Origin of the sequence: Nocardia sp. CY15 (genome assembly GCF_009829295.1) — a bacterium.
Taxonomy (GTDB): Bacteria; Actinomycetota; Actinomycetes; order Mycobacteriales; family Mycobacteriaceae; genus Nocardia; species Nocardia sputi.
In genome coordinates this window covers 57672-113913 of the sequence record NZ_VUOT01000015.1, presented here as the reverse complement: position 1 = coordinate 113913, position 56242 = coordinate 57672, and the positions used below count along the sequence as shown (strand labels likewise).

Here is a 56242-nt window from a genome sequence, read left to right as displayed (position 1 = left end):
CGCACCCTCGACGTCGCCCGTATCCGGGCCGACTTCCCGATCCTGAACCGCACGGTCCGGGACGGGAAACCGTTGGTGTATCTGGACTCCGGCGCGACCGCGCAGCGGCCGATCACGGTGCTCGAGGCCGAACATGACTTCTTGATCACCAGCAACTCGGCGGTGCACCGCGGTGCGCACCAGCTGGCCGAGGAGGCGACCGACGCCTACGAGGGCGCGCGGGCCGACATCGCGCGGTTCGTCGGCGTCGACGCGGGCGAGATCGTGTTCACCAAGAACGCCACCGAGTCACTGAACCTGGTGACCTACGCGTTCGCCGACGACAGGTTCCCCTACCACGTGGGTCCGGGTGACGAGATCGTCATCACCGAGCTGGAACACCACGCCAACCTGGTGCCTTGGCAGGAACTGGCCCGCCGCACCGGCGCCGTCCTGAAGTGGTACGGCGTGACCGAGGACGGCCGGATCGACCTGGACTCGCTGGAACTGTCGCCCGCCACCAAGGTGGTCGCGTTCTCCCATCAGTCCAATGTCACCGGCGCCGTCGCCCCGGTCGCCGAATTGGTGCGCCGGGCGAAGGCGGTGGGCGCGCTGGTAGTGCTCGACGCCTGCCAGTCGGTACCGCACATGCCGGTGGACTTCCGTGACCTCGGCGTGGATTTCGCCGCGTTCTCCGGCCACAAGATGCTCGGTCCCTCCGGCGTCGGCGTGCTCTACGGCCGCCGAGCGCTGCTGGAGGAGATCCCGCCGTTCATCACGGGCGGGTCCATGATCGAGACGGTCTTCATGGACCACAGCACCTACGCGCCGCCGCCGCAGCGGTTCGAGGCCGGTGTGCCGATGACCTCGCAGGTGGTCGGATTGGGCGCGGCCGTGCGGTATCTCGAAGAAATCGGCATGGACGCGGTCGCGGCGCACGAGCACGCGCTGGTCGGCGCGACGCTGGAAGGGCTGGCCGGGATCGATGGCGTGCGCGTCATCGGCCCCATCGAGAACCTCGACCGCGGCGGCGCTGTGTCGTTCGTGGTCGACGGCATCCACGCCCACGACGTCGGTCAGATCCTGGACGACGAGGGCGTGGCCATCCGGGTGGGCCACCACTGCGCGTGGCCGCTGCACCGCCGTTTCGGCGTCGCCGCCACCGCTCGCGCCTCGTTCGCGGTCTACAACACCCTCGCCGAGGTCGACGCGCTGGTCGCCGCGGTGCGGAAGGCTCAAGCGTTCTTCGGTGTGAGCGCAGCGAACGCCGACGATTAGACACAGTGGGGTTGCACAAGACATGCGCATGGAGCAGATGTACCAGGAAGTGATCCTGGACCATTACAAGCACCCGCATCACCGCGGGCTGCGCGAGCCGTTCGGGGCCGAGGTGCACCACGTGAACCCGACCTGCGGCGACGAGGTGACCCTGCGCGTGCAGCTGGACGCGAACGGCGACATCGCCGACGTCTCCTACGACGGTCAGGGCTGCTCGATCAGCCAGGCCGCGACCTCGATCCTCACCGATCAGGTCATCGGGCTGCCGGTGCAGCAGGCGCTGAAGGTGGTCGACTCCTACAGTGAGATGATCTCCAGCCGGGGCACCATCGAGGGCGACGAGGACGTGATCGGCGACGGCATCGCCCTCGCGGGCGTGTCGAAGTACCCCGCGCGGGTGAAGTGCGCGCTGCTCGGGTGGATGGCGTTCAAGGACGCCGTCCTGCGAATCAGCCCTGATCAGCCCACCGGGGCCGCCGAAGGAACTGCACACTCCGAGGGAAACGGGAAAGCGTCATGAGTGACACACCGGCCGTCGACACGACCGAGCAGACGGAGCAGGCCGCGCCTGCCGCCGAGCTGTCGGAGGTGTCGCAGACGTCCGAGTCGGCTGAATCGTCCGAGTCGGCTGAGTTGGCTGGATTGTCTTCGGAGGACATCAAACTGCTCGAGGACATCGAAGAGGCGATGCGCGACGTCGTCGACCCGGAACTGGGCATCAACGTCGTCGACCTCGGCCTGGTCTACGGGCTGCGCGTCGAGGAGGACAACATCGCGATCCTCGACATGACCCTGACCTCCGCGGCCTGCCCGCTGACCGACGTCATCGAAGACCAGTCCCGCAACGCGCTGGTGCGCAGCGGCCTGGTGGAGGATCTGAAGATCAACTGGGTCTGGATGCCGCCGTGGGGTCCGGACAAGATCACCGAGGACGGCCGCGAGCAGCTGCGCGCCCTCGGGTTCACGGTGTAACCGGCTGGGGTACCGCCGCCGACCCGACTGACCGCCTGCATGGCGACCGCTCGTCCCCCGCACGACAACGCCGGGTGACCAGTGCAGTGCGGTGGGATCCCCGAGCTTCGTCCGGGGCCGGTGATACAGGCCGCGAGGTCGGCGTCTTGCGAAGTCACCGAAGTCACGGGTGAGGCCCGCGCTGGTGTCTGGTTTGGCGCTGCTCGCTTGCCTGCGGCCCGCAGGTCATCGCCGAGGAAACCACGGGTCCCCACCCCGGACCGGGAGTACTGGCGCGACCCGCCTACTCGCTGCCGCACCGGCTGGGAAGGCACTCGTTGGACAACACGGCTGCGCTGCACGATGATCCGAGTCCTGAACTCGTTCGCCAGACGTGGAGGATGACATGGCGGTGCCGCGCAAGGCTGTTCTCGGTCTGGCGGTGGTGTCCGCCGCCACCTGCGCCGTGGTCGGCAATTCCGCGAGTGAAGCGCGTGCGGCCGGGGTCTACTATGGCGCGCTTGCGCTTTCGTCCAGTACCGGCGCCGTCGCGTCGGCGGTCAATTTCGCAAGCGCCGCCGCAGCCGAGACCGCGGCCCGTGCCGAGTGCGGCGTCACCGACTGCCGGGCCGTCGTGCAGTTCTGGAACGCCTGCGGGTCGGTGGCCCGCGGCGCGGACGGCAAGCACGGATGGGCGTGGGCGCCCACGCGCGCCGAAGCCGAGCAGAAGGCCATCGGCACCCTCGGTCTCAGCGCTCCCGCCTTCCCGGATCTCGGCAGCGCCATACCGCGCGCCGCGACCATCCGCCTGACCGCCTGCACGGCGACCGCCTGATCGAGGCGCGGTCACAGCTGGCCGCCGACCGTGCCGCGCCGGACAGCGCGGCGCCGCAATGATTTCCGAGCCGCGCATCCTCGGCAAATAGACACTCGTAGAGTAGGCGCGGGAATTTCGCGCACCATGGTCGAAACCGTCGTCGCTGTCAGGGGCGATTCACCTCAATCGATGCTCGAGCCCTGACTCGGGATCGCCGCGGTTCATGCTGACTGGACCGCGATTCATGCCTGATCGATGAAAATATCGGTGCGGGTGGCTCGTGTCAGCAATCTTCGAGGAAACTTCTGTGGCAGGGTGTTCCGCTGTGCAGACAATCCTGATCACGGGGGCGACATCGGGTATCGGTCTCGAATCGGCCCAGCAGCTGGCAGCTGAGGGGAATCGGCTCGTCTTGGTCGGGCGGAATCCGCAGAAGCTTTCCGCCGCGGCGGAGCTGGTGCGGTCCGCGGGGGCGGCGGGCGTCGAGACGCTGGAGTGCGATTTCGCCTCCCAGTCATCTGTCCGGCAGCTGGCCAAGGAGGTTCTGGCCGCATACGACCACTTGGATGTGCTGGCCAACAACGCGGGCGCCTACCACAACACTCGGATCGAAACCGAGGACGGCGTCGAGGCCACGTTCGCGGTCAACTTCCTCGGTGGTTTCCTGCTCACCGAACTGCTCACCGAGCTGATGGTGAGCAGCGCCCCGTCACGCATCGTGTTCACCTCCTCGGTCATGCAGTTCGGCGCCACCATGGATTTCACGGATCTGGGCTTCCGGCACGGATACTCGGGGGAGAAGGCGTACAGCCGCTCCAAGCTGGCGAACGTCCTCTACACACGGGCACTGGCGCGGCGTCTCGAAGGGACCGGAGTGACGGTCAACGCCTTTCACCCCGGTGCGGTGGCGACCGGGATCTGGGATTCGATGCCGTGGTTCGGCCAACCGTTGGTCGCGCTCGCCAAGCGACTGTTCATGGTGTCCGCCGCGGAGGGCGGACGAGCCCTCACGTACCTGGCCACCGATCCCGAAGTCGCCGCGGTCAGCGGCTGCTACTTCCAGAAGAACCGCGTCAAGGCTCCGTCGCGTCTGGCCCAGGACGACGCGGTCGCTCAGCAGCTGTGCGATATCAGCGCGGCCTTGGTGGGACTGACCGAGTAGACGTGGCGGGACCAGCGACTCCCGACAACGTTGTCGCCAGAGCATCACCGGACCTTTGTCGCCGACTGAAGCAGAAAGCAGGGGTTATGCTTCGTACTCGTTTCGAGTCGATCGGCTCGTACACACCCACGACCGTCCGCTCTACCGAGGATCTGATCGCCGAGCTGGCTGTGCCGAGGTCGTTGGATCTGGAGCGCATCACCGGCATCAGGAATCGGCGTGTCTACAACTCCGATCCGGACGGGTACGAATCGTCCTTCGAGCTGGCGTTGCACGCGATCGAGGACTGTCTGCTGTACTCCGACTACCGGGCCGACGAGCTGGACGTCGTCATCTCGGCCTCCATCACTCGCACCCGTGGCGCGGGAATCTTCTGCTACGCACCGTCTTTCGCATCGATGCTGGGCCGGGCGATCGGCGCGGACGCGGCACGGCACTTCGACGTCTCCAACGCCTGCGCCGGAATGCTCACCGGAGTGATGGTGCTCGACCGCATGATCAAGGCCGGGGTGGTGCGCAATGGCCTGGTGGTCAGCGGGGAGCAGATCACCCCGATCGCCGAGACGGCGGTGCGCGAGATCAGCCAGCCCTACGACCCGCAATTCGCGGCGTTGACCGTCGGGGACGCGGCGGTCGCGGTCGTGCTCGACGGGCGCGGTGACGACAACGACGAAATCCACTACGTCGAACTCATGACCACAGCCGACGGCGCCGAGCACTGCCTCGGCATGCCCAGTGACCGCACCGGCGGGATCGCGATGTACACCGACAACCGCGCCATGCAGAACGAGGCCCGGTACCAGCAGGCGATCAACCGCATAGCCGACTTCTTCGCCGAAACCGGTCGCAGGTGGGAGAGCGAGAAGTACGACTACTGGATCCACCACCAGTTCAGCGCCCCTGCCATCGAATACATCTCGGACCTGACCGAACGGCATTTCGGCACGCCGATGCCGCAGGCTCTCAATGTGTTGCAGGATTACGGCAATACGGCCTCGACCTCGCATTTCCTGGTCTTGCACGAATATCTCGCGCAACGCAGGATCCCCAAAGGGTCGAAAATCCTCATGATCCCGGCGGCGTCGGGAATCGTCTCCGGGTATCTGGCCGCGACCATCTCGCGTCTGGAGGCATGAGCATGGCGACGACGATCGTCTCGGCCGCGACGAACCGCGACCTCGACACCGGCAGCTACTTCGAATTGGCCGCCCGCGCGGCACTCGCCTGCGTGGAGCGCTCGGATGTCGGCCTCGACGAGATCGGCATGCTGGTCAACGCGGGTGTCTTCCGGGACAGCAACATCTCCGAGCCCGCGGTGTCGGCGCTCATCCAGAAGCGGATCGGCCTGGGACTGGCCTACGAGACGGGGCGTGTCCCCGCTTTCTCCTTCGACCTCATGCATGGCGCTACCGGTCTGCTGCATGCCATCGTGACCGCCGAAGCGTTCCTCGCCACCGGGACCGTGAGGTATGCGTTGCTCGTCGCGGGCGATACCCACCCCTCGACCCGGCGTGAGGTCGCCGGTTTCCCCTACAGCGCTGGTGGCGCCGCGCTGCTGCTCGGGAGTTCGGATGCCGCGGGCGGATTCGGCCGGCTGCACACCTGCGAGACCACCGGTCCCGTCGACCCGATCGCCTGGGTGGCCTTGGGCGATGCCGGCGCCGACGGCCGTAGCGCCATATGTGTTCGTGCCGGTGCGGATGACCCGGTGGATCTGGCGACCGCGACCGCGCGCTCCTGCCTGGACGAGGAAGGACTCGACGGCGGCGACTTCGCCGAGGGGCAGGCGGTGCTGCTGGCTCCGATCCCGGATGCCCGCTTCCGGGCCGGCTTGGCGGACGCCCTGGCCATACCGCCGCAGTCGGTCGTCGGCTTCGACCCCTCGCTCGAAGCTCCCTACACCGCGGCCCCGGTGCACGCCTACCTGAACGCACTGGACACGGGCCTGCTCGACACCGCGCGCACCGTCATCTTCCTGGCAGCGGACGGAGCATCGGCCGCCTGTCTCGCCTACCGGCCCCGGCTGGCGTCGCCCGCGCGACAGAAAGCGCCCGCGTTCGGGTGAAGTATGTGATTCGTGCCCGGATTGAGATGGCCTGGCTCGGGTAGGCCGAATCGACGACGAAAGGGGCACGCGATGGCACGGGAGAACGACACCGACAAGCACGACACCGACGAGAACGACGCCGGCGAGCCGAAGGGTGGCAGGCCGGGACCGAAGGATCAGGGCCGCGAAGGCGGGATGGCGACCAGGGAGATCGCCCCGGAGCTGACCGATCCGGACGAGCCGCGCGAGGAGTGAACGCCTTCGTGCCGCAATCCCGAATCGGTCGCGCTTGCGCGAGAACCCGATTCGGTGTGGCGGCCCACCGCGGCAGCGCCATCGAGCCGAGGAGGCCGGGAGAGCGGTTTCGAATGCGCCAGGGCGGGAATGGCGTCGGAGAGCTGACGCCGAGGAGGTTTTCGTGCCGGATGGGGACACTACCGGCCCGCAGCGGGTCGTGATCGTCGGGAGCGGATTCGCCGGATTCACCTGCGCCCAGAAGCTTTGCCGGATCGTGGCCCGGGCGAACCGGGACGTCGAGGTCGTACTCGTCACGCCCAACGACTACATGCTCTATACCCCGCTGCTGCCCGATGTGGCGGGCGGACTGATCGACCCTCGGTTCGTCGCCATTTCGCTGGCCGATTCGCTGCCGCGAGTCCGGTTGGTGGTGGCCACCGCCGAGTCGGTCGATCTGCGGAACAAGACGATCACGGTGACCAGCGAGCATCACCCCCCACGGCAGTTGTCGTGGGATCGGCTGGTACTCACCCCCGGGTCGGTCACCCGCCTGTTCGACATACCGGGCTTGGCGCAGCACGCCCGCGGGCTCAAGACCGTCGCCGAGGCGCTGTACCTGCGCGAGCAACTGCTGCGCCAACTCGAACTGGCCGACCAGGAAGACGACGCCGAGGTACGGCGTGCTCGGCGCACCGTGGTCGTCGTGGGGGCCTCCTACGCTGGCACCGAACTCGTCGCGCAGTTGCGCGCACTCGCCGACGCCTACGCCGCGCGCCGCGGGTTCGACCCCTCCGAGGTGCGCTTCCTCCTGCTCGACACCGCTGCGAGGGTGATGCCCGAGGTCGGCGAGCGCCTCAGCGACAAGGTGCTGAAGGTGCTGCGGCAACGCGGCATCGAGATCCGGCTGGAGACCTCACTGAGCGAACTCGGCGCGGACTCGGTCGCGCTCACCGACGGCACGGTCGTCCCGGCCCACACGGTCGCCTGGGTGACGGGCGTGACCGGTGCGCCGATGCTGAGCACGCTCGGCCTGCCACTCGAGAAGGGGCGCCTGGTGGTCGACGCGACGCTGGGCGTCCCCGGCCATCCCGACGTCTTCGCGGGCGGCGACGCGGCAGCCGTGCCCGACCTCACCAAGCAGGGCCGGATCACCCCGCCCACCGCCCAGCACGCCACGCGGCAGGGCAAGACACTCGCCAGGAACATCGCCGCCAGCCTGGGCATAGGCACGGCCACTCGGTACAAGCACCGCGACCTGGGCCTGGTCGTGGACCTGGGGCCTGGATTCGCGGTCGCGAACCCGATGGGCGTCCACCTCTCCGGTCTCCCCGCCAAAGCGGTGACTCGCGCCTATCACACGTTCGCGGTGCCCAGAGCCATCAACCGTTGGGCGATAACGGTTTCCTACCTGACCATCGCGGTGACGCCCCGGCCGCTGGCCCTGCTCGGACTCGTCAGCCACGAGGAAGCGAGCTTCGGCGCCAGCGAGGGAATTCCCGCCGGGCCGGGGTGAGCAGATCACCCGGCCGCGACCGTGCGGCAGAGGGCTGACCGAGAACTGGCGGCCGCCGTAGGTCGCCCGCGCCGACGAGCGCTCAGGCTCCCTTGCGGGCCGGAGCCTTCTTGGCGGCTTTCTTGGCGGGCGCCTTCTTTGCCGCACTCTTGGCGGCGGTGCTCTTGGACGCCGTGCCCTTCGTCGCGGTGCTCTTGGATGCGGTGCTCTTCGACGCTGCGCTCTTGCCCGCGCCGCTCTTGGCCGTGGCCTTCTTCGCCGCCTTCTTCGGCTCCTCGCCGCCGTCACCGCCCGCCGTCCGGCGACCACTGGCTTCCAGACTGCGTTGCAGCGCGGCGACCAGGTCGACCACCTCGGCGTCCATCCCGCTCGGGACGAGCTCCGGTTGCTCGGGCACCTTGCCGGTCCCGCTGGCGATCGCCTCGTCGAGCAGGCGTTTGAGCTCGATCTGGTACTCGTCGGTGAACTGGTCCGGATCGAAGTCGTCGGACATCGCCTCGACCAGCGTCTCGGCCATCTTGATCTCCTGCGGCCGGGGCTCGGCGACACCGTCCAGGGACTCGAATTCGACGGAGCGGACCTCGTCCGGCCACAACAGTGTCTGCAGCACCAGGATGCCGTCGCGCACGCGCAGCGCGGCCAGCCTGGTCTTCTGGCGCAGTGTGAAATACACCAGGGCGGTGCGCTCGATCTCCTCCAGCGTCCGAGCGAGCAGGACGTATGCCTTCGGCGTGCTGGAATCCGGTTCCAGGTAGTAGCTCTTCTCGAACAGGACGGGGTCGATCTGCTCGGACGGCACGAACTGCAGAACCGGGATCTCGTGTTTCTCCGCGACGGGCAGTTTCGCGAAGTCCTCGTCGCTCAGGACGACCTTGTCCCCGTCCGGGGACTCGTAGGCCTTATCGATGTCGGTGTACTGGACGGATTGACCGCACACGGTGCAGACACGCTCGTATTTGATCCGGCCTCCATCCTTGGCGTGCACCTGATGGAACCGGATGTCGTGGTCCTCGGTGGCGGTGTACACCTTCACCGGGACGTTCACCAGCCCGAATGCGATCGAGCCCTTCCAGATCGATCTCATGCATCCATCATGGCCGAAGCCCATCGACCTCGCGACCCAACCGGCATCCCGAGTGTCGCGGCCGCGACACGCAGGCGCAGCGGCCCCGGCAGCGCCCGGAACAGGGAACTCATCGCCGCGACCGTGCCGCCGAGGTCGGTGCGGCCCGACAGATAGGCGCGCTGCGTGGCCGGGGGCAGCGTGAAGAACGTGTCGAAGAACAGCGGGATGTCACCGGGCGGTAAAGCCAGCAGTGCCCGCAGCCCGGCGGTGCGCAGCTGGTAGACGACGCGTGCGCCGGGCGGCCACACGTCCGCACCCGCCGCCACCGCATCCGCGCAGGCCAGCACGGCGCCGACGCTGTAGCCGGTGGCCGGATGCAGGAATCCGCCCGCCGCGCCGAACCTGTGCGGCCCCGGACGTCCTCCTTGCACGGGGAACCGGACGTGCTCCACGGGTTCGGCGCCGGTGAGCCGGATGCCCCTGGCACGGAGCCGGTGGTGCAGGCGGGTGCGCAGTTGGGCGCCGGTCAGGGCGGGGCGACCGGCCAGGCAGGTCTCCTCCAACAGCATCCGCTCGTCGTCCAGCGGGACCGCGTAGAGGAACGAGCGCGGTGCGTGGGCTGCGGCGCCGTTGTCGGGACGCCAATCCATGAACAACGGATCCAATCCTCCGCATCGTTGCGCGTCCACGATCACGCCGTAGGCGGTCTGCTCGGCCCGTGCGGGGGAACGGCTGAGCCCGCGTGCGTCGACGACCCGGCCTCCGGTGATCGTCGCGCCGGACGCCAAGGTCACACGCTCGGGAGCAATATCGACCGCACGATCCGAGACGACGTGCGCACCGGACAGGTCCAGCGCGGTCTGCAGCCGCCCGGTATCCAGCACGACGTAAGGGCGGTCCACTCGGTGGGCGCGCGTTCCCCAGGCCGTCGGGCGCGGTACCGTCGCCGCGACGGCCTCCGGCGTCAGCCAATCGGGCAGTTCGTCGGCCCACGCCGCGTAGGTGGCCGTCCACCTGCGCCCCGGTGCGGGATCCACCACGGTGACCGTGAGCCCGCGCGCCGCGCCGCGGTGGGCGAGGGCGCGACCGGCCGGGCCGAGGCCACAGACGACGAGGTCGGGCTTCACGCCGGGCCCGTGTGGATCCGCAGAAATCCGTATCGATGCATGAACCGAGCCTCTCATCCGCCGGCTCGACGAGAGGCCGGCCGGGTCGAACGCGTCCGGTGCGAGTGTCCGCACGCGGACCCGGGTCCCGCGGGTGAACTCTTCGCGAATCCTGTCGCGACGATCGTGGCCGCCTCACCGCGTGCGGAACACCGCGGACGCGCAAGGCCCCATGGGCCGTCCTGGAGCGGCTGCCTTCCTCGGCCGGACAACGCGGCAGCATGCCGGTCCGGGGCCGGGACTCGGCGCAGTGGACGGAATGTGTTCGCGCTCACCGGAGTTTGTCGCACGTTGCTAGGATGCCGGGGCGCTGGCGCACGCATCCGGCTCCGGTGCCGAGTGTCAGGTGTCGGCGTACCGGTGCGCCGCGGATGGCGCGCCGGGCAGGTTGCCGACCGGCGGCCGCGGGAGTCCGAGGACGAAAGCGGTGCGACCGGAACGAGTTAGGGGTAGACGCAAGTGTTCGAACTGACCAGGCGGCGCAGCCGATGGATCCTGGCCGTGTTCGCGGTGCTCGCACTGGCGATGGGCACGCTGAGCGCGACGCTGTTCGACAAGGTGCAGGGCGGCGGGTACATCGACCCCGACAGCGAATCGAGCCGGGCGACCGCGGCACTGCGGGACGCCTTCGGCCAGGCGCCCCCGAATCTCGTGCTGCTGGTGCAGACGCGCCGGTCGGTGGACGACGACGCCGCGGCCACCGCGGCGACGAATCTGGTCACCGATCTGAAGGCGGCCTCCGGGGTGACAGGTGTCACCTCGTACTGGACCGACAAATCGCCCGCGCTGCGCAGCACCGACGGCACCAAGGGGCTGATCGTGGCCAGCATCCTCGGTGAGGAGGCCGAGGTCGACAAGCGGGTGGGTGATCTCGCCGACCGGTTCGCGGGCACGCACGGCCCGCTCGAGGTGCGGGTGGGCGGCTACGCGATGCTGTTGCACGAGACCGTGCAGCAGAGCGAGAAAGACGTCGTGCTCGGTGAATCCATCGCTTTTCCGATCACGCTGATCGCATTGCTGCTGGTGTTCGGCGGCCTGGTCGCGGCCAGCCTGCCGCTGGTCGTCGCCATGATCACGGTGATGATCACGATGGGGGCGCTGTGGCTGATCGCGAGCGTCACCGATCTCGCTGCGACCGCTACCAATGTCGCCACCCTGCTCGGGCTCGGCCTGGCGATCGATTACAGCCTGCTGATCATCAGCCGCTACCGCGACGAACTGGTCGCCGGACAGCAGCCCGCGGCAGCCGTGGCCGCGACCATGCGCTCGGCGGGGCGGACCGTCGCGTTCTCGGCCGTCACAGTCGCCGTGGCCCTCTCGGGTCTGCTGTTCTTCCCGCTGCTGGCCGTGCGGTCGATGGGGTACGCGGGTCTGGCGGTCGCGGCGATCGCGGCGACGGTGTCGCTGACCGTGCTGCCCGCCATCCTGTTCCTGCTCGGAACCAAGATCGACAGCGGGCAGTTGTGGTGGTTCCTGCGCGCCGCCCGCCCCGCGCCCGGCGAGGGCGCCTGGCATCGCCTGGCGAGGTTCGTGATGATGCGCCCGGTGCCCATCGGCCTATCGGTGACCGCCCTGTTGCTCGTGCTGGGCGCGCCTTTCCTCGGTGTGAAACTCGGCTTTCCCGACGAGCGTTCGCTCCCGGAGACGATGAACAATCGCCAGGTCACCGAGACCATCCAGCGCGACTTCGCCGCAACCGAGCATCACGGGCTGTTCGCCGTGCTGCCCGAAAGCGCCTACAGCGCGGCTGGTTTGGACGCCTACGCCCGGGAACTGTCGGAGATCGAGGACGTCCGCAGGGTCGACACCGCCACCGGCAGTTACAGCCACGGCGGTCTGCTCGCCCCGCCCACGGAGGCCAACGACCGCTTCCGCGCCGAGAACGCCGCCTACCTCACGGTGGTCCCGGACACCACCGATCCCGGTGTGCTGGACCGGATCGCCGCGGACGTGCGCGCGACGCCCGCCGCTTCACCGGTGCTGGTCGGCGGCGTGGCGGCGGCCAACGCGGACGCGATCGACGCGGTGGTTTCGGCGCTGCCGTACGCGCTGGTCTTCGTCGTGCTGATCATGATGGTGGTCCTGTTCCTGCTCACCGGCAGCGTCGTGCTGCCGCTGCTGGCGGTCGTGCTCAGCTTCCTGAGCCTCACCGCGACGTTCGGTGCGCTGGTGTGGATCTTCCAGGACGGTCACCTCTCCGGGCTGCTCGGCTTCACCGTCACCGGCGACCTGCCCCCGACGGTTCCGGTCATGCTGTTCGGCGTGGCGTTCGGTCTCGCCATGGACTACCAGGTGTTCTTGTTGGCGCGTATCCGGGAGGAGTACCAGCGCACCAGATCCAACGCCTTGGCCGTCACCTCCGGGCTGGAGCGGATCGGCCGGATCGTCACCGCGGCGGCGGTCCTGATCTCGCTGGTGTTCCTCGGTTTCCTCGCCTCCGACATCACCTTCATGAAGGCGTTCGGCATCGGGCTACCGCTCGCCGTCCTGGTGGACGCGACCCTGGTGCGCGGCTTCCTGCTGCCCGCGGCCATGGAACTGCTCGGCGATTGGAACTGGTACGCGCCCGGACCGCTGCGCAAACTGCACCGGCGATTCGGCATCGAAGAGCAGTCTGCCGCCCCGGCGGTCGCAGGTCGCGAGGATTGGCGTCAGCCCGCCCGGCTCTGACCGCGGCAGCCTGGGCGGATCGGGTAGGGTCTTGCGGGCAGCCGGGGGGAGTCCACACGGGGTGGGACGGCTGTCGGGAGATGTGGAGGGCGCTCGCGATGACCTATCCATCCGGCTCCGAATTCGGGGCCGGCTCAGAGGGTTACGGCACAGGGGACGAGACGTACCCATCGGACTGGGGGCGGATGTCGCCGCCGAGCGCGTACCCGGTGGCGGCATGGGAGGAGCCTCCGCTTCCACCGCCGCCGAGGTCCGGAAAGGGTGTCATCGTCGCTCTGGTGGTCGGCCTCGTGGTCGTGCTGGTGGCGGTCGGTGTCGGCGTGGCGCGGTATCCGCGCGAGCGAGGGCACGCGCAAGCCGCGGCGACCTCCGCCGAAGCGACGTCGGCCGCTGCGACCACACGCACGGGCGCCGCCACCAGCACGCGCCCGGCGCGCCCCGCTTCGGGCAGGCTGAGCTACACCGAATACGCGGGGGACTGGGACTTCCGGTTCGATCGCGTGGAACTGCACGCCGACTGGGTGGACGGTCGTGATCACGCCGATTGCGGCCCCATCGAGGCGGCGGGCAAGCTCACCGGCCTCGGTTGCGCCTACGCGGCGGAACTGGTGTACCGGACCGAGGGCGGCGCGCTCATGCTCACCCAGTTCGTGCTCGGCATGACCGATCAAGGCCGGGCCGCCGCGGCGAAGGACCGGTTCACCGACGCCGACCTCACGCTGCGCCCCGGCACCTACATCAAGGGCTATGCGACCGGCAAGTGGAAGGACGGCAGCCAGAAGGAGTTCGTGGTGGTGACGCTGGCGACCGCCACCGACGCGGTCGACGCGCCGACCGTCGAGAAGTACCTGCGCTACCGGCACGCCGACATGCTCGGCGCACTGGCGTTCCGGTAGCGCACCGCACCCCGAGGGTCTTGTGCGGGGTCAGATCCCGCCGGTGGACAGCAGCCCGCCGTCCACGCGCACCGTCTCGCCTGTGATCCACGCCGCCTCGTCGGAGACCAGGAAGCCGATCAGGCGCGCCACGTCCTCCGGAGTGCCTAGCCGCTTCATCGGGTACACGCTCGCGGCGCGCTCCTCATCGGACGAATACAGCGCGTCGGCGAACTTCGTCTTGATCACGCCCGGCGCGACCGCGTTCACCCGGATCTTCGGCCCCAGCTGCCAGGCGAGTTCACCGGTGAGATGGATCAGCGCGGACTTGGACGCGCCGTAGGCGGCGATCACGCCGGTCGAGCGGATGCCCGCCACGCTGGCCACGTTGACCACGGCGCCGCCGTGGTCGCGCATCCACGCCCGGTAGGCCTCCTGGATGTAGCCGAGGGCCGCGACCACGTTCACGTCGAAGATCTTGCGCACGGCGTCCAGGTCGGCGTCCATCAGGGAACCGAAGACCGGGTTGATGCCGGTGTTGTTGATCAGGACATCCAGCGAACCGAACTCCGTGACCGCGCGCTCGACCGCGGCCGCCCGATCCTCGGCGACGCCCGAGTTTCCCGGCAGGGCGACGACCTGGCCCTGGTGTCCCAGCCCGCGCAGCTCGGCGGCGGCCTCCTCCAGCGGGTCCTTCTTCCGCGCGGTGATCAGCACGTTCGCGCCGCGTGCGAGCAACTCCGCCGCGACCGCCTTGCCGATGCCCCGGCTGGCCCCCGTGACCAGTGCGCTCTTGCCCAATAGATCGGTACTCATGGCTCGCACGGTAGCGCAGCTGTTCGCGCGGGCCGTTACCGCCGTCACATGCGGGGTGCCGACAAGGGGAAGGTCCCTTCGCGCCGGGTAAAATCGGTGGTTCTTGTGCGCGTCGGGTCGCACAATCGAGCACGCGTCCAGCACCACGATCCACGAGGAGAAGTTTGTGATCACCGCGACCGACCTGGAGGTCCGGGCCGGAGTCCGCACCCTGCTGTCCGCACCGGGACCGGCGCTGCGGGTGCAGGCGGGCGACCGGATCGGGCTGGTCGGGCGCAACGGCGCGGGAAAGACCACCACGCTGCGCATCCTGGCCGGAGAGGGGGAGCCGTACGCCGGAAAGATCCTCCGCTCCAGCGACATCGGCTACCTGCCCCAGGATCCGCGCGAGGGCAACCTGGACGTGCTGGCCCGGGACCGGGTGCTGTCGGCGCGCGGCCTGGACACGCTGATCCGGGAGATGGAGAAGCAGCAGGCGCTGATGGCGGAGGTCGCCGACGACAAAGAGCGCGAGAAGGCGGTCCGCAAGTACGGCAGGCTCGAAGAGCGTTTCTCGGCCCTCGGCGGTTACGTCGCCGAGAGCGAGGCGGCGCGCATCTGCCACAGCCTCGGTCTGCCCGACCGGGTGCTCGGGCAGTCGCTGCGCACCCTGTCCGGTGGTCAGCGGCGGCGAATCGAATTGGCCCGCATCCTGTTCGCGGCCTCCGACGGCAGCGGCGGGCGTTCGGACACCATCTTGCTGCTGGACGAGCCGACCAACCACCTCGACGCCGACTCGATCACCTGGTTGCGGGGATTCCTGCAGAATCACGACGGCGGCCTGATCGTGATCAGTCACGACGTGGAACTGCTCGCCGACGTGGTGAACAAGGTGTGGTTCCTGGACGCGGTGCGCGGCGAGGCCGACGTCTACAACATGGGCTGGAAGAAGTATCTGGACGCGCGCGCCACCGATGAGCAGCGCAGGCGCCGGGAACGCGCGAATGCCGAGAAGAAGGCGAGTGCGTTGCGCGCCCAGGCGGCCAAGCTCGGCGCCAAGGCCACGAAAGCCACTGCGGCGCAGAACATGGCCAAGCGCGCCGATCGCCTGCTGGCCGAACTCGACGACGTGCGCGTCGCCGACAAGGTCGCCCGGATCAAGTTCCCCGAGCCCGCGGCCTGCGGCAAGACGCCGCTGATGGCCGAGAACCTGACCAAGGTCTACGGCTCGCTGGAGATCTTCACCGGTGTCGATCTCGCGATCGACCGCGGCAGCCGGGTGGTGGTGCTGGGGCTCAACGGCGCGGGTAAGACGACGTTGCTGCGCCTGCTGGCCGGAGTGGAACAGCCGACAGCGGGCGGCTTGGTGCCGGGACACGGCCTGAAGGTCGGGTACTTCGCCCAAGAGCACGACACCCTGGACGACAACGCCACCGTGTGGGAGAACATCCGTCACGCGGCGCCGGACGCGGGCGAGCAGGATCTGCGCGGCCTACTCGGCGCGTTCATGTTCTCCGGTCCGCAGCTCGAGCAGCCCGCGGGCACCCTCTCAGGCGGTGAGAAGACCCGTCTCGCGCTGGCCGGACTGGTCTCCTCCGCAGCGAACGTGCTGCTGCTGGACGAGCCCACGAACAACCTCGACCCCGTCTCGCGAGAGCAGGTGCTGGACGCCCTGCGCACCTACGCGGGCGCCGTGGTGCTGGTCACCCACGACCCGGGCGCAGCGGAGGCGCTGTCTCCGGAACGCGTGATCCTGCTCCCGGACGGGACAGAAGACCATTGGTCGGCCGAATATCTGGAACTTATTCAGCTTGCGTGAGTTTCATCACAGGAACCCGTTGATCACGGCCTGCTGAGTGCTTAGCCTGGAAAGACGCTGCTCGGCGACTCGGAGGAAGCCATGAGCGACAGGCCACAAAGCAAGGCCCCATTGGGTAAGGGCACACGCGTCACCGGGAAGTCACGCGATCGCCTACAAACCCAGCTGAAGAAACAGTACGAGGCGGGTGCGAGCATCCGGTCACTGGCGCGGTCCACCGGCCGCTCCTACGGCTTCATCCATAACGTGCTGGTGGAGTCGGATGTGCAACTCCGCAGCCGGGGCGGAGCCAATCGCCGCAAGAGCCAATAGCGCCGCCGTACCGGCGCGATGAATCCGCGCCGCGAGCACCGTCCGCACTGTGGGGACACGTTGTCGACGGAAGGAACCTCGTGGTGCGGGACTTGCTGCTGCAGATCATGGTGACGCTGGACGGCTATGCGACCGGCCCGGACGGAGCGCTCGACTGGATCGAAGTCGACGACCCAGAACTGGACGCCTACCTCGCCGAGTTGCTCGGCGGCGTCGATGCCCAGATCTTCGGGCGCACGTCTTACGAGCTGCTGGCCGGGTATTGGCCCGACGCGCAACGCGATCCGGCGACGCCGGGGGACGCGATGCTGGCCCCGCTGGTCAACGCGCTGCCCAAGCTCGTGCTGTCGCACCGGACGGACCTGGAACTGCCCTGGCAGCCCGCCCGCCGGATCGGCGCGGACCTGCCCGCCGAGATCGCGGAGCTGAAGAACAGTCCCGGCAAGCCGCTGGTGGTGTTCGCTGGTGTCCGCACGGCGCAGGAGTTCCTGCGTCTCGACGCGGTGGACGAACTTCGGCTGCTGGTGTTTCCGGTGCTGCTCGGCGCAGGCCTGCCGCTGTTCGGCGAGGTCGCACCCCGGCTGCTACGACTGGTGGACGCCGTGGCGTTCCGGGCCTCCGGCGTGGTGCTGCAGACCTATCGCCGGGCTCAGTAGCCCGCCACTGTGCCGTCGCCGTCCACCAGCAAGTTGGCCAGGCTGCGAAAGATCGGCAGCCCGGTCTTGATCTCCAGGTAGGCGAACTGGCCTTGCGGGTTGACCTCGAGGAAGTAGTACTCACCGTCGCGGCCGAGCCGAATGTCGAGCACGCCGAAGGACAATCCGAGCGCGCCCATCAGGGTGGCCAGCGACTTGCTCACCGCGGCGGGCAGATGATCGGGCACGAAGTCGACGGAGGTGTCCAGGCGGGAGTCGACCTTGCCGACACCGGCCTGCGAGTCGATGCGCACCGTCCACTCGACTCCGTCCACCCACACCACGCGCAGGTCGCAAGTGGCGTCGATGTAGTCCTGGAAGGTGGTCGGCGCCGAACGGATCGCGGCCAGCCTGCCGAAATCGTTGCTGGAGATGATCCTGGTCTCGGCGAACTCCGCCCGGCTGGTGCCGGTGCGTTTGTAAACGACCGGGCCCGGACGGGATTCGACGAAGCTGCGCGCCTCGTCCGGGTCGTTGGTGATCAGGGTCTCCGGCACCGTGAACCCGGCCCGCAGCGCCGTCTCGAGTTGCACGATCTTGCGTCCCGCGGTGCGATCGGCCCCCGGGTCGTTGACCCAGTAGGCGGGGATGGACCACAGCAGCCCCTGGATGAATCCGTCGCACTCGGCCTGACGGAAATCGTTGTCCGAGGCGCGGACACCCGCGGGCACCCGCGCGGGGTGTGGGCGCCGCCACCACACCGACCGGACGTCGTCGAGACCGATCAGGTGCGACAGCGAGCGTGTGGTGCCGAGCCGGTCCAGCCGGAAGCTGCCGGACTCGCGGGGGAAATCACGCAGGTCGAGCTGGATCGGGGCGAGCCCGTGGTGTTCTCGAAGCGTCGCCGCCATCGCCGTGGCGTGTAGATCATCGGACTCGGACACGATCAGGACCGAACCACGCTGGCGTGCCGCCATCCGCCTGCCGCTCAGTCGAGGCTGTCGCAGTTGATGCCGTCGTCGCTGCCGTTGATCGATTTGGTCTGGCAGTAGGTGAACGTCGCCCCGCTCGTGCCGGGGTAGTCGACGAGTTGTAGCCGATCGGCCCAGCTTTCGGTGAGCTGACGCAGCTGGTCGTCGCCGAGCGCCTCCGACGGTGACTCCGGAATGGTCATCGGCCGATCGACCAGATCGATCCGTAGCCTGCGGGTGAAATCGGCGGTGGCGCCGGCGCGGATGTCCACCAGCACCGGACGGCCGTCCTGATCGGCGTGCGGCACTGCGGAATCGATGACGCGCAGGACATCGGACCGGCAGAACGTCCACGTTCCCTCCGCGACGCGCACGCTGATCTCCCGGTCCGATTCCGCGACCAGCAGACCCTGGAGGGGGGCGGCGCGGTCACCCTTCGGTGTCGTTCCGGAAAGGCGGATTGCGTCGGTCATAGCCGTTTCTCCGATCTGCTCACAATTTGCCACGACCCCCGAGCGTGTGAGCGATCATATCGCGGTAGTGGCCTCTATCGGCTCGGATCGCGAGATTTCCCGGCCCGCGGCAAACCGAATTCCGACCCATAAGCGCCAAGTACCGAAAGATTTCCGGTAGCCTGGAAGCACGTCGGGCGCAACGATCGAGCTATCGCCCGCGATGCGCGGACGGAGTCCATAGCCCGATATTGGCGGCTGTGCATCTGTACTTTCGCGCACCTCGGCCGTACTTTCGCACTCGGCGGAGGTGGGGACCGGGGATGCGGCTGCTTGCGCACCACATCGTATTCCCCTGCTCCGGTACGTGGCGCCTTGTGACCAACTCGCTCGAATCCGACTGCGCCTTCTCCGTTTCGGAGGTGCCCGACAGGCTTCAGTTCCGGTTGCCTTCACGCTGTGCCCACCAGGCAGGGGCGTCGACGAAGTGGTTGTCGAACTCGTCCTGGGCAGCGGCGAGTTCGGCCATCGTGGATGAGCCCTCGGCGATCCGTTCCAGCAGCCGGAAGTACTCGAAACGCTGTACCCCGGGTGTGAGCGCGATCAGAATGCGGGCCGTGCTGTCCGGTGCGGCGCCGAACGCGTGCGGCATGAATTTCGGGACCACGATCGAACCACCCGCGCCGACGGTGACGATGCGGTCACCGGCAAGCAGTTGCAGTTCTCCTTCGGCGACGTAGAACAGCTCGTCGGAACGTGTGTGATAGTGCGGCGCCGCACCGTCGGCGCCGCGTTCCATGCCGACCTCGAGCGTGCTCAGCCCGCCGCCGGCCTCTTCGGCATCGATCAGCAGGCGCACGGTGACCGACCGGGTGTGCAGGACCTCCGCGTCCTGCGGCTGCCGGATCGCGACGTCTTTGCGCGGGGCGGGAATGGGCATCTCGAGCTCCAGTTGTTCGCTGATTGATAATTCGTCACCGAACTATATACCACCGAATAGAATCCGGTCCATGACCGAGCGGAAGACCGACGCCGTGGACGCGATCGTGGCGCAGTGGGAGCGCGAACGACCGGACCTCGATCTGGAGGCGATGGCCGTGGTCGGACGGCTGGGGCGGCTGTTCCTGGTGGCGCAGCGCGAGGTCGAGGCGGTATTCGGCAAGCACGGCCTGCAGCGCGGCGAATTCGACGTGCTTGCCGCACTGCGCCGTTCGGGCGAGCCGTTCGAGCTCAATCCGTCGGTGCTGGCCGACACGCTGATGCTCTCCCGTGCGGGCATGACCGGACGGCTGGACCGGCTGGAGTCGGCGGGGCTGGTGCGGCGCGTCGCGGACGTGCACGACCGCAGGGCGGTTCGCGTCGCACTCACCGGTGCGGGGCGCAAGCTGGTCGACATCGTGGTCACCGAGCACACCGCGAACGAGACCCGATTGCTGTCCGTGCTCACCGCCGCCGAGCGGCGGGAACTGGACCGGCTCGCGCGAATTCTGCTGGGCAGCATGGAGCCGGACGGGTAGCCGAGGTAGCTCACACAGCCGGTGATCCGCCGAATCGCGTTCTACATGGGAGAACTCGTGCCGCGATGAGGTAGCTCGATACTCGTGTCAGCGTGGTGGCCCGGGTTTACCGTGGAATCGCGTGCCGAAAGTTTCGGTGCGGTTGTGCAAGGAGGCCACGATGATCGACATCATCACTCTCCGCGGAACCGGCGAGCCGCGGAACTCCGACGGAACGCCCGCGGGCATGCTGCACGACGTGACGAAACTACTCGACACCGGCAAGTTCAGCTGCTTCGAACCGGATTGGCCCGCTTCGGTGGGCCCCGTGCCAGAGGTCTGGGGTCCTTCCTTGGAGACGTCGGTGCGGCTCGGCATCGCTGCGGGGGTGAAGGCGATCCAGGACTCGCCGAATGTCTGCGGGCTGCTGAGCTATTCGCTCGGCGGAATCTGCGCCAGCCGGATCCTGGAGGGCGTCCAAGCGGGGAAGTACAAGAACACCGACGGCACGCCGCTGGAGATCGCGTTCGTGGTGAACATCGCCAATCCGTTGCGCCGCGCCGGGCAGTCGGTCGGAAACCTCTGCCCGGTGAGTACGTTCGGCCTGCACGGGCAACGCGGAACCTGGCCCGCCGCGGTCGCGGTCCGCGAGTACGCCAACCCGGGCGACATCATCACCGCGTCACCGAAGAATTCGCCGTTGCGCATCATCGGGGTCGGCGTCTCCCCGTTCTCCTTCGTCGAGGGCGCCCGCATCGGTGACGTCGCGCCGCTGATCTTCGCCGAACTGCTGGAAATCCTGCTGCGCGACCCGATCGGCAACCTCGACCGCTACACCGCGGCGGTCCGCGGTGTCGTCGGCTACCTCACCCCCTGGCCCTACGGCCAGCACGTCCTCTACAACCACCAGCACATGCCGGGGACGAACGTCCCGTGGACCACGCACGCCGCGGAGTACATCAATACGACGTACTGAGTACTCCGCGCCGCGCGCGCTCGACGCTCTCGCACGGAGAAATCACTGCTTGCGCCGGACCGACGCCTCGACGAGATCCAATACCGCCGAGAGGTTCTCGTTGGTGTGCCCGGAGGCGATCCGCGCGATCAAGCCGTCGAGGACGAGGTCGAGGTAGCCGAGCAGGACGTCGGTGGGCACGTCGTCGCGCAGCGCGCCCGCGGCCTTGCGGCGTTCCAGGCGGGCCAGGGTGGCGGCGGTGAGCTCGGCCGAACGCTGGGTCCAGCCCGCGCGGAATTCGGGATCGGTGCGCAGCCGCCGCGCGATCTCCAGACGGGTTCCGAGCCAGTTGAACTGCTCGGGGTGGGCGAGCATGTCGCGCATCACCTGCACGATGCCCTGGTTGGCCGCCACGTCGGCCATGCGTTCGGCGTCCTCCTGGGCGAGGGCGAGAAACAGCGCGTCCTTGTCGCGGAAGTGGTGGAAAATGGCGCCCCGGGATAGCCCGATCTCTTCCTCGAGGCGGCGCACGGTGGCGCCGTCGTAGCCGTACTCGGCGAAGCAGCGGCGTGCTCCGTCGAGAATCTGGCCGCGCCGGGCGGCGAGGTGATCGTCACTGACCTTGGGCATCAGGATCCTCCAACGGGGATACACGGACCCCCCGCGTCGGCGCTACACCGACGCGGGGGTTCACACAGTACGAGCGCGCGTCCCGTGTTCGCGGGCGCCGAGGGCGGGAGTCCGGGACGCGCGAACACGAGACCTCAGCGGCGCGAACACGCGCCGCCCGAGGCGGCGCGATCAGGCACGGATCATGTTGCGCAGCACGTACTGCAGGATGCCGCCGTTGCGGTAGTAGTCCGCCTCACCGGGAGTGTCGATCCGCACCACCGCGTCGAAGGTGATCTTGTCACCGTTCTCCTTGGTGGCGGTGACCTTCAGGGTCTTCGGGGTGACACCCTCGTTCAGCTGGGTGATGCCCTCGATGTCGAAGGTCTCGGTGCCGTCCAGTTTCAGCGACGCGGCCGACTCGCCCGCCGGGAACTGCAGCGGGATGACGCCCATGCCGATGAGGTTGGAGCGGTGGATGCGCTCGAACGACTCGGTGATGACGGCCCGCACGCCCAACAGGCGGGTGCCCTTGGCGGCCCAGTCACGCGAGGAGCCCGAACCGTACTCCTTGCCGCCGAGCACGACCAGCGGGATGTCCGCGGCCTGGTAGTTCTGCGACGCGTCGTAGATGAACGCCTGCGGCCCGCCGGGCTGGGTGAAGTCGCGGGTGTAACCACCCGAGACGTCGTCGAGCAGCTGGTTGCGCAGCCGGATGTTGGCGAAGGTGCCGCGGATCATCACCTCGTGGTTACCACGACGCGAGCCGTAGGAGTTGTAGTCCTTGCGCTCGACGCCGTTGGCCTCCAGGTACTGGGCGGCCGGGGTGCCCGGCTTGATGTTGCCCGCCGGAGAGATGTGGTCGGTGGTGACCGAGTCGCCGAGCAGAGCGAGCACCCGGGCGCCCTTGATGTCGGTGACCGGTTCCGGCGTCTGCGGCATGCCCTCGAAGTACGGGGGCTTGCGCACGTAGGTGGACTGCGGATCCCACTCGAAGGTCTTGCCCTCCGGCGTGGGCAGGCCGCGCCAGCGCTCGTCGCCCCGGAAGACGTCCTTGTAGTCCTCGAGGAACATGTCGCGGCTGATGACCCGGTCGATGGTGTCCTGGATCTCCTGCGGCGAGGGCCAGATGTCCTTCAGGAAGACGTCGTTGCCCTCGTTGTCCTTGCCGAGCGGGTCGTTCTCGAAGTCGAAGTCCATGGTTCCCGCGAGCGCGTAGGCGATGACCAGCGGCGGGGAGGCCAGGTAGTTCATCTTGACGTCGGGGGAGATCCGTCCTTCGAAGTTGCGGTTGCCCGACAGCACCGCGGTGACGGTGAGGTCGTTGTCGTTGACCGCCTTGGAGATCTCCTCCGGCAGCGGGCCGGTGTTGCCGATGCAGGTGGCGCAACCGAACGCGACCAGGTTGAAGCCCAGCTTGTCCAGGTACGGCCACAGGCCGGCCTTCTCGTAGTAACCGTTGACGACCTGCGAGCCCGGCGCCATGGAGGTCTTCACCCACGGCTTGCGGGCCAAGCCCTTGTCCACCGCGTTGCGGGCCAGCAGGGCCGCGCCGATCATGACCGACGGGTTGGAGGTGTTGGTGCAGGAGGTGATCGAGGCGACCACGACCGCGCCGTGGTCCAGCACGAAGTCGCCGTACTCCTCGGTGGAGACCTTGACCGGCTTGCTCGGGCGGCCCTCCGCGCCGTTCGCGGCGGACGGCGTGAAGTCGGAGCCGTCGTCGGCGAAGGACAGCACGGCCGGGTCACTGGCCGGGAAGGATTCCTCGACGGCCTCGTCCAGCTTGCTGTGCGGGGTGTCGGCGGCGGGGCCGCTCTCCGCGTCGCTGGTGTAGTTGTGGATGTCCTTGCGGAACGCGATCTTGGACTCCGACAGCAGGATCCGGTCCTGCGGCCGCTTCGGGCCCGCGATGGACGGGACAACGGTGCTCAGGTCCAGCTCGAGGTACTCGGAGTAAGCGGGCTCGGAGTCGGCGTCGTGCCAGAGACCCTGCTCCTTGGCGTACGCCTCGACCAGTGCGACCTGCTCGTCGGAACGTCCGGTCAGGCGCAGGTATTCGACGGTCACGTCATCGATCGGGAAGATCGCGGCGGTGGAACCGAATTCGGGGCTCATGTTGCCCAGGGTGGCGCGGTTGGCCAGCGGTACCTCGGCCACGCCCTTGCCGTAGAACTCGACGAACTTGCCGACCACACCGTGCTTGCGCAGCATGTCGGTGACGGTGAGCACCACGTCGGTCGCGGTCACGCCCGGCTTGATCTCGCCGGTCAGCTTGAAGCCGACCACGCGCGGAATCAGCATCGACACGGGCTGGCCGAGCATGGCCGCCTCGGCCTCGATGCCGCCGACACCCCACCCCAGGACGCCGAGGCCGTTGACCATGGTGGTGTGCGAGTCGGTGCCGACACAGGTGTCGGGGTAGGCCTGGCCGTTGCGGACCATGACGACGCGGGCCAGGTGCTCGATGTTGACCTGGTGCACGATGCCGGTACTGGGCGGGACGACCTTGAAGTCGTCGAACGCGGTCTGGCCCCAGCGCAGGAACTGGTAGCGCTCGCCGTTGCGCTGGTACTCGATGTCGACGTTGCGCTCGAAGGCGTCCGCGCGGCCGAAGACGTCGATGATGACGGAGTGGTCGATGACCATCTCGGCGGGAGCGAGCGGGTTCACCTTGTTCGGGTCGCCGCCCAGGGTGGCCACCGCCTCGCGCATCGTGGCCAGGTCGACGATGCACGGCACGCCGGTGAAGTCCTGCATGATGACGCGGGCGGGCGTGAACTGGATCTCGGTGTTCGGCTGCGCCGTCGGATCCCACTTCGCGATGGCGCGAATGTGATCGGCGGTGATGTTGACGCCGTCCTCGGTGCGGAGGAGATTCTCCGCGAGGACCTTCAGTGCGTAGGGGAGTTTCTCGGTGCCGGGCACGGCGGAGAGGCGGAAAATCTCATAGGAGTTGCTTCCGACCTCGAGGGTGCCCTTGGCGCCGAAAGTATCGATACTTGTCGTCACGTCAGCTCCACTCGTCTGTGAGGGCGGTCGCCGGCGGGGCTGTGCCGGCGGCCGAGTCTTCGGAGGTGCTCCGGTGCCGCTCGGGCGCCGGTTCCTCGCGTTACGACCTTAACAGTACGCTTGTCCTGTGAAACACCAGGGGGCGGTTGCGCGTGCCGTGGACCGATGATGCGACACTCCGTCGCGTACTGTGCTTCCGAGCCAGCAAGGGGGACCTCGCTCGACCCTGCAGTGTTGAATGCCCGTCGCTTCGGTTGCCGATGCGGCTCGACAGACCGGATGGAAGATGACCGCCCCGCACAACTCGGTTTTCACGCCCATGGCCGCCGAATTGCCGCCGAATGTCACCGCCGACACCGTGCGCTCGCTCAACGCCGATCTGGCCGACGATCATGTCGCGACGCTGACCGGCAAGGACGAGGCGGAGTTGGCCGTCATCGCCGCGGAGGCGCGATCGCAAGGAATCCCGCTGAGCATCGTGGTCGTCCCCGGCAATCCAGGACACGACTCGAGCCTGCGGGACCTGGCCACCGAGATCGGCAAGACTCAGCACGGCACGGTCGTCGTCCTCAGCGACGACTGGATCGGCACCTACAGCGACTCGATCAGCCGTGTGCAGCTGGAATGGGCCGAGGACGCGGCGAAGTACAAGCAGGGTAAGAGCGGGGAGGCCGCGAGCATCTTCGTGGCCCGTCTGGAGACGCCCGAGTCGGTGTCCTGGACCGCGATCACGGGCACGCTGTTGCTCGGGACGGCGGCGGCCATCGCCGGGCTGTACTGGATCAAGTCGCGGCGTTCGGCGGACGGCGTGAGCGATCCCCGCGTGGCACGGGACGAGTCACCCGACGCGCGCACCAACTGAACTTTCGCCCCTTCCTCCTGCGCGGTCGGCTTCGGCAGACGTCCTCCACAGGGGTTCCATCCCCGCCGGCCGCGGCTACCCGACGTCGCCGCCTGGAATCGCTGTCGCGGTTCCCGCGCGTCCGGGTGCGAGATCTTCGCTGCGTGCGAAGTAGCGGTGCCGCCGAACTAGGGGACTAACGGGAATCGCAGTATCTCTATAGCTACTTTTCCGGACGGTTGGTCTGTAGTGGACCGAAAACGGTTTCGCCGGGTCTAGCAAACTTCTAGCAAAGAAGAAATGGCGAACATCCAGCGCGGTAGATGCGGTTCACTCGGTGGCGCAAGTGTCATACGGTTCGAATGGTCCCTGATGGGGAATATGTGTTTTCAGAGGCCATCTGTGACCACAGTGCGTCATGGTTCGGCTGATGCCCTAGAGGATTACCGGAATCCGGTCCTTGGAGGTGTGATGCGCAACAACGGCGGGCTGACCTACCGACGCCGATTACCGATAGCTATAGGATTGCTGATCTCGGTCGCTGTAGTGGTCACGACCGGACCGGTCGCTGCTGTTCCACCTCCCCCGCCAAATCCCAGCGACGGCCAGATCGCCCAGGCCGGCGCGCAGGTCGACGCGCGTGTGGCCGAGGTCGGCACGCTGATCAACCAGGTCGCCGTGGTCGATCACCAATTGCGGCAGCTCGACGACGCGGTCGCGCAGCGCCGGGAAGACGTCAACAAGGCGCTGGTCGACCTGCAGAACGCCCGCGACGCCGCCGACGCGGCCGCTGTCGTGGTGGTCGACAGCCAGCTCGCCCTGGCCGATGCCGCGGTCGCGGTCGGCCGGGCGCGGCACAACTTCGACCAGTTCGCCACCCAGGTCTATACCCGGCCCGCCTCCGACGCGATGGTCACCTATCTCGCCGCGGCCACCCCGGCGGCCGCGCTGGACCGGGCACAGCTGCTGGAGCTGGTCTCCAAGAACCGCAGGCAGGTGCTCGACGGTCTGCGGCGCGCACAGATCGACCACGGCAACAAGAACTCCAGCGCCCGGCAGGCGAAGGCGGACGCCGACGCGGCCGCCGCCATCGCCGCCGCGCGCAAGACCGACGCCGAGAACGCGGTCGCCGCGGCCAAGGCCGAGCTCGACCGGCAGCACGCGCAGCGCGACGATCTGCTGCGACGGCGTCAGGACGCGCAGGGCCGGCTGGATCAGGCGCGACACGACGTGGCGGGTCTGCAGGGCCAGCGCGACGCGTACCTGGCCTGGGACGCCATGCGCAAGGCGGAGGAGGCGGCGGTGCGTGCCGCCGCCGCGGCGGCCGCCGCTCGCGCGGCCGCCGACCAGGCCACCCGCGACCGCGCCGCCGAACTGGGCACCGGAAAGCGCCCCCACACCCAGCTGGAGGACGCGCCACCGCCGCGGCGGAGTGCGCCCCGGCCGAACGCGCCTTCGGTCGGTGGCTCCTCCGCGATCGAGATAGTGGTCGATCGCGCCATGTCCCAGCTGGGCGTCACCTATGCCTGGGGCGGTGGCGACGAGGACGGGCCGACCCTCGGCATCCGCGACGGCGGCGTCGCCGACAGTCACGGCGACTACCACAAGGTGGGCTTCGACTGCTCGGGGCTGATGGTCTACGCGTTCGCGGGCATCGGGGTCTCGCTGCCGCACTACAGCGGCTACCAATACAACGCGGGCACCCGGGTGCCGGTCGATGACCGCGAACGCGGCGACATGCTGTTCTGGGGGCCCAACGGCAGCCAGCACGTGGCGCTGTATCTCGGCGACGGGAAGATGGTCGAGGCGCCGCAATCCGGCGACGTGGTCAAGGTTTCCCCGGTCCGCGAGGGCGGCATCATGCCGTACGCGGTACGCGTAGTCTCCTGAGATATTCGGACATTCCGGGTATCGATCGGACCGCGGGACCGCCGAAATTCCCATTCTGTCGGGTCCGGTTGCGGCACAGGCGGTGATTACCTGGAATAGTTGTGGCTGCACGCACAGGACCAAGGCGAAAGCGGGGATGTTGGTGACTTCGACGGACGGTGTGAGCGGAGCGAACTCGGCAAAGGATGCGCCGGTCTCCACGCCCAGCACCCTCGAGCGTGACGTCCAGACCCTGGAGAAGACGATCTACGAGGTCAAGCGGGTGATCGTGGGCCAGGATCGCCTGGTCGAACGGCTGCTCGTCGGCGTGCTCGCACGTGGTCACGTCCTGCTCGAAGGCGTTCCCGGCATCGCGAAGACCCTCGCCGTGGAGACCTTCGCCAAGGTGGTCGGCGGCTCGTTCTCCCGCGTCCAGTTCACGCCCGACCTGGTGCCCACCGATCTCATCGGTACCCGGATCTACCGGCAGGGCCGCGAGGAGTTCGACACCGAACTCGGTCCGGTCGTCGCGAACTTCGTGCTCGCCGACGAGATCAACCGCGCGCCCGCCAAGGTGCAGTCGGCGCTGCTCGAGGTGATGGCCGAGCGGCACGTGTCGATCGGCGGCAAGACCTATCCGATGCCGGACCCGTTCCTGGTCATGGCGACCCAGAACCCGATCGAGAGCGAGGGCGTGTACCCGCTGCCCGAGGCGCAGCGCGACCGCTTCCTGTTCAAGGTCGTCGTCGACTACCCCTCGGTGGAGGAGGAGCGCGAGATCATCTACCGGATGGGCGTCACCCCGCCGGAGGCCGGTCGGATTCTGGAGCCGGAGGACCTGATCCGCCTGCAGAAGGTCGCGGCCAACACTTTCGTGCACCACGCCCTGGTCGACTACGTGGTCCGGGTGATCGCCGCGACCCGCAAGCCGGCCGAATTCGGTATGCAGGACGTGGCCAGCTGGATCGCCTACGGTGCGTCGCCGCGCGCCAGCCTCGGCATCATCGCCGCGGCCCGTGCCGTCGCCCTGATCCGCGGCCGCGACTACGTCGTGCCGCAGGACGTCGTCGAGGTGATTCCGGACGTGCTGCGCCATCGCCTGGTGCTGTCCTACGACGCGCTCGCCGACGAGGTCAGCCCGGAAGACGTGATCAAGCGCGTTCTGCAGACGGTCGGCCTGCCGCAGGTCGCGCCGCAGGCGGTGGCCTCGGGCGCGCCTGCCGCGCCCGCGCAGGGCGCACCGCAGCCGCAGATTCCCCAGCAGGCCTCGCCGCAGCAGCAGGCCGTTCCCCAGCCGCCTAACGGGCAGCAGTCGCAGCCCGCGGGCACCATTCCGCCGAAGTGACCTCCGCATCGGATCCGGCTGAGCCAGTGCCGATGTCGTCGTCCCACGCACCGCCGTCCTTCCACGCGGGGGAACTCACCGACCCCCGGCTCACGGTCGCGCTGAAGACCCTCGAACTCACCGTGCGCCGCAGGCTCGACGGCGTGCTGCACGGCGATCACCTCGGTCTCATTCCCGGGCCCGGCTCCGAGCCGGGTGAGGCGCGCGCGTACCAGCCCGGTGACGACGTCCGCCAGATGGATTGGTCGGTCACCGCCCGCACCACCCACCCGCACGTGCGGCAGATGGTCGCCGACCGGGAGCTGGAGACCTGGATGGTGGTCGACCTGTCGGCCAGCCTCGACTTCGGCACCGCCGCCTGCCAGAAACGCGATCTCGCCATCGCCGCCGCGGCCGCCATCACCCACCTCACCAGTGGCGGCGGCAACCGGATCGGCGCGGTGGTCGCCACCGGCGAACGGTTGACCCGCATCCCCGCGCGCGGCGGGCGGGTGCACGCCCAGTCGCTGCTGCGCAGCATCGCGACCACCCCGCACGCGCGCGACGGTGTGCGCGGCGACCTGCGCGGCGGCATCGAATCGCTGCGCCGCCCGCAGCGCAAACGCGGACTCGCGGTGATCATCAGCGATTTCCTGGGTGACATCGACTGGCAGCGCTCGCTGCGCGCGATATCGGCCAGGCACGATCTGCTCGCGGTCGAGGTGCTGGACCCGCGCGACCTGTCGCTGCCCGACATGGGCGATGTCGTACTGCACGACCCGGAGACCGGGCGCACCCGCGAGTTCAGCGTGACCTCCACCTTGCGCGCCGATTTCGCGGCCGCCGCGCAGCGCCACCGCGAGCAGGTCGAACAGGCCCTGCGCAGCTGTGGCGCTCCGGTGCTCACCCTGCGTACCGATCGGGACTGGATCGCCGACGTGGTCCGGTTCGTGTCCACCCGGCGCCACAGCTTCGGCGCCCCGACCGGGCGGGTGCCACGTCAGTGAGTATTTCGCATTTCACCGCACAGATCTGGCTCGGATTCCTCGCCGTCATCGCGCTGATCGCGCTCGGCTACGTCCTGGTGCAGCGCAACCGGCGCAAGCACATGTTGAACTTCACCAACATGGAGCTGCTGGAGAAGGTCGCTCCCTCGCGGCCGAGCCCGTTCCGCCACGTGGCCGTCGCCCTGCTGCTGGTCGGCCTGGTATTCCTCACCGTCGCCGCCGCGGGACCCACCGCGGTCAAGAAGGTGCCGCGCAACCGCGCGACCGTGATGCTGGTGATGGACGTGTCGCTGTCGATGGAGGCCACCGACGTGGCGCCGAGCCGCATCCAGGTCGCCAAGCAGGCGGGCAAGGACTTCGTCGACGGGTTGCCCGAGGGCGTGAACATCGGCTTCGTCACCTTCGCGGGCACCGCGTCGGTGATGGTGTCGCCCACGACGAACCACGAAGGCGTCAAAGCGGCCATCGACAACGTCCGGCTCGCCGAGCGAACGGCGACCGGCGAAGGCATCCTCACCGCACTGCAGGCGATCGAGACGCTGGCCACGGTGCTCGGCGGAGCGCAAGAGCCGCCACCGGCCCGAATCGTCCTGATGTCGGACGGGAAACAGACCGTCCCCGCTTTCGAGGACGTCGACAATCCACGGCACGAATTCGTCGCGGCCCGGCTGGCCAAGAGCAGGAACGTCCCGATCTCGACGATCTCGTTCGGCACCAGCTGGGGCGTGGTAGAAATCCCGCGGGAGGACGGCAGTCGCGAACAAGTCCGCGTGGCGGTGGACGACGAGGCCATGCGTGAGCTCGCGCGGCTGTCCGGCGGCGAGTTCTACACCGCGTCGTCGCTCCAGGAACTGACCAAGGTCTACGACACCTTGGAGCAGCAGATCGGCTACGAGCTGACCAGAGGCGACGCCAGCCGCCCGTGGTTGCTGCTCGGGTTGCTGGTCATCGCCGCGGGCATCGTCATCGGTCTGCTCTATCGCCAGCGTTTGCCGTAGCACCGGTCGCGGGCCCGTGCCGGGCCGCGACAGGGGGAGCTTCATGCGGCCGCGCCGTGTTCCGAGCGAGCCGGATGCGCGCTTTCGTTGTGCGGAATCACCATCACATTCCCATCCGAGTGTCGGTTCGACAGACGGGGCAGCCCGGTCGTGACCGACCGAAACGACCAGGTAGGTTGAACCCCATGTCGAACATCACATCCCGGTCGGTCCTGGTGACCGGCGGTAACCGCGGCATCGGTCTCGCGGTCGCGCAGCGTCTGCTTGCCGACGGTCACAAGGTGGCCGTCACGCATCGTGGGTCGGGGGTCCCGGACGGCCTGTTCGGTGTGAAATGCGATGTGACCGACAGCGAGTCGGTGGACGGCGCGTTCGCCGAGGTGGAGGCGCACCAGGGCCCGGTCGAGGTGCTCGTGGCCAACGCGGGTATCACCGACGACACCCTGCTGATGCGGATGAGCGAGGAGCAGTTCACCCGAGTCATCGACGCGAACCTGACCGGAGCGTTCCGCGTCGCCAAGCGCGCCAACCGCGCGATGCTGCGGGCGCGCTGGGGCCGGATCATCTTCCTCGGCTCGGTGGTCGGCATGGGCGGCGGACCCGGCCAGATCAACTACGCCGCGTCCAAGGCCGGTCTGATCGGTATGGCGCGCTCGATCACCCGTGAGCTCGGCTCGCGTTCCATCACCGCCAACGTCGTCGCGCCCGGGTTCATCGAAACGGACATGACCGCGGCACTGGACGAAAAGTTCCACGACATGGCGAAAGAGTTCATCCCGCTGCAGCGCCTCGGTCAGCCGGAGGATGTCGCGGCCGTCATCAGCTTCCTGGCGTCCGAGGACTCCGGCTACGTCTCCGGCGCCGTGATCCCCGTCGACGGCGGCATGGGCATGGGCCACTGACCACACCGAACGCGTAGCGCGGCCGGTCCCGGCCGCCCGCGGCCAACCCCCACTTCGATCTTCAGGAGAACCGAGAACTCATGGGCGGACTGCTCGAAGGCAAGACCATCCTGGTCACGGGCATCATCACCGATTCGTCGATCGCGTTCCACGCGGCGGCCGTCGCGCAGGAGCAGGGCGCGAAGGTGATCATCACCGGCATCCCGGAGCGGCTGCGGCTGATCGACCGGATCGCCAAGCGCCTGCCCCAGGAGGTCCCGCCGGCCATCGGGCTCGACGTCACCAGCGAAGACGATCTCGCAGGCTTGGCGGACAAGCTGCGGGAACTGGCTCCGCAGGGGATCGACGGAGTGCTGCACTCGATCGCGTTCGCGCCCCGAACCCTGATGGGGCCGGAGGCCCGGCCGTTCCTGGATGGTCCGGGACCGGATGCCGCCAAGGCGTTCGAGATCTCGGCGTGGAGCTACGCTTCGCTGTCGCGCGCGGTGCTGCCGGTGATGAACGAGGGCGGCTCGATCGTCGGCATGGACTTCGATCCACGCACCGCGATGCCGTACTACAACTGGATGGGCGTGGCGAAGGCCGCGCTGGAGTCGGTGAACCGGTACGTCGCACGAGAGGTGGGCACGGCCAAGAAGATTCGCTCCAACCTCATCGCCGCCGGTCCGATCAAGACGCTGGCAGCCAAGGCGATCGCGGGCACCGCGACCGACGACGCGGCCAAGCTCAACCAGCTCAACACCTACTGGGACGGCGCGTCGCCGATCGGCTGGGACGTCGACGACCCCACGGTGGTGGCGAAGTCGATCGTGGCGCTGCTGTCGGACTGGCTGCCGGGCACCACCGGCTCGATCATCTACGTCGACGGCGGGGCCAGCCACAACACCTGGTTCCCGGAGGACATGGCGATCAACTGAGCCGGATCGGATGGGAGACACTGTGGTTCGGACCGCCGACGCGCTGCTGCTGCTGTCCTTCGGCGGTCCGGAGCGTCCGGAGGACGTGATGCCGTTCCTGGAGAACGTCACGCGGGGCAGGGGAGTGCCGCGCGAGCGTCTGGAAACGGTCGCCGAACACTATCTGCACTTCGGCGGCGTCTCGCCGATCAACGCGCTCAATCGCGACATCATCGCGGCGGTCGAGGTCGAATCGGCCGCCGCCGGCTTGGATCTGCCGGTCTACTTCGGTAACCGGAACTGGCATCCCATGGTGGAGGACACCGTCGCGCGCATGGCCGCCGACGGTATCCGGTCCGCACTGGTCTTCCCGACATCGGCCTGGGGCGGCTACTCCGGCTGTCTGCAGTACCACGAGGACATCGCCAGGGCGCGTGCGGCTTTCGGCGCGGGCGCGCCCGACCTGCTGAAGCTGCGCCAGTACTTCGACCACCCGCTGCTGATCGAGACCTTCGCCGACGCCATCCGTGCGGCCCGCGATCGGCTCGCGGCCGAGCACCGCGCCGAGGCGCGCCTGGTGTTCACCGCTCACTCCATTCCGGTGTCGGCCGACGCCGCTGCGGGACCGCCCGCCGACGGCGGGCGGCTCTACAGCCGTCAGGTGGCCGAAGCCGCCCGATTGTGCGCCGCGGCAAGCGGTTTCGCCGATTACGACGTGGTCTGGCAGTCTCGTTCCGGTCCACCGCAGGTGCCGTGGCTGGAGCCGGACATCGTCGACCATCTGGACGACCTCGCCGCCAAGGGGGTCGGCGCCGTGATCGTCTGTCCTGTCGGCTTCGTCTCCGACCATCTCGAAGTCATCTGGGACCTGGACAACGAGGCCGCGCAGCGGGCCGCCGAACTCGGTATGGGATTCGCCCGGACCGCTACGCCGGGAGCCGATCCGCGCTTCGCGCAGCTGGTCGTCGAACTGATCTCCGAGCAGCTGCGCGGCGCCGAACCTCGTCGGCTGGGTGCGGTCATGGGCCATGGCTGCACGAGCAACGGCACGCCCTGTGCTGTGGGCTGTTGCGCGGTGCCGCGCCGTCCCACTATTGGGAACTGACATGGATCCGGCGCGATAGCATCAACTGCGCCTGTGACCATTCACCTTCGAATCTCTGGGGGGTATCTCTCGATGACCTATGCCGATGTGCTGACCAATGCCGCGCTGCTCGATCCGCACGCCTGGTCCGATGCGAACGTGTGGACCGTGGCTCTGGACTCCACCGAGGCCAGGCGGCGCGGCCGTAGCAGTGGCCGCGGCGGTTTCTCGGTCGGTGGTCTGCTGCTGTGCATCGGTGTCGTGGCCGTGGTGATCGGACTCGTAGTCTGGCTGCGCAAGCGGGGCAACTCCTCGAACCAGCCGCAGCAGTACCCGCAACAGCAGTATCCCCAGGGGCAGCAGTACCCCCAGCCGTATCCTCCGCAGCAAGGTTTGCCGGGGCAGCCGCAGTATCCGACGCCGCCGCAGTACCAGCAGCCGTATACGCCGCCGCAGGCGCAACCGCAGTATCAGCAGTACCCCCAGCAGCAGCAGTATCCTCCGCAGCAGCAGTACCAGCCGCCGCATCCTCCGCAGCGGTGAGCATCCGACCGCTGCGCGTTCAGAAGTTCGTGGCGGTCAGGCGGGTGTAGACACCGGGGAAACCGGGGCGGGCCGTGCCCTCGCCCCAGGACGCGACACCGGCGAGACGTCCATCCACGAGAAGTGGTCCGCCATCGTCGTATCGGGCGGCGTCGGCGGCTGTGCCCGCGCAGAGCATGGTTTGCGGATCGAAGGCAGGACCATAGGCGGCGGCGCACTCGGCGTCGGTGACCAGAGGAACGCTCGCCGCGCGCAGCCGAGTGTTGTTTTCGTCGGTCTCGGAGGTCGCCCCCCAGCCCAGAACGGTTCCGGCGCCCGAAGTCGGCGCGGCGATGGGGATCGTCGGACCGGGCTGGGGGTGGTCGAGGGTCAGGATCGCCACGTCGTCGTGATAGACGGTGGTGGTCTCGGGCCCGGTCGTCCGGAAGTCGGGATGGATGCGAACGTCCCTGACCTGCACTGTGTTTCCGTCCCGCCCGTGTAGGTCGTCGCGGCCGAAGGTGACGGTGAGCGTCTGGGTGAGCGGCTGTGCCGGCGCCACGCAGTGCGCTGCGGTGATCACCTGGTCCGGTGCGATCAGCGCGCCGCCGCAGAACTGGCCGGACGGACGGGTGAGGAACAACGGCGTGCCGATGGCCGCCAGCCACGGATACTCCGCTGTGGTCGCGTCGGCGCCGCCCACGATCGCCGAAGCAGGGGCGTGCAAACCGAGACCGATCAGTACGGTGAGGGCTGCTGTGCGGCTTCGGCGAGAAATGCGCATGTCACACCATCCGGACCTGACGTCAGCGGCTTCCGCGGGCCGAGGCGTGCACGGCGACCAGACGGGCGGCGCGGATCGCGTCCCACAGTGGGCGCAGCAACGATTCCTGCGCGCCGATCGCGCTGGCGGAGGTGGGCGCGGACGCGGGTTCCCGTTGCGCCACCGTGAGGATCGCCGCGACATGATCGGCGGTGTCGAGAATCCGCCTGGCACGCAATGGAATCGACTCGGGGTAATCGTGGCGCGAGTAGTCGGCGAGTTCGGCTTCGATGAGTTCGCGCGGATCGCAGTCGGCCGCCGCGAGCGACGTGGTGTGCAGTTTCATCAGCGCGTCGGCGGCGTCACGGACGGCTTCACGCATCGCGTATTCCGCCTCGCCGAGCGACATGTCCGAGCCGGGCGCTACGGGGATGGGCGTGCTGTAGACGGTCCACTGCAGGGTGTCGTCGTCGGCCCACTGCGGGATGAGTCCGGTGCCGTCGGCACCCGGCACACCGATCAGGATGCCCTCCTCGGACTCGATCGCGTCGGCGGCGAACGCCGTGCCCGAGGGGAGTCCGCGCACGTCACCGGGGACGGGGAGCACCAATCGCAGCTGCGCCCCGGGCTGGGCCATCGTCTCCCGGATCACTTTGAGCAGCGCCATGACTCCGCTTCCCGGCAGGTTGCCGTGCGCGGACCAGGGTAGGTCGGTACGGCCGCCGGTGAGCGGGTCGCCCGCCGCGATCGTGTGCTTCGGCGCCCACGCGTGCAAGGCGGCCAAAACGTCGTCGGGCGCGCTGCGGCCGGCCAGCCAGGAGCTCGCCCACACCGTCAGCGTCGCACTTGGAGAGCACATAATTATCGAGCATAAAGGGTGGGCGCTACCGGTGGGCATCCATGCGCGAGGGCGTTGGTGAGCAGCACGGAAACCATGGGCGCGGCGCCGCCGACCACGACCGGGTCGGTGCGGACACCGTCCGGCATCGGTCCGCCGCGCGCACGAGCCGCCGGCAGTCTAGTCCGGTTCGGTGACAAAGTCGATGAGCCGCTCCACCGCCCCGATCAGCGGTGGCTCCAGGTCACGGAAGGAGGTCACCGCGCCGTACACTCGCCGCCAGCCTTCCTGCGGCGTGCCCCAGCGCAGACGCGTACACACACCGGTCTTCCAGTCCTCGTCGCGTGGGACCTGCGGCCACCGCTGTATCCCGACGGTCGCCGGTCGCACCGCCTGCCACACGTCGACGAACGGGTGCCCGGTCACCAGGACGTGCGGCCCGAGCCCGGTGGTCAGCTGCGTCTCCTTCGATCCGGTCACCAGATGATCGACCAGCACGCCGACTCTTCTGCCCGGGCCCGGCTCGAATTCCGTGAGGCGTTCCGCGAGATTGTCCAGCCCCTGGAGCTGCTCCACGACCACCCCCTCGACGCGCAGGTCGTGGCCCCACACCCGCTCGACCAGCGCGGCGTCGTGCACACCTTCGACCCATATGCGGCTGCCGCGGGCCACCCTGGCACGCAGGCCCTCCACCCGGGTGGAGCCGGAGGCGGAACGGTTCGGCGTCTTCGGCGCGGCCGCCGACGGCCGCACCAGCGTCACGGGCTCACCATCGATGAGGAACGCGGCCTCGCGCAGGGCGAACAGGCGCACCGCGCCGCGGGCGTCCTCCAGTTTCACGAACTCGCCGTCGTAGCTGCGATCGAATCCGACGACCGCGCCGCAGAATCCGGTGGCGGCGTCCTCGACGACCAGATCGCGTTCCGCGATGACGGTCGGTACCGTCCGTTTCTTCGATCGAGGATGTCCGGTGAAGATGTCGCCATACCTGTCGCGCCCGCTCACCTGCTTGAAGCTAGCACCGCCGCTGCGGCTTTCGCTTCATCCGGGGCGCCGCGCGTCCGCGCGCGGAATTCACCCTGAGTACTCGTGAAGGTCGCGCCCCAGATCAAGACCAGCGCACTACAGTGGTCGTGTGGCCGCAATTTTTTGGCTGGTCGCGGGTATCCTGCTCGCGGCGGCGGAGATGCTCACCGGCGACTTCACGCTGCTGATGCTGGGTATCGCCGCGCTCGGCACGGCGGGCGTCAGCGCGTCGACCGCCAGCTCGCCCGTGGTGGACGCCATCGTTTTCGCGGTGATCTCGGCGGTGCTGTTCCTCGGCGTCCGCCCGATCATCCGGCGGCGCTTCGGAACTCCGCCGCCGACGCCGACGAACGTGGACGCCTTGCCGGGCAAGACCGCTCTGGTGCTCGAACAGGTCGCGGCGCACTCCGGCCAGGTGAAATTGGGCGGGGAGGTGTGGACAGCGCGGCCGATGGACACGACCGAAGTCTATGAACCGGGTACGACCGTGTATGTCATGAAGATCGACGGCGCGACCGCCGTCGTCTGGAAGGGGCCTTGATGGCTGTACTGATCGTTGCCGCCGTCCTGATCTTGCTGGTCGTGGTGGTGGTCTTCAAATCGATCGCACTGGTGCCGCAGGCCGAGGCGGCGGTGATCGAGCGACTGGGCCGGTATTCGCGCACCGTGTCCGGCCAGCTCACCTTCCTCGTGCCGTTCGCCGACCGGATCCGCGCCAAAGTGGATCTGCGGGAGCGGGTGGTGTCGTTCCCGCCGCAGCCGGTGATCACCGAGGACAACCTCACCCTGCACATCGACACCGTGGTCTATTTCCAGGTGACCAGCCCGCAGGCGGCGGTGTACGAGATCAGCAACTACATCGCCGCCGTCGAGCAGTTGACCGTCACCACGTTGCGCAACGTGGTCGGCGGCATGACGCTCGAGCAGACGCTCACCTCCCGCGACGCGATCAACGGCCAGTTGCGCGGCGTGCTGGACGAGGCGACCGGGCGCTGGGGCTTGCGCGTCGCGCGGGTCGAGCTGAAGAGCATCGATCCGCCGCCGTCGATCCAGGAGTCGATGGAGAAGCAGATGAAGGCCGACCGCGAGAAGCGCGCCATGATCCTCACCGCGGAGGGCCAGCGCGAATCGGCGATCAAGACGGCCGAGGGCTCGAAACAGGCGCAGATCCTGTCCGCCGAGGGCGCCAAGCAGTCGGCGATCCTGGCTGCCGAAGGTGAACGGCAGAGCCGCATCCTGCGGGCACAGGGTGAGCGCGCCGCCTCCTACTTGCAGGCGCAAGGCCAGGCCAAGGCCATCGAGAAGGTCTTCGCCGCCATCAAATCCGGTAAGCCGACGCCGGAATTGCTTGCCTACCAGTACATGCAGACGCTGCCCATGGTCGCGCGCGGCGACGCGAACAAGGTGTGGTTGGTGCCGAGCGATTTCGGCAAAGCACTGGAAGGGTTCGCCAGAAACTTCGGCACGCAAGGCGAGGACGGCGTGTTCCGGTACGAACCGCCCGCTTCCGACGGCGCGGAAGTCAAGCCGGAGGACGACTCCGATGTCGCGGACTGGTTCGATACCGCGCCCGATCCGACCATCGAGCGTGCCGTGCGTGCCGCCGAGGCGACGGCGCGGACTCCGGTCGAGGGGCTGATGCCGACACCGCCCCCGCAGAGCTTCGAACCTTCGCCGCACCAGCCGGTCATCCCTCCGCAAGAGGCTTTCCCGGGTCCGCAGCAGTCGCCACAACAACAGCAGCCACCGCAGCAACCCCCGGCCCAGCGCCCGGACGACCCGCAGGGCCGTCCGTGGCAGCCGCCGGAGAACTTGTCGAAGTAGCGCCCGCACCCCGCCCCGGACTCCGCCCGAGTCCGGGGCGGTCGTGTCGGCGCGGCCGGAATCGCTCAGCCGGGCAGTCCGGCGGCGCGGATCGCGGGAAGGATGACGTCGGCGACGCCACGCATGCCTTGCGGGGTGAGGTGATACGGGATGAGTGTTTCGGTCGCGATGACCGGGTCGATCCAGCGGACACCGGCGGGCGCGCACGCGTCGCGGCCCTCCGACGCGACGCGGGTGTCGACGTAGGTCGCCCCGTGGGCCGCGGCGGCGCGGGCTACCACGGTGTTGAGGCGGTCGAAGGCGGCTTGCACGTGTGCGGCATCGGACGGGCGCAGGCCGACCAGGTCGGGGCAGCCCCCGTCGCGGACATAGCGCGGCCAGCCGTCGACGACGATTCGCGCCTTCGGGGAGCGGATCGAGATCTGTTGTAACGCGGTGGCATACGACCCCGCGATCGCGTCGATGTCGGCGTCCCAATCCGGGCCCGCGCAGGTTCCGGCGCCGAAGAGTCCATAGACGTGGCAGGCGACGACATGCTCGGCCATCAAGGCGTCATTGGCGCCGATGTGCACCGTGACCAGCCTGGTGCCGGGGCCGAGGGCATCGAATTGGGGCGGGATGCCCGGCCCCTGCGCGGCGGTGAGGTCGGGGATGCGCGCGGAATTGCAGGTGCGGTCGTCGAGCCGCAGGCCCAGCTCCCGGGCGATCAGCTTCGGCGTGTTCGCGGTCGAGCGGAGGCATCTCGGCGGCGCCGACAGGTCGAAGTTACGCACCCCCGTGGTGGCCGCTCCGGAATCACCCAACGCGACATACTCGGCACCGCCGGTGGACGCCGCGTCGGCCGGGACGGCGGCACCCGCGGCGATCAGGCAGGCGGCGACCAGTACGGCGCGCGGAAGATTCGTCATGCCGGGTCCTGTCCGTCCGGTCCTGGGCGCGATCACGGGACATGCACGTCTGTGCCGAACGCTACCCGGCAAGCCGGGCCCGCGGGCGGAATCGGGTGGCAGACTTCCAGGTATGACGACACCTGGATGGGCCGACGTGGACCGCTATCTCGTGGAGACGTTGGTGGCGGATCCCGATACGGATGGCGCGCTGGAGGCGAACAAGGCAGCCGGCCTGCCCGCGATCGACGTGTCCGCGCCCCAGGGGAAGTTCCTCCACCTGCTGGCCAGGACGGTCGGAGCGCAGCGGGTGCTGGAGATCGGCACGCTCGGCGGATACAGCACGATCTGGCTCGCCCGCGCCGTAGGGGCCGAGGGCCGGGTGGTCACGCTCGAGTTCGCCGCCCAGCACGCCGAGATGGCGCGCGCGAACCTGGAGCGGGCGGGCGTCGGCGACCGGGTCGAGATCCGGGTCGGCGCCGCGCTGGACAGTCTGCCCGTGCTCGCGGAAGAGGACCCGGACCCGTTCGATTTGGTATTCATCGACGCGGACAAGGTGAACAACTCGAACTACGTGCTGTGGGCGCTGAGGCTGACCCGGCCGGGCTCGGTGATCATCGTCGACAACGTGGTCCGCGGCGGAGCGATCGCCGAGGAGCACTCCGAGGACCCGAATGTCCAGGCCAGCCGCGAGCTGGTCGAGTTGCTCACCGCCGAGCCGAGCCTGGACGCGACCGTGGTCCAGACCGTCGGCAGCAAGGGCTGGGACGGCTTCGCGTATGCCGTGGTGAACGGCGACAGCTTCGAGTGAACCGCCTGGGCTAAGGCTCCAGTACCACCTTGCCCATCGTCGCGCGCGTCTCCAGCGCGCGGTGCGCGGCGGCCGCGTCGGCAAGCGCGAAGCGGTGTACCGCGGGGCGCAGCCGGCCTGCGGCCGCCTCGGCCATGGCGAGGTCTTCGAGCACACGCAAGTCGCCGCCGACGCGTGCCAGCATCGGCGGGCCGACCACCATCTCGGAGGTGATGCCGCGTTCGGCGAGCTCGTCGGCCGACAGCCGCACCGGTCCGTCGCCGTTCGACTTGCCGGACCAGCCGTAGACCAGATGCTGCCCGCCCGGTGCGAGCAGGTCCACGCCCGCCCGGCCGACGCCTCCGCCCACCGAGTCGAACAGCACGTTCGCCCCGCGGGTGCCGACGTGGGTCCGCACCTGGTCGGGCCAGTCCGGCAACAGGTAGTCCACCGCCAGGTCGGCGCCGTTGCGCCGCACCTGCTCCACTTTCGCCGCGCCACCGGCCAAGCCGATCACCGTCGCTCCGGCGTTCTTGGCGTATTGCACCAACAGGGTGCCGATGCCGCCCGCCGCGGCGGTCACCAGGGCGACGCTGCCGGGCCCCACATCGGTGAACTGGAGTATCCCCATGGTCGTTCGCCCGGTGCCGATCATGGCCACCGCCTCGGCCGCGTCCAGGTTCGCCGGAATCTCGTGCAGCCGGGCGGCGTCCGTCACCGCCAGCTCGGCGTAGCCGCCGGGCACCGCGCCCAGATGGACCACCACCCGCGCACCGAGCAGGCTCGCGGCCACGTCGTCGCCGACGCGGTCGACGGTGCCCGCGACTTCGCGTCCGGGAACGGTCGGCAGCTCCGGCAAGGGGAACGGCCCGGGCTCGCCCTCGCGCAGCGCGGTGTCGACCAGGTGCACCCCCGCCGCCGCCACCGCGATGCGGACTTGGCCGGGGCCGGGGACAGGATCGGGGACGGTCTCGTACCGCAAGTTCTCGGTCGGCCCGAAGGCGTGGAGGCGAATGGCGTGCACGATGGCTCCTGTTCGTGAGAGGGTCGCCGCCAGCCTGCAACCTCAACTCATGTCGAGGTCAACCGGTCCCGTCGCGCGGCCCTGGCCTCGAATCCGTCGCAGAGGGCGTCGAGCCCGTCGTAGAGCAGTTCCCGCTGGGTCAGGTCACTCGCCCCGCTACCGGCGAGGTCGGCCAGGGCGGGTGGGACCGGACCGTGCGGCGTGCCGTTCAACAGGGTCCGCAGCGCGTTGTCGCCGCCGGGGTCGATCCCCTTGCGGGCCATCAGTTCCGCGCTGATCTCCGGCAGCGTGGCGCCGGAGATGTGGTTCCATACCGTGAAGGACATGCTGGTCGCCTCCCGGGTGGACACGCCCAGTTCCAGGAATCCCTCCACCAACCAGGCCAGACAGGCCAGGCTCTGCGGTCCGAAGCTGTAGCGCGGGGTGGCGAAGGTGAGCAGCACCCACGGATGTTGCCGGTACAGGGCCCAGTCGATCTCGGCGGCGATGCGGACGCGGTCGCGCCAGGTCCACCTGTGTCCCTCCGGATCGGGGTACGGGTTGCGCCGGGCCACTTCGTCGGTCATCAACGCGAGCAGTTCGTCTTTGTTCGCGACGTGGCGATACAGCGACATGGCGCCGACACCCAGCCGGTCGGCGATGCGCCGCATGGACAGCGCGTCCAAGCCCTCGGCGTCGGCGAGCTCGATCGCGGTGTCGACGATTGCGGTGCGGTGCAGCATGCGTACACTGTACCCGGAGTCATGCGTACGACGTACGCGCCAGCGGAAGGATGTTCGGACATGACAGACGTGCGGTCGGCGCGGCCCGCGCCGTCCACGGCGGGCTCACGCCGGGCGTGGCTGGGCCTCGCGGTCCTGCTGCTGCCGGTGCTGCTGGTGTCGATGGACATCTCGGTGCTGTTCCTCGCGCTGCCGACGCTGACCCTCGATCTGGATCCCTCGGCGGACCAGCAGTTGTGGATCCTGGACATCTACGGGTTCCTGATCGCGGGCCTGCTGATCACCATGGGCAATGTCGGCGACCGGATCGGGCGGCGCAACATCCTGCTGGCGGGCGCGGCGGTCTTCGGCGTCGCGTCGGTGATAGCCGCCTTCGCGCCCAGCGCGGGCGTGCTGATCGCGGCGCGGGCGCTGATGGGCATCGGCGGCGCGACCCTGCTGCCGTCGAGCCTGGCGCTGATCTCGAGCCTGTTCCCGGACGTCCGGGAGCGAGCCGCCGCGATCGGCGTGTGGACGGCGTTCTTCGCGGGCGGCTCGGCCGTCGGACCGATCATCGGCGGCGTGCTGCTGCACCACTTCTGGTGGGGCTCGGTGTTTCTCATCAACCTCCCGGTGCTGCTGATCCTGCTCGTGTTCGGCCCGTTCGTCCTGCCCGAACACCGCGCGGGCGCGCTGGGGCCACTGGACCTGCCGAGCGTCGTCCTGTCGATCGGGGGCATCCTTCCGGTGGTGTATGGCATCAAGCACGCCGCGACCGAAGGGATCGACGCGCAGGCGATCGTCATCGCGCTGATCGGCGCGGTGATTCTCACCGCGTTCGTCCGCAGGCAGCGACAGCTCGACGAACCCCTGCTCGACCTGCGATTGTTCACCCGGCCCCAATTCTCCGTGGCCATCGGCTCCAGCCTGGTAGGCATGATGTCGCTGGCCGGACTGAGCTATCTGACCAGCATCTACCTGCAGTCGGTGACCGGGCGCACGCCGCTGGCGGCGGCGCTGCTGGGCATCCCGATGGCGATCGCGGTGTTCGTCTTCTCGATGGGTGGCGCACGGGTCGGACATCGGTTCGGCGCCCGCGCCACCTTCGTGTTCGCCTTGCTCGCCTCCGCGGCGGGCAACTTGATGCTGCTCGGTGTCGGCCCGCACGAGGGGCTCTGGTGGTACCTGGCGGGCTCCACGATCGCCGGAGTGGGCTACGGTCTGGCCTTCACGTTGGTGTCCGAAGTCGCGGTGTCCTCGGTGCCGCCGGAGCGGGCCGGCTCGGCGGTGGGTATCTCGGAGACCAGCTTCGAACTGGGCAATGCGCTGGGCCTGGCGTTGCTCGGTTCGCTCGCTGCGCTGATCTTCCGGTCCGGCGGCGACTACGCCTCGACGCTCGGCGAGACCATCCAGCAATCCGGCGGCAACGCCGTGCTGATCGAGTCGGCGCGCCGATCCTTCGTCGACGGGATGCACATCGCGGTGGCTGTCGGCGCGACCGCCCTCGCGGCGATGGCGCTGATCGCGCGGTTCGCCTCCCCGGGCCCACGCTGAGTCGACCCGGGGTCAGCGGCCGAACACCGCCGTCACGATCTCGGCGGCCCAGCGGTTCATCGGCCGGATGACCGCGCCGTGCACCCAGCGCAGCGGCCGCACCACGATCGCGTGCCAGACGACCGCCACGGCGGCGAATACCGGACGCAGCACGTAGCGGTACACCGCCCGGCACGGCGCCACCAAGAGGACGCCCACGATAACGGTGGCCACCCACCACCCGTAACGGGCGCTCGCGCGCACCACTCGCCACAGCGGGCGCAGCACCCAGCGCCACAACTGCGACAGCGGCCAGACGATCAGCCACTTCACCGTGCTATGGCATATCCACGCGATGGCATGGGCGATCGGGAACACGACCCAGCGCAGCAGCCAGGCTCCAGCCGGGCGAATCAGTCTGCGCCAGAGAAAGATCTCGACTGCGTGCCGGAGTGGTCGCAGCAGGTACTCCAGCAGGATGCTGACGAGCGGGGTGAGGATCAGACCCCACAGCAAGTGCTGCACCACCCAGCCCCACAGGAAGTCTTTCGCGAGGATCCAGGCGGGCCGCAGCACCCGGTGCCAGATCAGCTCCGCCGCCGGAACCAGCAGGCGCCGCGCAACGAACACCAGCGCGGCGCCGGTGACGCGGCCCAGCAGGACGATTCCCTCCCACAGCAGCCGGATCGGAACGAGCACCACGATCGCGATCCCGCGCGCGATCCATTGGGCGATCGAGACGTGGGTGTCCGGCGTGGACATGGCGTTCCCCCTCGGCTGGCGCACGGGGGAAATGCCCCTGGCGAAAGAGTTTGTGCGGAGCCTACATTCGAGCACACGGCCGTGGCCGGGCGCGTGAGTAGAAATGCTCGAGTCGCGCACGGGCGCGCTGTCTCTCGAACGATGGCCTGCGGACTCGCCGCGTTGCGCACGAAGTTGTGCGATCCACCGTCGAGCTCGGCGGACACCGCGGACTCGCCGCGTTGCGCACGAAGCTGTGCAATCCACTATCGAGTTCGGCCGACACCGCCGGCTCACCTCGGCGCACGTGCCGCGCCTGTGTCCCTCGGCAACGCGTTCACCCTCGATTCCGACAGCGAGCTCCTGAGTCGGCGCACCTACGGCGCCCTCGGCATCACCGCCTACCTCACGCGGCAGGATTCGCCGCAGCTCGCGTGCGACCACATCCCGGGCCGCGTGATCACGTGAACGCCGGGTGGGTGCACCGGTCTGCGCCTACAGTCGAATTCGTGCATCACACCCGGGCCTCGAACAACGGTCGGCCCATCGCCGAGCGGGTGGCGACGCGGCTGCTGTATCCCACATCGCGTCCGCGCGCGCAGGCGCTGCGCGCCGCGGTCGACGGGAAGATCGTGCTGGTCACCGGTTCGTCGCACGGCATAGGCAAGGCCAGTGCGCGCGCACTGGCGGCGGCGGGCGCGACGGTCCTGCTCGTCGCCCGTTCCGGTGCCGAACTCGAGCAACTGGCCGCGGAGATCGCCGCCGCGGGCGGCGTCGCGCACAGCTACCCCACGGATCTCACCGACATGGACGCCGTCGAACGTCTCGGCCGCGGCCTCCTCGACGAGCACGGCCATCTCGACGTGGTGATCAACAACGCGGGCAAATCGATTCGCCGCCCGATCGACGAGTCCTATGACCGGTTCCACGATTTCACCCGCACCATCGATGTGAACTACCTCGGTCCGGTGCGGCTGCTGCTCACGTTGCTGCCCGCCATGCGCGCTCGCGGACGAGGCCACATCGTCAATGTGTCCACCTGGGGTGTGCGCATGCCGCCCGCGCCGCGCTGGGCGGCCTACGGCGCGTCCAAGTCCGCCTTCGACGTCTGGCTGCGCAGCGTCGCGGCCGAAGTCGCCCACGACGGCGTCACGACCACTTCGATCTACCTGCCGCTCGTGCACACCAGAATGAGCGCGCCCACCGACTTCAGCCGTGTCCCCGGGCTCACCGTGAACGAGGCCGCGGACCTTGTCTGTCACGCGGTGACCGCCAAGCCGCGCGAAATCGCCCCGTGGTGGGCGGCTCCGGTACAGGCGTGGACCGATCTGACCCGTATCCACGCCCAGCGGTTCATGGAACGGGCGTTCCGCCGCTGACCCGGTACGGCCGGGACATCCGGACGACACGCCGGGACATAGGATCGACGGATGCGTGAATCCGCCGCGACCGGCCTGGCTGCGTCCGGTCTCACGACGGTGCTCGCGCTCGCCGACTCGCGGCTGCCGATCGGCGGGCACGTGCACTCCGGAGGTGTGGAAGAAGCTGTCGCATCCGGTTTGGTCCGCGACGTCGCGACGGTGGAGCTGTATCTGCGCCGCCGCATCCGGACCTCGGGACTGGTGGCCGCGTCGCTCGCCGCGGCGGTGTGCGCGGGGGAACTGGATCCGGCGCGCGCGGAGACGGAAGCGGACGCCCGGACGCCCGCGCCCGCGGCGCGGGCCTCGTCCCGCGCGCAAGGCCGAGGACTGTTGCGGTTGGCGAAGCAGTTGTGGCCCCGGCACGACTGGTCCGCGCTGGGCACGACACCGCATCTGTCCACGGTGTTCGGAATGGTCGGCGCGGCCGCAGAGGTGCCACCCCGGGAGACCGCGGGTGTGGTGGTCTACACCACGCTGACCGGCGCGGCCACTGCCGCGCAGCGTTTGCTGGCCCTCGACCCCGCCGCGATCGCCGCGTGCGCGATCCGGCTGGCCGAGTTGTGCGACCGCGTCGCCGCCGAGGCCGTGACCGGTCTCGCAGCGATGTCCGATCCGCTGCAGGACGTGCTCGCCGAGCGTCACCGGCACCGTGACATGCCCCTGTTCGCGAGCTGAAGCCCCGGAAGAAGGAGACGCCATGCCCCCGCACCTGATCGACGGTGAGCCGCACGACCACGGGCACGATCGTCCGAAACGGACCCGCACGCCCGGGGAAGCGCTGCGCGTAGGCATCGGCGGCCCGGTGGGCTCCGGCAAGACCGCTCTGGTGGCCGCGCTGTGCAGGCAGTTGCGTGACGAGCTGTCGCTGGCGGTGCTGACCAACGACATCTACACCACCGAGGACGCCGACTTCCTGCGCAGGCACGCCGTGCTGCCGGACGAGCGGATCACCGCCGTGCAGACCGGCGGCTGCCCGCACACCGCCATCCGCGACGATATCACCGCCAACCTCGACGCCATCGACGATCTGGTCGCGGCCAACCCGCCGCTGGATCTGATCCTGGTCGAATCCGGCGGCGACAATCTCACCGCGACCTTCTCCTCCGGTCTGATCGACGTGCAGATCTTCGTGGTCGACGTGGCGGGCGGCGACAAGGTGCCGCGCAAAGGCGGTCCCGGTGTGACATTCTCGGATCTGCTGGTGGTCAACAAGACCGATCTGGCGCCGCTGGTCGGCGCGGACCTCGGTGTGATGGAGCGGGACGCGGCACGGGTACGGGGCGACCGGCCGACGGTGCTCGTCTCGCTCACCGAGGATCCCGCCGCCACGCCGGTGCTGGCCTGGGTGCGCGCGCAACTGCGCGCGGTAGCCGAGCAGGACCGGGCGGGTGCGGGCGAATCCGCCGCGGCGCACTGAGTTCGCCGTTGCGCACGGAATTACGAATAGTCGCAGGCCGCACCGCGCTTCCGGAGATCCACGCGACCGGCGGGTTGTCGGCCCGCCGTACCGGACCGCGCGTGGTGCATCTGATCGGCACCGCGGCGACGCCACTGGGAGGTGACGAACTCGACGTAGTGATCGTGGTCGCCCCGGGCGCCGAACTGGTGGTGCGCTCGGTCGCGGCGACGCTCGCGCTACCGGGCTCGGCGACGCCGCTGTCGCTCGGGCGCTGGCGCCTCGAGGTCGGTAGCGGGGGAGCCCTGGATTTCGATCCCGAGCCGATGATCGTCGCGGGCGGGGCGCGACACCACACGGTCACCACGATCCGGCTGGCGTCCGGCGCTCGGCTACGTTTGCGCGAACGTGTCCAGATCGGCCGCGCCGGCGAGGACGGCGGCCAGTGGCGGGGGGATCTGATCGCCGACGTCGAGGACACACCTCTGCTGCGTCACCGGTTGACGCTGGGCGCGGACACACCGGCCGATGACGCGCTGGCCGCGCCACGGGCACTGGAGAGCGAGCTCGTCTATCCGGACGCATGCATCACTGCGACGACAGGGTTGACGCAGACCCGGCTACCGCTGGCAGCGGGCGGCAGTTTGTTCACCCGTACCGGGTCGCTGTTGAGCGCCTCGGGATGAGCACCCGGGGGCGATAGTGCGGCGCGTGCAACGCCGTGGTCGTCCTCGGTCGCGAGTCGCTGCGGAGTTCGTCTCTTACAGGTGTGAACCGGTCGAGACGTGGAGATAGAAAGGGTGGGAACCCGACAGCGTCGTCGGGTTCCCACCTTTTCGGCCGGTGCCTGGTGAACGCCATCCGATCAGCCGTCGGCTCCCTCCGAGGCCGTCTGGTCGGCCTCCGGAGCTGTCTCGTTCGACTGCTGAGCGGAGTCGGCGACTCCCGGAGCCGGATCGGCCGACTCCGGCGCGCTCAACGCCTGCGGAGGCGCGCTGAGGGCGTGCAACGCTCCGAGCCCCGCTCCGATGCCCGCACCGATGGCAGTGAAGGGGACGGCCATCAGCGCCGCGCCGTAGGCGGCCCCGATCGGGCCCGCCGCGAGGCCGATCGGCGCGAACGGCAGACCGATGGCGAAGCCGAGGCCACCGCCGAACGCGGCCCCGACCAGGGCGAACGGGCTCGCGAACGCGAAGCCCGCCGCAGCGCCGATCGCGGCGGCGCCCATGGTCTGGCCTGCGACGCGGTCGGACCTGGTGCGCTCCATCCCGATCGAGTCGAAGAAGGTCGCCATATTGGCCTCGGCCATCGCCGCGCCGTCGTTGATCTGGATCGCCTGCTCCCGGTACAGCCACTCCGGCGCGTCGATCTGGACATCACCGAAGCGCAACTTGCCGGGAGGCGGTGCGATCGGCGGCACGGGGGCGACCGGAACCGGCGCGTGCAGCCCTACCAGCGGAGCGAGGTAGTTGCTGTCCGGCAGTGGACGAGCCCATTGCAACGAGCTGAGGATGTCGTCCGGAATCCGCAGACCCTCGTACGGCCGCACGTTCGGCGCCTCGGCCCCCGGCCACTGGGCCGACGGGTGCGTCCGATCGGTGACGTCCGTTCTGATCGAAGGGACGGACGGATCGGGCTCGGCGTTCGCGGTGCCGGTGCCCACCAGCGCCAGAACGAGGGGAATCGTCCCCGCCGCGACGATGGAGCCCAGCTTCGGTCGCCGCGGTGTGGGTTCGCGGTGCTTGCCTGTGCCCATAGATCACCTTTCATCCGAGGGAGACGTCGACGCCTCACATTCGGATCTGCTGGCGACCTGGATTGGTCCAGCGCGCTATAACGATCGCGCGTCAGCCTGCTTTGGCATCGGTGTGCGCCTTGTCCACGGCCACTCGGCTGTTGGTGGAGGCGCCGAGAGCGGCCGCCAGTTCTTCGGCGTCCTCGTCGTCGCCGGTGCTGATGGCCTCCAGGGCTAGTCGGGCGAACACCCACTGCTCGGTGGCCGCCATCTGCCCCCGGCTGCGCCCGAGGAAGGTGACGAACCACTGGATGACGGTGACGATCCGGCTCCGATAGCCGACCAGGTAGTACAGATGCAGCGCCAACCAGGCCAGCCACGCGATGAAGCCGCCGAATTCCAGCTTGCCCACCTGGCACACGGCGCTGAACCGCGAGATGGTGGCCATGCTGCCCTTGTTGAAGTACTTGAACGGCTTGCGCTGTTGCGGCGTCTGGCCTTTCAATCCGGCCTTGATCTGCTTGGCGGCGTAGGTCGCGCCCTGGATGGCGCCCTGCGCCTGGCCGGGCACGTTCGGCACCGACATGAGGTCACCGACCACGAAGACGTTCGGGTGGCCCTTGACGGTCAGATCCGGTTCGACGACGACCCGGCCCGCGCGGTCGACCTCGGTGCCGTCGGACTGGTCGGCGATCATCTTGCCCAGCGGACTGGCCTGCACGCCCGCCGACCACACCTTGCATGCCGACTCGATGCGGCGGATCGTGCCGTCGGAGTCCTTCACCGTGACGCCGAACGCGTCGACATCGATCACCATGGCATTGAGCTGGATCTCCACGCCCATCTTCTCGAGGCGCCGCTCGGCCTTACCGCCGAGGTTCGGCCCCATTGGCCCGAGCACCGCGCCCGCGCCCTCGATCAGCACCACCCGCGCGTCGCGCGGATCGATGTTGTGGAAGGTGCCCTCCAGGGTGCGGTCGGACAGCTCGGCGATCTGCCCGGCCAGCTCGACGCCGGTCGGTCCCGCGCCGACGACGACGAAGGTCAGCAGCCGGTCGCGCTCTTCCTGGGTGGTCGCCAACTCCGCCTGCTCGAACGCGCCGAGGATCCGGCCGCGCAACTCGAGCGCGTCATCGATGGTCTTCATGCCCGGCGCGTAGGTGGCGAACCGGTCGTTGCCGAAGTAGGACTGCTGCGCGCCGGTCGCGACGATCAGGCTGTCGAACGGGGTGACCGTGTCCTTGTCGAGCAGGCGCGAGGTCACCGTCCTTGCTGCCAGGTCGATGTCGGTGACCTCGCCCATCAGCACCTGCGCGTTCTTCTGCTTGCGCAGCACCAGCCGGGTGGCGGGCGCGATCTCGCCGACCGACAGGATGCCGGTCGCGACCTGGTAGAGCAGCGGCTGGAACAAGTGGGTCGAGGTCTTCGAGATCAGCGTGATGTCGACGTCGGCGCGCTTGAGGTGTTTGGTGCCGAACAGGCCGCCGAAGCCCGAGCCGATCACCACCACCCGGTGTCGGCCGTTCTCGACAGTCTGAGTGCTCATCGTCCTGCTCCTCGATGGACCTTGGGGCTCGTCCCCGGCGGCGATTCCTGACACGCTAAACCGTAGCCGTCGAGCCGGGCAGCGTCACGACGAGATCCCCGTTCCTGGCGTGTTGCGGTGCGAAGTCTCACCGCCGCCGGTCCGCGGCGGGGAGGATCGACACCCGGCGAACCGGCTGAACGGGTGCGGCCGAGAGCCTACGATGGGACCTGTCGCTCAGGGAGGATTGCCATGGTCGCCGGTGACCGTGCGGTCGGCCGAAAGCCCAGCGTGCAGGCCGATTCGGAGAACATCGCGCTGATCGAGGTGCCGCACGGCCATCTGATCGACCGGGCGCTGGGGCTGCTGCCGGAACGGCGCCAAGTGCTGGCCACCCCGCCACGCGGCAGCGACACGGTCCCGGTCCGCGGTGACGCCGGACTGCCCTATCTCGGCCGTGCATTGCACTACATGCGCTGGGGTCCGGCCGAGATGATGGAGCGCTACCGCCGCTACGGACCCGTCTCGTTGAACACTTCGCTCGGTGTCGACCGTGTGCTGGTCGCGGGACCGGACGCGCTCGACGAAGTGCTCGGTCACCGGCGACGCGACTTCGGCCAGGGCTGGGACTATTTCATCGGCCCGTTCTTCCGGCGCGGCCTGCTGCTGCTGGAATTCGACGAGCACAAATTCCACCGCAAGATCATGCAGCAGGCGTTCACCAGGGACCGGCTGGAAGCACACCTCGCCGCGCTGACACCGGCCGTGCGGGCGAGCATCGCGGGATGGGTGCCGCCCGAGCGCGACGCCGAACGCACGGTGCGGCTGTATCCCACGATCAAAGAGCTGACCCTCGACATCGCGGGCGAGACCTTCATGGCCGCGGACGTCGGCCCGCAGCGCAGGCAGTTGATCGACGCGTTCGTCGACTGCACGCACGCGGGACTGGCGATCATCCGGCACTCGGTGCCGGGCGGCAACTGGCGAGCCGGGTTGCGCGGCCGCAGAGTGCTCGAGGACTACTTCACCGCCATGCTGCCGGACAAGCGCCGCGCCGAATCGCCGGACTTCTTCTCGGGGCTGTGCCACGCCCGCAGCGAAGACGGCGGCGTCTTCGGTGACGCCGACGTGGTCAACCACATGATCTTCCTGATCATGGCCGCGCACGACACCACCACGACGACCGCCACCGCCGTCGCCTACTACTTGGGCAAACACCCGGACTGGCAGGAGCGGGTGCGCGCCGAAGTGCTCGACATGGACGCACGGCTCGGCGACGGGACACCGGCCATCGCGGACCTCGAGGCGTTAGGTGACCTGGATCTGGTGGTCCGGGAGAGCCTGCGGCTCATGCCGCCGGTTCCCGGCCTGGCGCGTCGCGCCGTGCGCGACACCGAAATAGCGGGTCACTACGTTCCCGCGGGCGCTCCGGTCGACCTCGCCTACCAGGTCAATCACCTGCTCCCCGAACTGTGGACCCATCCCGAGCGTTTCGACCCGGAGCGGTTCGGCGAACAGCGGCGCGAGGACAAGTCGCACCGGCTGGCCTGGATGCCGTTCGGGGCGGGCGCGCACAAGTGCATCGGGATGCACTTCGGCACGTTCGAGGTGAAGACGGTGACCGCCGCCCTCGTACGCGAATACGAGTGGCGGATCCCGGAGAAATACCGGATGCCCTGGGGATTCACCACGATTCCTTTCCCCAGGGACGGTGCGCCGATGACGTTGCGCAGGCGTGCGACCGCCTGAGGCTGCCCGCTGCGCTCCCCGTGTGCGCGTCAGCGCCCGGCGAGCAGGATCTCCGCGACCTTGGTGTCGGTGTGGGCGCCCTCGGTGTAGCCGCCCGCGTCGCCCAACGAGGTCATGATGGCCAGGGTGTAGCGCTCGCCCGGTCCCGCGAAACCGACCGAGTTGACCACCCAGCCGCCCTGCTCGGCCGACCAGCCGTTCTTCAGCCCGGGACGCATGCTCGCGCCCGCGCCCCACACGCCCCAGTGCTGGTTGGAGTCCACCGCGCGCATCCGGTCGACCAGGTAGTTGCGGTCGTCGGGGTGCATGTGGTTGAGGATGTGGTCCATCAGCCGGTCGAGGTCGGCGGCGGTGCACTTCTGGAACGACCAGTCCGGGAACAGCGCGGTGTTGGTGGGCTGCGGAACCAGCGAAGTCATCCCATTGGCGCGGAACGCGTTGTTGAACGCCATCCGGTCGATCCCCGCGTACTTGGTCCACAGCAGGTCGGCGGCGCCGTCGTTCGAGGTCGCGAGCATCCCCTCCAGCAGTCCGCGGTCCTCCGGCGACAGCGCGATGGCGCCGACCCGCGCCCGGTTGAGCAGGTCGGCGGCGATCGCGAGCTTGATCGTGGACGCGGTCCAGACCGCGTTCTCGGCATTGGCGTTGGCGTAGATCCCGCCCGAGACCCGGTCACGTAAGACGTAGCCGGTGACACCGGGGCGGTTGGCGAGGTAGGCGTCGACCTTGGCGATGCGGCTGCTCATATCGCAGTCGAAGCCGGGCAGGCAGCCCTGGGTGTGCGCGAGCGGCGCCGCGGCGGCGGACGGAAGCGCGGCGGGCAGGCTCGGGGCGATGATCGCCGCGGCGGCGAGGACACAGGCGGAGGCGGCCACGCGGGGAACGGTCCGGGTGGCGGGGGACGGGTAACGCACGAGGGACCACGATCGCACATCGCGGGTCCGGACGCACGTCTTGAGCTCGGGTCCGGGGTGTGCTAACCCCCGGACGCGTGCTGACGCCGCAGGGAAGTTCGCTGATCGCCGCCGGCCAGAGCAGGTCAGCGGAAAGCGGCGCGCAGTTCTTCGACGGTGCGTCCGTTGAGCCGGTAGCAGTGCTCGAACGCTTCGGTGTGCCGATCCCGGGGCCAGGTATGCAGGACGACGGTGCGACCGTAGTGGCGCGAATTGACGAGCTCCCATCGGTCACCCACCCGGCGGACCGTGAATCCGCCTTTCGGGACCAGCGGAATCACCATCGCATCCATGAACGCGAACCAGCCTTTCGGTGCAGCTCTCTCGTTCCGCCCCGGTGCAAACTCTTACCTCCCCGGTGCAGCACTGTCGCACACCGCCGCGGCGGTCCCCGCGTGACACGGCGAAGTAATCCGTTCTCGTGTGGTTTATTTCACTGCCGCCCGGCAGGGGCCGGTGCAGTTGCGCGTCGGTCGCTGGGCGTATAAACGTGCACGACGTCCGAGGCCGGCGCAGGACACCATCGATCGAGAGGGCGCAGATGCCGCTGCACATCCACCGTGCCGAGCGCGCCGACGTCCTGGCCCTGGCGCTGGCACGAGTGCTGGCGTCGCCGCAGGAGGATCCGTTCGCGGCCGAGGTGGTCGCGGTGCCCGCGAAAGGCGTGGAGCGCTGGCTGACGCAGACGCTCTCGGCCGTCCTCGGGGCGGAGGGCGTGGCCGACGGCGTGTGCGCGAACATCGCCTTCCCCTCGCCTGCCGCGCTGGTCGCCGAGGCGCTGGCCGCGGCGAGCGGGGTGGCCTCCGCCCAGGATCCGTGGGCGCAGGAGCGGCTGGTGTGGTCGCTGCTGCGGGTGATCGACGCGTCGCTGTCCGAGCCGTGGTGCGCCGTGCTGTCCAGGCACCTAGGGGCGCGCAACACCGTGGGCGGCGAGCACCGGGTAGGACGGCGCTACGCGACCGCGGCCCAGGTCGCCGCGCTGTTCGACAGCTACGCCGCCCAGCGTCCCGCGCTCATCACCGAGTGGGCGGCGGGTTCGGACACCGACGGCGCGGGCGGGGCGATACCCGACGACCTGCTCTGGCAGCCGATGCTCTGGCGCAGGCTGCGCGCCGAGATCGGATCGCCCAGCCCGGCCGAACGGCTCGACGCCGCTTGCGCGCAACTGCGCGCCCGGCCGGATCTGGTGGCACTGCCACCGCGGCTGTCGCTGTTCGGCGTGACCCGGTTGCCCAGCGATCAGCTCGCCGTACTGTCGGCGCTCGCCGATTCCCGTGACGTCCACCTGTGGCTGGTCCATCCCAGCCCGATCCTCTGGTCGGCCTTGGGTGAGCTGCCGCCGGCCCGCACGCGCGCCGAAGATCGCAGTGCCGCGGCGGTGGCGCACCCACTGCTGGCGGGACTGGCCCGCGACATCCGAGAACTCCAGCAACGGCTGGCCGCGGCCGCCGGCTCCGACACATATCATCCGATTACCGCGATCTCATCCGAAGACGTTGTGCCAGAGAATGGTTCGCCCACGACATTGTTGCGCGCGCTGCAGGCGGGTATTCGGGACGACCGGTGGCCACCGGCGCCGGGGGAGGTCGGCGCCGACGGCACCGTGCAGGTACACGCGTGTCACGGCCCCGCGCGGCAGGTCGAAGTACTGCGGGAATGCCTGCTCGGGCTGTTCGCGGCCGACGAGACGCTGGAGCCGCGCGACGTGCTGATCATGTGCCCGGAGGTGGAGGCGTACGCGCCGCTGGTGCGGGCGGCGTTCGGACAGCGCGCCACGGGATCGCCCGAGCCGCAGATCGATTCGGAGCATCCGGCGCACCGGCTGCGGGTGCGTCTGGCCGACCGGGGGCGCGGCGTGACCAACCCGCTGCTGGCGGTGATCGGAGCGCTGCTCGAGCTGGCCGACGGCCGGGTGACGGTGACCCAGGTGCTCGACCTCGCGGCCGCCGAAACCGTCCGGCGCCGTTGCGGATTCGACGACGACGATATCGAGCGGCTGCGCGAGTGGGCGGCCGAATCCGGCGCGCGGTGGGGCATCGGTCAGCGTCAGCGTCAGGCGTTCGGGCTCGCGGATTTCGCGCAGAACACACTCAACAGCGCGGTGGACCGGATCCTGCTCGGCGTCACCGCGGGCGAGACCGCCGAGGACTGGCTGGATCTCGCGCTGCCCTTGGACGATGTGGACAGCAACGACGTCGACCTGGCCGGGCGCTTCGCCGAGTTCGTCGACCGGCTCGCGGTGTGCCTGCGCGACCTGCGCGGTCCCCGGCCCGCGCACGAATGGGCGACGGTGCTCGGCCGTGCGCTGGATCTGCTGACCGATGTACCGGACGCGCAGGCCTGGGTGCGCATCGAGGCCAGACAGGAGCTCGCCGCCGCCACCGAGCACGCGGGGGAGGTGTCCTTGCGGCTGGCCGACGTGGGCGTGCTGCTGCGTTCACGGCTGGCGGCGCGCCCCACCAGGGCCAACTTCCGCACTGGCGAGCTGACCGTGTGCACGATGGTGCCGATGCGGTCGGTGCCGCACCGGGTGGTGGTGCTGCTCGGGCTCGACGACGAGGTGTTCCCGCGTGCGAGCGCGGCCGACGGTGACGACGTGCTGGCCAGAGAACCGCTGCTGGGCGAACGGGACCCGCGCAGCGAGGACCGGCAACTGCTGCTGGACGCGATCCTCGCGGCCCGGGACACGCTGCTGGTGCTGCACACCGGCGCCGATCCGGTCAGCGGCGCGCACCGGCCGCCCGCCATCCCGGTCGCCGAGCTGCTGGACGCGCTGCGCGCACATGTCGGCGCCGCGGCGATGCGCACGGTGGTGACCCGGCATCCGCTGCAGTCCTTCGATCGCCGGAACTTCCGGGCCGACCGGCCGTTCAGCTTCGATACCGTGGCGCTGGCCGGCGCGTACGCCGCCGACGGTCCGGCGCAACCGCGCCCCGAGTTTCTTTCCGCGCCGTTGCCCGCCGCGGAAGCCGCGGATGTCGCGCTGGCCGACCTGATCTCGTTCGCGGAGCACCCGGTGCGCGCCTTCTTGTGGCAGCGTCTGGGCCTGCGGGTCCCCGAGCACGACGAGGACATC

55 protein-coding genes (2 of these 55 only partly in view) are annotated in these 56242 nt (G+C 69.0%); 36 read left to right on the top strand and 19 right to left on the bottom strand.

The features are described 5' to 3' along the window. The 9 genes from GVY39_RS18380 to GVY39_RS18345 form a co-directional block, all read left to right on the top strand. On the top strand, positions 1–1257 hold the 3' portion of the coding sequence (locus GVY39_RS18380; protein ID WP_159926103.1) for a cysteine desulfurase. It extends 15 nt beyond the left edge of the window; only the last 1257 of its 1272 coding nucleotides appear in the window; its start codon lies beyond the left edge, outside the window; its stop codon occupies positions 1255–1257. A gap of 22 nt (positions 1258–1279) precedes the next feature. After that, the gene (sufU, locus tag GVY39_RS18375; protein ID WP_159926101.1) at positions 1280–1777 is read left to right on the top strand and encodes a Fe-S cluster assembly sulfur transfer protein SufU; all 498 of its coding nucleotides are present in this window, start codon (positions 1280–1282) and stop codon (positions 1775–1777) included. A 113-nt stretch (positions 1778–1890) separates the two neighbouring features. After that, entirely contained in the window at positions 1891–2229 is a 339-nt protein-coding gene (locus GVY39_RS34460) for a metal-sulfur cluster assembly factor (protein ID WP_255466221.1), read from the top strand. 385 nt (positions 2230–2614) lie between these two features. Next, complete coding sequence (locus GVY39_RS18365; RefSeq protein WP_159926090.1) at positions 2615–3043, top strand: DUF4189 domain-containing protein; 429 nt, start codon at positions 2615–2617, stop codon at positions 3041–3043. 307 nt (positions 3044–3350) lie between these two features. Further along, positions 3351–4187: an SDR family oxidoreductase gene (locus tag GVY39_RS18360; protein WP_159926088.1), complete on the top strand. Its 837-nt coding sequence runs from the start codon at positions 3351–3353 to the stop codon at positions 4185–4187. 86 nt (positions 4188–4273) lie between these two features. Next, positions 4274–5323: a 3-oxoacyl-ACP synthase III family protein gene (locus tag GVY39_RS18355; protein ID WP_159926086.1), complete on the top strand. Its 1050-nt coding sequence runs from the start codon at positions 4274–4276 to the stop codon at positions 5321–5323. Between the two features lie 2 nt (positions 5324–5325). Next, positions 5326–6252: a hypothetical protein gene (locus GVY39_RS18350; protein ID WP_159926084.1), complete on the top strand. Its 927-nt coding sequence runs from the start codon at positions 5326–5328 to the stop codon at positions 6250–6252. Positions 6253–6324: 72 nt separating this feature from the next. Beyond that, positions 6325–6489: a hypothetical protein gene (locus GVY39_RS33935; RefSeq protein WP_195071345.1), complete on the top strand. Its 165-nt coding sequence runs from the start codon at positions 6325–6327 to the stop codon at positions 6487–6489. A 163-nt stretch (positions 6490–6652) separates the two neighbouring features. Beyond that, positions 6653–7984, top strand: a complete 1332-nt coding sequence (locus GVY39_RS18345; protein ID WP_236565520.1) for an NAD(P)/FAD-dependent oxidoreductase — start codon at positions 6653–6655, stop codon at positions 7982–7984. A gap of 82 nt (positions 7985–8066) precedes the next feature. Here the strand turns inward: GVY39_RS18345 and GVY39_RS18340 are convergent, their stop codons facing one another. Together GVY39_RS18340 and GVY39_RS18335 are read right to left on the bottom strand one after the other, a co-directional pair. Beyond that, positions 8067–9068, bottom strand: coding sequence for a Ku protein (locus GVY39_RS18340; protein ID WP_159926082.1), 1002 nt, complete (start codon positions 9066–9068; stop codon positions 8067–8069). Further along, on the bottom strand, positions 9065–10177 hold the full coding sequence (locus GVY39_RS18335; protein WP_236565519.1) for a lycopene cyclase family protein: 1113 nt from the start codon (positions 10175–10177) through the stop codon (positions 9065–9067). The genes GVY39_RS18340 and GVY39_RS18335 overlap by 4 nt, the downstream gene beginning before the upstream one ends. 498 nt (positions 10178–10675) lie before the next feature. Here GVY39_RS18335 and GVY39_RS18330 point away from each other — a divergent pair, with 498 nt between their 5' ends. Next, on the top strand, positions 10676–12886 hold the full coding sequence (locus GVY39_RS18330; RefSeq protein ID WP_159926078.1) for an MMPL family transporter: 2211 nt from the start codon (positions 10676–10678) through the stop codon (positions 12884–12886). A gap of 98 nt (positions 12887–12984) precedes the next feature. Next, complete coding sequence (locus GVY39_RS18325) at positions 12985–13782, top strand: hypothetical protein (RefSeq protein WP_159926076.1); 798 nt, start codon at positions 12985–12987, stop codon at positions 13780–13782. Between the two features lie 30 nt (positions 13783–13812). On the opposite strand, the gene GVY39_RS18320 is transcribed toward GVY39_RS18325, so the two are convergent. Next, complete coding sequence (locus GVY39_RS18320; protein WP_159926074.1) at positions 13813–14577, bottom strand: SDR family oxidoreductase; 765 nt, start codon at positions 14575–14577, stop codon at positions 13813–13815. 166 nt (positions 14578–14743) lie between these two features. Between GVY39_RS18320 and GVY39_RS18315 the strand changes: the two genes are divergently transcribed. From GVY39_RS18315 to GVY39_RS18310, 3 genes are all read left to right on the top strand, one after another. Then, positions 14744–16375, top strand: a complete 1632-nt coding sequence (locus GVY39_RS18315) for an ABC-F family ATP-binding cassette domain-containing protein (protein ID WP_159926072.1) — start codon at positions 14744–14746, stop codon at positions 16373–16375. A gap of 81 nt (positions 16376–16456) precedes the next feature. After that, the gene (locus GVY39_RS34455) at positions 16457–16687 is read left to right on the top strand and encodes a helix-turn-helix domain-containing protein (RefSeq protein WP_223513684.1); all 231 of its coding nucleotides are present in this window, start codon (positions 16457–16459) and stop codon (positions 16685–16687) included. An 83-nt stretch (positions 16688–16770) separates the two neighbouring features. Next, positions 16771–17343 carry a dihydrofolate reductase family protein gene (locus GVY39_RS18310; protein WP_159926070.1) on the top strand — a complete coding sequence of 191 codons (573 nt, stop codon included), beginning with the start codon at positions 16771–16773 and terminating at the stop codon, positions 17341–17343. On the opposite strand, the gene GVY39_RS18305 is transcribed toward GVY39_RS18310, so the two are convergent. The 3 genes from GVY39_RS18305 to GVY39_RS18295 form a co-directional block, all read right to left on the bottom strand. Further along, positions 17337–18266 (bottom strand): hypothetical protein, encoded by a 930-nt coding sequence (locus GVY39_RS18305; RefSeq protein WP_236565518.1) that lies wholly within the window; start codon positions 18264–18266, stop codon positions 17337–17339. The two genes, GVY39_RS18310 and GVY39_RS18305, sit on opposite strands and share 7 nt — an antisense overlap. A gap of 44 nt (positions 18267–18310) precedes the next feature. Then, entirely contained in the window at positions 18311–18766 is a 456-nt protein-coding gene (locus GVY39_RS18300; RefSeq protein ID WP_159926066.1) for a hypothetical protein, read from the bottom strand. Positions 18767–19181: 415 nt separating this feature from the next. Further along, positions 19182–19685 (bottom strand): cupin domain-containing protein, encoded by a 504-nt coding sequence (locus tag GVY39_RS18295; protein WP_159926064.1) that lies wholly within the window; start codon positions 19683–19685, stop codon positions 19182–19184. 70 nt (positions 19686–19755) lie between these two features. On the opposite strand from GVY39_RS18295, the gene GVY39_RS18290 reads away from it, so the two are divergent. Both GVY39_RS18290 and GVY39_RS18285 read left to right on the top strand, forming a co-directional pair. Continuing rightward, positions 19756–20262: a MarR family winged helix-turn-helix transcriptional regulator gene (locus tag GVY39_RS18290; protein ID WP_159926062.1), complete on the top strand. Its 507-nt coding sequence runs from the start codon at positions 19756–19758 to the stop codon at positions 20260–20262. Between the two features lie 121 nt (positions 20263–20383). Continuing rightward, positions 20384–21217: a hypothetical protein gene (locus GVY39_RS18285; protein ID WP_236565517.1), complete on the top strand. Its 834-nt coding sequence runs from the start codon at positions 20384–20386 to the stop codon at positions 21215–21217. A 42-nt stretch (positions 21218–21259) separates the two neighbouring features. Here GVY39_RS18285 and GVY39_RS18280 read toward each other — a convergent pair whose 3' ends face one another. Then, complete coding sequence (locus GVY39_RS18280; protein ID WP_159926058.1) at positions 21260–21826, bottom strand: TetR/AcrR family transcriptional regulator; 567 nt, start codon at positions 21824–21826, stop codon at positions 21260–21262. A 171-nt stretch (positions 21827–21997) separates the two neighbouring features. Next, entirely contained in the window at positions 21998–24817 is a 2820-nt protein-coding gene (locus GVY39_RS18275; RefSeq protein WP_159926056.1) for an aconitate hydratase, read from the bottom strand. A gap of 286 nt (positions 24818–25103) precedes the next feature. Between GVY39_RS18275 and GVY39_RS18270 the strand changes: the two genes are divergently transcribed. The 9 genes from GVY39_RS18270 (at position 25104) to GVY39_RS33930 (ending at position 34281) form a co-directional block, all read left to right on the top strand. Further along, complete coding sequence (locus GVY39_RS18270; RefSeq protein ID WP_159926054.1) at positions 25104–25679, top strand: DUF6676 family protein; 576 nt, start codon at positions 25104–25106, stop codon at positions 25677–25679. Between the two features lie 450 nt (positions 25680–26129). After that, positions 26130–27548 (top strand): NlpC/P60 family protein, encoded by a 1419-nt coding sequence (locus GVY39_RS18265; RefSeq protein ID WP_159926052.1) that lies wholly within the window; start codon positions 26130–26132, stop codon positions 27546–27548. Positions 27549–27684: 136 nt separating this feature from the next. After that, entirely contained in the window at positions 27685–28872 is a 1188-nt protein-coding gene (locus GVY39_RS18260; protein WP_159926050.1) for a MoxR family ATPase, read from the top strand. Between the two features lie 32 nt (positions 28873–28904). After that, positions 28905–29858, top strand: coding sequence for a DUF58 domain-containing protein (locus GVY39_RS18255; protein WP_159926048.1), 954 nt, complete (start codon positions 28905–28907; stop codon positions 29856–29858). After that, complete coding sequence (locus GVY39_RS18250; RefSeq protein WP_159926046.1) at positions 29855–30856, top strand: VWA domain-containing protein; 1002 nt, start codon at positions 29855–29857, stop codon at positions 30854–30856. Before GVY39_RS18255 ends, GVY39_RS18250 begins: the two co-directional genes overlap by 4 nt. Positions 30857–31041: 185 nt before the next feature. Next, positions 31042–31758, top strand: coding sequence for a 3-oxoacyl-ACP reductase FabG1 (fabG1, locus tag GVY39_RS18245; protein ID WP_159926044.1), 717 nt, complete (start codon positions 31042–31044; stop codon positions 31756–31758). Between the two features lie 80 nt (positions 31759–31838). Continuing rightward, the gene (gene inhA, locus GVY39_RS18240) at positions 31839–32675 is read left to right on the top strand and encodes an NADH-dependent enoyl-ACP reductase InhA (protein ID WP_159926042.1); all 837 of its coding nucleotides are present in this window, start codon (positions 31839–31841) and stop codon (positions 32673–32675) included. A gap of 22 nt (positions 32676–32697) precedes the next feature. Further along, positions 32698–33759, top strand: a complete 1062-nt coding sequence (locus GVY39_RS18235) for a ferrochelatase (protein WP_255466211.1) — start codon at positions 32698–32700, stop codon at positions 33757–33759. A 72-nt stretch (positions 33760–33831) separates the two neighbouring features. Next, positions 33832–34281, top strand: coding sequence for a hypothetical protein (locus GVY39_RS33930; RefSeq protein WP_201295264.1), 450 nt, complete (start codon positions 33832–33834; stop codon positions 34279–34281). Between the two features lie 19 nt (positions 34282–34300). Here GVY39_RS33930 and GVY39_RS18225 read toward each other — a convergent pair whose 3' ends face one another. The 3 genes from GVY39_RS18225 to GVY39_RS18215 all read right to left on the bottom strand — a co-directional run bounded on the left by GVY39_RS18225 (position 34301) and on the right by GVY39_RS18215 (position 36866). Continuing rightward, positions 34301–35044, bottom strand: a complete 744-nt coding sequence (locus GVY39_RS18225; protein WP_159926038.1) for a trypsin-like serine protease — start codon at positions 35042–35044, stop codon at positions 34301–34303. A 22-nt stretch (positions 35045–35066) separates the two neighbouring features. Continuing rightward, a complete protein-coding gene (locus GVY39_RS18220) occupies positions 35067–35882 on the bottom strand; it encodes a hypothetical protein (protein ID WP_159926036.1) in 816 nt (271 codons plus the stop codon). A 159-nt stretch (positions 35883–36041) separates the two neighbouring features. Then, entirely contained in the window at positions 36042–36866 is an 825-nt protein-coding gene (locus GVY39_RS18215; RefSeq protein ID WP_159926034.1) for a DUF3097 domain-containing protein, read from the bottom strand. Positions 36867–36996: 130 nt separating this feature from the next. Between GVY39_RS18215 and GVY39_RS18210 the strand changes: the two genes are divergently transcribed. Both GVY39_RS18210 and GVY39_RS18205 read left to right on the top strand, forming a co-directional pair. Beyond that, positions 36997–37428 (top strand): NfeD family protein, encoded by a 432-nt coding sequence (locus GVY39_RS18210; RefSeq protein WP_159926032.1) that lies wholly within the window; start codon positions 36997–36999, stop codon positions 37426–37428. After that, on the top strand, positions 37428–38711 hold the full coding sequence (locus GVY39_RS18205) for an SPFH domain-containing protein (RefSeq protein WP_159926030.1): 1284 nt from the start codon (positions 37428–37430) through the stop codon (positions 38709–38711). The genes GVY39_RS18210 and GVY39_RS18205 overlap by 1 nt, the downstream gene beginning before the upstream one ends. Positions 38712–38776: 65 nt before the next feature. On the opposite strand, the gene GVY39_RS18200 is transcribed toward GVY39_RS18205, so the two are convergent. After that, positions 38777–39619: an SGNH/GDSL hydrolase family protein gene (locus GVY39_RS18200; RefSeq protein ID WP_159926028.1), complete on the bottom strand. Its 843-nt coding sequence runs from the start codon at positions 39617–39619 to the stop codon at positions 38777–38779. 112 nt (positions 39620–39731) lie between these two features. On the opposite strand from GVY39_RS18200, the gene GVY39_RS18195 reads away from it, so the two are divergent. Beyond that, positions 39732–40409: an O-methyltransferase gene (locus GVY39_RS18195; RefSeq protein ID WP_159926026.1), complete on the top strand. Its 678-nt coding sequence runs from the start codon at positions 39732–39734 to the stop codon at positions 40407–40409. Between the two features lie 10 nt (positions 40410–40419). Here GVY39_RS18195 and GVY39_RS18190 read toward each other — a convergent pair whose 3' ends face one another. Next, complete coding sequence (locus GVY39_RS18190) at positions 40420–41412, bottom strand: zinc-binding dehydrogenase (RefSeq protein WP_159926024.1); 993 nt, start codon at positions 41410–41412, stop codon at positions 40420–40422. 47 nt (positions 41413–41459) lie between these two features. Next, positions 41460–42134 carry a TetR/AcrR family transcriptional regulator gene (locus GVY39_RS18185; protein WP_159926022.1) on the bottom strand — a complete coding sequence of 225 codons (675 nt, stop codon included), beginning with the start codon at positions 42132–42134 and terminating at the stop codon, positions 41460–41462. A gap of 60 nt (positions 42135–42194) precedes the next feature. On the opposite strand from GVY39_RS18185, the gene GVY39_RS18180 reads away from it, so the two are divergent. After that, a complete protein-coding gene (locus GVY39_RS18180; protein ID WP_159926020.1) occupies positions 42195–43667 on the top strand; it encodes an MFS transporter in 1473 nt (490 codons plus the stop codon). Between the two features lie 12 nt (positions 43668–43679). Here GVY39_RS18180 and GVY39_RS18175 read toward each other — a convergent pair whose 3' ends face one another. Then, on the bottom strand, positions 43680–44408 hold the full coding sequence (locus tag GVY39_RS18175) for a hypothetical protein (RefSeq protein WP_159926018.1): 729 nt from the start codon (positions 44406–44408) through the stop codon (positions 43680–43682). A 297-nt stretch (positions 44409–44705) separates the two neighbouring features. Between GVY39_RS18175 and GVY39_RS18170 the strand changes: the two genes are divergently transcribed. The 5 genes from GVY39_RS18170 to GVY39_RS18150 are packed head-to-tail and all read left to right on the top strand — an operon-like array spanning position 44706 to position 47890. Continuing rightward, on the top strand, positions 44706–44855 hold the full coding sequence (locus GVY39_RS18170; RefSeq protein ID WP_159926016.1) for a hypothetical protein: 150 nt from the start codon (positions 44706–44708) through the stop codon (positions 44853–44855). A gap of 41 nt (positions 44856–44896) precedes the next feature. Next, positions 44897–45766 (top strand): SDR family NAD(P)-dependent oxidoreductase, encoded by an 870-nt coding sequence (locus GVY39_RS18165; protein WP_321212598.1) that lies wholly within the window; start codon positions 44897–44899, stop codon positions 45764–45766. Positions 45767–45817: 51 nt separating this feature from the next. Then, positions 45818–46483: an urease accessory protein UreF gene (locus GVY39_RS18160; RefSeq protein ID WP_159926014.1), complete on the top strand. Its 666-nt coding sequence runs from the start codon at positions 45818–45820 to the stop codon at positions 46481–46483. 22 nt (positions 46484–46505) lie between these two features. Then, positions 46506–47225 (top strand): urease accessory protein UreG, encoded by a 720-nt coding sequence (ureG, locus tag GVY39_RS18155; protein ID WP_159926012.1) that lies wholly within the window; start codon positions 46506–46508, stop codon positions 47223–47225. 8 nt (positions 47226–47233) lie between these two features. After that, positions 47234–47890 carry an urease accessory protein UreD gene (locus tag GVY39_RS18150; protein WP_159926010.1) on the top strand — a complete coding sequence of 219 codons (657 nt, stop codon included), beginning with the start codon at positions 47234–47236 and terminating at the stop codon, positions 47888–47890. A 179-nt stretch (positions 47891–48069) separates the two neighbouring features. Here GVY39_RS18150 and GVY39_RS18145 read toward each other — a convergent pair whose 3' ends face one another. Both GVY39_RS18145 and GVY39_RS18140 read right to left on the bottom strand, forming a co-directional pair. Then, complete coding sequence (locus GVY39_RS18145; RefSeq protein WP_236565516.1) at positions 48070–48960, bottom strand: hypothetical protein; 891 nt, start codon at positions 48958–48960, stop codon at positions 48070–48072. Positions 48961–49051: 91 nt separating this feature from the next. Then, a complete protein-coding gene (locus tag GVY39_RS18140; protein ID WP_159926008.1) occupies positions 49052–50485 on the bottom strand; it encodes an NAD(P)/FAD-dependent oxidoreductase in 1434 nt (477 codons plus the stop codon). 231 nt (positions 50486–50716) lie between these two features. On the opposite strand from GVY39_RS18140, the gene GVY39_RS18135 reads away from it, so the two are divergent. Next, on the top strand, positions 50717–52213 hold the full coding sequence (locus GVY39_RS18135; RefSeq protein ID WP_159926006.1) for a cytochrome P450: 1497 nt from the start codon (positions 50717–50719) through the stop codon (positions 52211–52213). 29 nt (positions 52214–52242) lie between these two features. Here GVY39_RS18135 and GVY39_RS18130 read toward each other — a convergent pair whose 3' ends face one another. Together GVY39_RS18130 and GVY39_RS18125 are read right to left on the bottom strand one after the other, a co-directional pair. After that, positions 52243–53127: a tat pathway signal sequence gene (locus GVY39_RS18130; RefSeq protein ID WP_236565515.1), complete on the bottom strand. Its 885-nt coding sequence runs from the start codon at positions 53125–53127 to the stop codon at positions 52243–52245. 125 nt (positions 53128–53252) lie between these two features. Then, entirely contained in the window at positions 53253–53459 is a 207-nt protein-coding gene (locus tag GVY39_RS18125; RefSeq protein ID WP_159925998.1) for a hypothetical protein, read from the bottom strand. 248 nt (positions 53460–53707) lie between these two features. Between GVY39_RS18125 and recC the strand changes: the two genes are divergently transcribed. Next, positions 53708–56242, top strand: partial view of an exodeoxyribonuclease V subunit gamma gene (recC, locus tag GVY39_RS18120; RefSeq protein WP_159925996.1) — the 5' portion only. The gene runs 834 nt beyond the window's last position; 2535 of the gene's 3369 nt are visible here — the first part of the coding sequence; it begins with the start codon at positions 53708–53710; the stop codon falls past the right edge of the window.

What these genes read in the sequence shown, in the direction of transcription:
- sufU (WP_159926101.1), top strand. Translation starts at nt 1,280, where the DNA reads ATGCGCATGGAGCAGATGTACCAGGAAGTGATCCTGGACCATTACAAG.
- GVY39_RS18365 (WP_159926090.1), top strand. Translation starts at nt 2,615, where the DNA reads ATGGCGGTGCCGCGCAAGGCTGTTCTCGGTCTGGCGGTGGTGTCCGCC.
- GVY39_RS18355 (WP_159926086.1), top strand. Translation starts at nt 4,274, where the DNA reads ATGCTTCGTACTCGTTTCGAGTCGATCGGCTCGTACACACCCACGACC.
- GVY39_RS18350 (WP_159926084.1), top strand. Translation starts at nt 5,326, where the DNA reads ATGGCGACGACGATCGTCTCGGCCGCGACGAACCGCGACCTCGACACC.
- GVY39_RS33935 (WP_195071345.1), top strand. Translation starts at nt 6,325, where the DNA reads ATGGCACGGGAGAACGACACCGACAAGCACGACACCGACGAGAACGAC.
- GVY39_RS18340 (WP_159926082.1), bottom strand. Translation starts at nt 9,068, where the DNA reads ATGAGATCGATCTGGAAGGGCTCGATCGCATTCGGGCTGGTGAACGTC.
- GVY39_RS18325 (WP_159926076.1), top strand. Translation starts at nt 12,985, where the DNA reads ATGACCTATCCATCCGGCTCCGAATTCGGGGCCGGCTCAGAGGGTTAC.
- GVY39_RS18320 (WP_159926074.1), bottom strand. Translation starts at nt 14,577, where the DNA reads ATGAGTACCGATCTATTGGGCAAGAGCGCACTGGTCACGGGGGCCAGC.
- GVY39_RS34455 (WP_223513684.1), top strand. Translation starts at nt 16,457, where the DNA reads ATGAGCGACAGGCCACAAAGCAAGGCCCCATTGGGTAAGGGCACACGC.
- GVY39_RS18300 (WP_159926066.1), bottom strand. Translation starts at nt 18,766, where the DNA reads ATGACCGACGCAATCCGCCTTTCCGGAACGACACCGAAGGGTGACCGC.
- GVY39_RS18295 (WP_159926064.1), bottom strand. Translation starts at nt 19,685, where the DNA reads ATGCCCATTCCCGCCCCGCGCAAAGACGTCGCGATCCGGCAGCCGCAG.
- GVY39_RS18290 (WP_159926062.1), top strand. Translation starts at nt 19,756, where the DNA reads ATGACCGAGCGGAAGACCGACGCCGTGGACGCGATCGTGGCGCAGTGG.
- GVY39_RS18280 (WP_159926058.1), bottom strand. Translation starts at nt 21,826, where the DNA reads ATGCCCAAGGTCAGTGACGATCACCTCGCCGCCCGGCGCGGCCAGATT.
- GVY39_RS18270 (WP_159926054.1), top strand. Translation starts at nt 25,104, where the DNA reads ATGACCGCCCCGCACAACTCGGTTTTCACGCCCATGGCCGCCGAATTG.
- GVY39_RS18265 (WP_159926052.1), top strand. Translation starts at nt 26,130, where the DNA reads ATGCGCAACAACGGCGGGCTGACCTACCGACGCCGATTACCGATAGCT.
- GVY39_RS18260 (WP_159926050.1), top strand. Translation starts at nt 27,685, where the DNA reads ATGTTGGTGACTTCGACGGACGGTGTGAGCGGAGCGAACTCGGCAAAG.
- GVY39_RS18255 (WP_159926048.1), top strand. Translation starts at nt 28,905, where the DNA reads ATGTCGTCGTCCCACGCACCGCCGTCCTTCCACGCGGGGGAACTCACC.
- fabG1 (WP_159926044.1), top strand. Translation starts at nt 31,042, where the DNA reads ATGTCGAACATCACATCCCGGTCGGTCCTGGTGACCGGCGGTAACCGC.
- inhA (WP_159926042.1), top strand. Translation starts at nt 31,839, where the DNA reads ATGGGCGGACTGCTCGAAGGCAAGACCATCCTGGTCACGGGCATCATC.
- GVY39_RS33930 (WP_201295264.1), top strand. Translation starts at nt 33,832, where the DNA reads ATGACCTATGCCGATGTGCTGACCAATGCCGCGCTGCTCGATCCGCAC.
- GVY39_RS18225 (WP_159926038.1), bottom strand. Translation starts at nt 35,044, where the DNA reads ATGCGCATTTCTCGCCGAAGCCGCACAGCAGCCCTCACCGTACTGATC.
- GVY39_RS18220 (WP_159926036.1), bottom strand. Translation starts at nt 35,882, where the DNA reads ATGTGCTCTCCAAGTGCGACGCTGACGGTGTGGGCGAGCTCCTGGCTG.
- GVY39_RS18205 (WP_159926030.1), top strand. Translation starts at nt 37,428, where the DNA reads ATGGCTGTACTGATCGTTGCCGCCGTCCTGATCTTGCTGGTCGTGGTG.
- GVY39_RS18200 (WP_159926028.1), bottom strand. Translation starts at nt 39,619, where the DNA reads ATGACGAATCTTCCGCGCGCCGTACTGGTCGCCGCCTGCCTGATCGCC.
- GVY39_RS18195 (WP_159926026.1), top strand. Translation starts at nt 39,732, where the DNA reads ATGACGACACCTGGATGGGCCGACGTGGACCGCTATCTCGTGGAGACG.
- GVY39_RS18185 (WP_159926022.1), bottom strand. Translation starts at nt 42,134, where the DNA reads ATGCTGCACCGCACCGCAATCGTCGACACCGCGATCGAGCTCGCCGAC.
- GVY39_RS18180 (WP_159926020.1), top strand. Translation starts at nt 42,195, where the DNA reads ATGACAGACGTGCGGTCGGCGCGGCCCGCGCCGTCCACGGCGGGCTCA.
- GVY39_RS18175 (WP_159926018.1), bottom strand. Translation starts at nt 44,408, where the DNA reads ATGTCCACGCCGGACACCCACGTCTCGATCGCCCAATGGATCGCGCGC.
- GVY39_RS18160 (WP_159926014.1), top strand. Translation starts at nt 45,818, where the DNA reads ATGCGTGAATCCGCCGCGACCGGCCTGGCTGCGTCCGGTCTCACGACG.
- ureG (WP_159926012.1), top strand. Translation starts at nt 46,506, where the DNA reads ATGCCCCCGCACCTGATCGACGGTGAGCCGCACGACCACGGGCACGAT.
- GVY39_RS18145 (WP_236565516.1), bottom strand. Translation starts at nt 48,960, where the DNA reads ATGGGCACAGGCAAGCACCGCGAACCCACACCGCGGCGACCGAAGCTG.
- GVY39_RS18140 (WP_159926008.1), bottom strand. Translation starts at nt 50,485, where the DNA reads ATGAGCACTCAGACTGTCGAGAACGGCCGACACCGGGTGGTGGTGATC.
- GVY39_RS18135 (WP_159926006.1), top strand. Translation starts at nt 50,717, where the DNA reads ATGGTCGCCGGTGACCGTGCGGTCGGCCGAAAGCCCAGCGTGCAGGCC.
- GVY39_RS18125 (WP_159925998.1), bottom strand. Translation starts at nt 53,459, where the DNA reads ATGGATGCGATGGTGATTCCGCTGGTCCCGAAAGGCGGATTCACGGTC.